Origin of the sequence: Candidatus Jettenia sp. AMX1 (assembly GCF_030263775.1) — a bacterium.
GTDB classification, from domain to species: Bacteria; Planctomycetota; Brocadiia; order Brocadiales; family Brocadiaceae; genus Jettenia; species Jettenia caeni.
The window spans coordinates 57,672-115,342 of sequence record NZ_SZPP01000016.1; the positions used below are offsets into that span (position 1 = coordinate 57,672).

The 57,671-nt window shown below is 38.3% G+C and carries 50 protein-coding genes (1 of these 50 only partly in view); 30 read left to right on the top strand and 20 right to left on the bottom strand.

Annotation, left to right across the window (positions count from 1 at the left end):
* A protein-coding gene (locus tag FBQ94_RS06685) for a tetratricopeptide repeat protein (RefSeq protein ID WP_007220611.1) crosses the window boundary here: on the top strand, positions 1–1,576 show its 3' portion. It extends 254 nt beyond the left edge of the window; only the last 1,576 of its 1,830 coding nucleotides appear in the window; its start codon lies beyond the left edge, outside the window; the stop codon is at positions 1,574–1,576.
* Positions 1,577–1,636: 60 nt separating this feature from the next.
* On the opposite strand, the gene tilS is transcribed toward FBQ94_RS06685, so the two are convergent.
* Positions 1,637–3,103, bottom strand: coding sequence for a tRNA lysidine(34) synthetase TilS (gene tilS / locus FBQ94_RS06690; protein ID WP_007220612.1), 1,467 nt, complete (start codon positions 3,101–3,103; stop codon positions 1,637–1,639).
* 124 nt (positions 3,104–3,227) lie between these two features.
* Between tilS and FBQ94_RS06695 the strand changes: the two genes are divergently transcribed.
* Positions 3,228–3,737, top strand: a complete 510-nt coding sequence (locus FBQ94_RS06695; RefSeq protein ID WP_007220613.1) for a DUF192 domain-containing protein — start codon at positions 3,228–3,230, stop codon at positions 3,735–3,737.
* 64 nt (positions 3,738–3,801) lie between these two features.
* The gene (locus tag FBQ94_RS06700) at positions 3,802–4,422 is read left to right on the top strand and encodes a formylglycine-generating enzyme family protein (RefSeq protein ID WP_285442060.1); all 621 of its coding nucleotides are present in this window, start codon (positions 3,802–3,804) and stop codon (positions 4,420–4,422) included.
* Here the strand turns inward: FBQ94_RS06700 and FBQ94_RS06705 are convergent, their stop codons facing one another.
* The 3 genes from FBQ94_RS06705 to FBQ94_RS06715 are packed head-to-tail and all read right to left on the bottom strand — an operon-like array spanning position 4,423 to position 7,314.
* A complete protein-coding gene (locus FBQ94_RS06705) occupies positions 4,423–4,860 on the bottom strand; it encodes a Minf_1886 family protein (RefSeq protein WP_007220615.1) in 438 nt (145 codons plus the stop codon). It abuts the gene before it with no gap.
* A 47-nt stretch (positions 4,861–4,907) separates the two neighbouring features.
* Positions 4,908–6,455 (bottom strand): methionine--tRNA ligase, encoded by a 1,548-nt coding sequence (gene metG / locus FBQ94_RS06710; protein ID WP_007220616.1) that lies wholly within the window; start codon positions 6,453–6,455, stop codon positions 4,908–4,910.
* Positions 6,442–7,314 carry a PSP1 domain-containing protein gene (locus tag FBQ94_RS06715; protein WP_007220617.1) on the bottom strand — a complete coding sequence of 291 codons (873 nt, stop codon included), beginning with the start codon at positions 7,312–7,314 and terminating at the stop codon, positions 6,442–6,444. The genes metG and FBQ94_RS06715 overlap by 14 nt, the downstream gene beginning before the upstream one ends.
* 205 nt (positions 7,315–7,519) lie before the next feature.
* Between FBQ94_RS06715 and FBQ94_RS06720 the strand changes: the two genes are divergently transcribed.
* Positions 7,520–8,044 (top strand): hypothetical protein, encoded by a 525-nt coding sequence (locus FBQ94_RS06720; RefSeq protein ID WP_007220618.1) that lies wholly within the window; start codon positions 7,520–7,522, stop codon positions 8,042–8,044.
* A gap of 100 nt (positions 8,045–8,144) precedes the next feature.
* Here FBQ94_RS06720 and FBQ94_RS06725 read toward each other — a convergent pair whose 3' ends face one another.
* Positions 8,145–8,567 (bottom strand): hypothetical protein, encoded by a 423-nt coding sequence (locus tag FBQ94_RS06725; protein ID WP_285442061.1) that lies wholly within the window; start codon positions 8,565–8,567, stop codon positions 8,145–8,147.
* Here FBQ94_RS06725 and FBQ94_RS06730 point away from each other — a divergent pair.
* The gene (locus FBQ94_RS06730; protein WP_285442062.1) at positions 8,554–8,880 is read left to right on the top strand and encodes a hypothetical protein; all 327 of its coding nucleotides are present in this window, start codon (positions 8,554–8,556) and stop codon (positions 8,878–8,880) included. The two genes, FBQ94_RS06725 and FBQ94_RS06730, sit on opposite strands and share 14 nt — an antisense overlap.
* A 109-nt stretch (positions 8,881–8,989) precedes the next feature.
* Here the strand turns inward: FBQ94_RS06730 and FBQ94_RS06735 are convergent, their stop codons facing one another.
* Positions 8,990–10,462 carry a DHH family phosphoesterase gene (locus FBQ94_RS06735; RefSeq protein WP_007220620.1) on the bottom strand — a complete coding sequence of 491 codons (1,473 nt, stop codon included), beginning with the start codon at positions 10,460–10,462 and terminating at the stop codon, positions 8,990–8,992.
* Positions 10,463–10,853: 391 nt separating this feature from the next.
* Between FBQ94_RS06735 and FBQ94_RS06740 the strand changes: the two genes are divergently transcribed.
* Positions 10,854–11,978: an RNA ligase gene (locus FBQ94_RS06740; protein ID WP_285442063.1), complete on the top strand. Its 1,125-nt coding sequence runs from the start codon at positions 10,854–10,856 to the stop codon at positions 11,976–11,978.
* A 62-nt stretch (positions 11,979–12,040) separates the two neighbouring features.
* Here the strand turns inward: FBQ94_RS06740 and FBQ94_RS06745 are convergent, their stop codons facing one another.
* Positions 12,041–12,643, bottom strand: a complete 603-nt coding sequence (locus FBQ94_RS06745; protein WP_007220622.1) for an RNA ligase partner protein — start codon at positions 12,641–12,643, stop codon at positions 12,041–12,043.
* Between the two features lie 10 nt (positions 12,644–12,653).
* Positions 12,654–13,889, bottom strand: a complete 1,236-nt coding sequence (locus FBQ94_RS06750) for a putative sugar nucleotidyl transferase (RefSeq protein ID WP_007220623.1) — start codon at positions 13,887–13,889, stop codon at positions 12,654–12,656.
* Between the two features lie 317 nt (positions 13,890–14,206).
* Here FBQ94_RS06750 and FBQ94_RS06755 point away from each other — a divergent pair, with 317 nt between their 5' ends.
* On the top strand, positions 14,207–15,190 hold the full coding sequence (locus tag FBQ94_RS06755; protein WP_007220624.1) for a hypothetical protein: 984 nt from the start codon (positions 14,207–14,209) through the stop codon (positions 15,188–15,190).
* A gap of 24 nt (positions 15,191–15,214) precedes the next feature.
* On the opposite strand, the gene FBQ94_RS06760 is transcribed toward FBQ94_RS06755, so the two are convergent.
* The 4 genes from FBQ94_RS06760 to FBQ94_RS06775 form a co-directional block, all read right to left on the bottom strand.
* Entirely contained in the window at positions 15,215–15,964 is a 750-nt protein-coding gene (locus tag FBQ94_RS06760; RefSeq protein ID WP_007220625.1) for a hypothetical protein, read from the bottom strand.
* On the bottom strand, positions 15,957–16,772 hold the full coding sequence (locus FBQ94_RS06765) for a hypothetical protein (protein ID WP_007220626.1): 816 nt from the start codon (positions 16,770–16,772) through the stop codon (positions 15,957–15,959). The genes FBQ94_RS06760 and FBQ94_RS06765 overlap by 8 nt, the downstream gene beginning before the upstream one ends.
* Positions 16,772–17,425, bottom strand: a complete 654-nt coding sequence (locus FBQ94_RS06770; protein ID WP_007220627.1) for a hypothetical protein — start codon at positions 17,423–17,425, stop codon at positions 16,772–16,774. The genes FBQ94_RS06765 and FBQ94_RS06770 overlap by 1 nt, the downstream gene beginning before the upstream one ends.
* Before the next feature lie 77 nt (positions 17,426–17,502).
* On the bottom strand, positions 17,503–18,741 hold the full coding sequence (locus FBQ94_RS06775) for a DUF6754 domain-containing protein (RefSeq protein ID WP_007220628.1): 1,239 nt from the start codon (positions 18,739–18,741) through the stop codon (positions 17,503–17,505).
* A gap of 457 nt (positions 18,742–19,198) precedes the next feature.
* Between FBQ94_RS06775 and FBQ94_RS06780 the strand changes: the two genes are divergently transcribed.
* From FBQ94_RS06780 to FBQ94_RS06795, 4 genes are all read left to right on the top strand, one after another.
* Positions 19,199–19,498, top strand: a complete 300-nt coding sequence (locus FBQ94_RS06780) for a hypothetical protein (RefSeq protein ID WP_007220629.1) — start codon at positions 19,199–19,201, stop codon at positions 19,496–19,498.
* Positions 19,499–19,638: 140 nt separating this feature from the next.
* Positions 19,639–20,196, top strand: coding sequence for a hypothetical protein (locus tag FBQ94_RS06785; protein ID WP_285442064.1), 558 nt, complete (start codon positions 19,639–19,641; stop codon positions 20,194–20,196).
* Between the two features lies 1 nt (position 20,197).
* On the top strand, positions 20,198–20,476 hold the full coding sequence (locus tag FBQ94_RS06790) for a hypothetical protein (protein WP_007220631.1): 279 nt from the start codon (positions 20,198–20,200) through the stop codon (positions 20,474–20,476).
* A 14-nt stretch (positions 20,477–20,490) separates the two neighbouring features.
* A complete protein-coding gene (locus FBQ94_RS06795) occupies positions 20,491–20,913 on the top strand; it encodes a hypothetical protein (protein ID WP_007220632.1) in 423 nt (140 codons plus the stop codon).
* Positions 20,914–20,999: 86 nt separating this feature from the next.
* On the opposite strand, the gene FBQ94_RS06800 is transcribed toward FBQ94_RS06795, so the two are convergent.
* The 4 genes from FBQ94_RS06800 to FBQ94_RS06815 all read right to left on the bottom strand — a co-directional run bounded on the left by FBQ94_RS06800 (position 21,000) and on the right by FBQ94_RS06815 (position 26,672).
* A complete protein-coding gene (locus tag FBQ94_RS06800; RefSeq protein WP_007220633.1) occupies positions 21,000–22,772 on the bottom strand; it encodes a tetratricopeptide repeat protein in 1,773 nt (590 codons plus the stop codon).
* Positions 22,773–23,192: 420 nt separating this feature from the next.
* Positions 23,193–24,323, bottom strand: a complete 1,131-nt coding sequence (locus tag FBQ94_RS06805) for a hypothetical protein (RefSeq protein WP_007220634.1) — start codon at positions 24,321–24,323, stop codon at positions 23,193–23,195.
* A gap of 66 nt (positions 24,324–24,389) precedes the next feature.
* A complete protein-coding gene (locus tag FBQ94_RS06810) occupies positions 24,390–26,177 on the bottom strand; it encodes a glutamate mutase L (protein WP_007220635.1) in 1,788 nt (595 codons plus the stop codon).
* Between the two features lie 84 nt (positions 26,178–26,261).
* Entirely contained in the window at positions 26,262–26,672 is a 411-nt protein-coding gene (locus FBQ94_RS06815; RefSeq protein ID WP_040543272.1) for a hypothetical protein, read from the bottom strand.
* A 273-nt stretch (positions 26,673–26,945) separates the two neighbouring features.
* On the opposite strand from FBQ94_RS06815, the gene thrC reads away from it, so the two are divergent.
* The 7 genes from thrC to FBQ94_RS06850 all read left to right on the top strand — a co-directional run bounded on the left by thrC (position 26,946) and on the right by FBQ94_RS06850 (position 37,697).
* Positions 26,946–28,283 carry a threonine synthase gene (gene thrC / locus FBQ94_RS06820; protein WP_007220637.1) on the top strand — a complete coding sequence of 446 codons (1,338 nt, stop codon included), beginning with the start codon at positions 26,946–26,948 and terminating at the stop codon, positions 28,281–28,283.
* A 249-nt stretch (positions 28,284–28,532) separates the two neighbouring features.
* Positions 28,533–29,381 (top strand): zinc metalloprotease HtpX, encoded by an 849-nt coding sequence (gene htpX / locus FBQ94_RS06825; protein WP_007220638.1) that lies wholly within the window; start codon positions 28,533–28,535, stop codon positions 29,379–29,381.
* Positions 29,382–29,563: 182 nt separating this feature from the next.
* Positions 29,564–29,872 (top strand): hypothetical protein, encoded by a 309-nt coding sequence (locus FBQ94_RS06830; protein ID WP_007220639.1) that lies wholly within the window; start codon positions 29,564–29,566, stop codon positions 29,870–29,872.
* A gap of 84 nt (positions 29,873–29,956) precedes the next feature.
* A complete protein-coding gene (leuC, locus tag FBQ94_RS06835; protein WP_007220640.1) occupies positions 29,957–31,225 on the top strand; it encodes a 3-isopropylmalate dehydratase large subunit in 1,269 nt (422 codons plus the stop codon).
* 226 nt (positions 31,226–31,451) lie between these two features.
* Complete coding sequence (locus FBQ94_RS06840) at positions 31,452–35,759, top strand: acyl-CoA dehydratase activase (protein ID WP_007220641.1); 4,308 nt, start codon at positions 31,452–31,454, stop codon at positions 35,757–35,759.
* A gap of 163 nt (positions 35,760–35,922) precedes the next feature.
* The gene (gene leuD / locus FBQ94_RS06845) at positions 35,923–36,426 is read left to right on the top strand and encodes a 3-isopropylmalate dehydratase small subunit (protein ID WP_007220642.1); all 504 of its coding nucleotides are present in this window, start codon (positions 35,923–35,925) and stop codon (positions 36,424–36,426) included.
* A gap of 74 nt (positions 36,427–36,500) precedes the next feature.
* The gene (locus FBQ94_RS06850) at positions 36,501–37,697 is read left to right on the top strand and encodes an FprA family A-type flavoprotein (protein WP_007220643.1); all 1,197 of its coding nucleotides are present in this window, start codon (positions 36,501–36,503) and stop codon (positions 37,695–37,697) included.
* Positions 37,698–37,818: 121 nt separating this feature from the next.
* On the opposite strand, the gene FBQ94_RS06855 is transcribed toward FBQ94_RS06850, so the two are convergent.
* Complete coding sequence (locus FBQ94_RS06855) at positions 37,819–38,634, bottom strand: DNA-3-methyladenine glycosylase family protein (protein ID WP_040543275.1); 816 nt, start codon at positions 38,632–38,634, stop codon at positions 37,819–37,821.
* Positions 38,635–38,966: 332 nt separating this feature from the next.
* Here FBQ94_RS06855 and FBQ94_RS06860 point away from each other — a divergent pair, with 332 nt between their 5' ends.
* The 12 genes from FBQ94_RS06860 to ahbC all read left to right on the top strand — a co-directional run bounded on the left by FBQ94_RS06860 (position 38,967) and on the right by ahbC (position 53,554).
* Positions 38,967–39,170, top strand: coding sequence for a ferritin family protein (locus FBQ94_RS06860; protein WP_007220645.1), 204 nt, complete (start codon positions 38,967–38,969; stop codon positions 39,168–39,170).
* A gap of 445 nt (positions 39,171–39,615) precedes the next feature.
* Complete coding sequence (locus FBQ94_RS06865; RefSeq protein ID WP_007220646.1) at positions 39,616–40,992, top strand: DNA-directed RNA polymerase subunit alpha C-terminal domain-containing protein; 1,377 nt, start codon at positions 39,616–39,618, stop codon at positions 40,990–40,992.
* Between the two features lie 58 nt (positions 40,993–41,050).
* Positions 41,051–41,647, top strand: a complete 597-nt coding sequence (gene ruvA / locus FBQ94_RS06870; protein WP_007220647.1) for a Holliday junction branch migration protein RuvA — start codon at positions 41,051–41,053, stop codon at positions 41,645–41,647.
* A 41-nt stretch (positions 41,648–41,688) separates the two neighbouring features.
* Positions 41,689–42,714, top strand: a complete 1,026-nt coding sequence (gene ruvB / locus FBQ94_RS06875; RefSeq protein ID WP_007220648.1) for a Holliday junction branch migration DNA helicase RuvB — start codon at positions 41,689–41,691, stop codon at positions 42,712–42,714.
* Between the two features lie 13 nt (positions 42,715–42,727).
* The gene (locus tag FBQ94_RS06880; protein ID WP_007220649.1) at positions 42,728–43,369 is read left to right on the top strand and encodes an epoxyqueuosine reductase QueH; all 642 of its coding nucleotides are present in this window, start codon (positions 42,728–42,730) and stop codon (positions 43,367–43,369) included.
* A 137-nt stretch (positions 43,370–43,506) separates the two neighbouring features.
* Entirely contained in the window at positions 43,507–44,694 is a 1,188-nt protein-coding gene (locus FBQ94_RS06885) for a SpoIID/LytB domain-containing protein (RefSeq protein WP_007220650.1), read from the top strand.
* 9 nt (positions 44,695–44,703) lie between these two features.
* Positions 44,704–45,819 (top strand): tRNA guanosine(34) transglycosylase Tgt, encoded by a 1,116-nt coding sequence (gene tgt / locus FBQ94_RS06890; protein ID WP_051006135.1) that lies wholly within the window; start codon positions 44,704–44,706, stop codon positions 45,817–45,819.
* A 38-nt stretch (positions 45,820–45,857) separates the two neighbouring features.
* A complete protein-coding gene (gene yajC, locus FBQ94_RS06895; RefSeq protein ID WP_007220652.1) occupies positions 45,858–46,223 on the top strand; it encodes a preprotein translocase subunit YajC in 366 nt (121 codons plus the stop codon).
* 82 nt (positions 46,224–46,305) lie between these two features.
* The gene (locus FBQ94_RS06900) at positions 46,306–49,893 is read left to right on the top strand and encodes a protein translocase subunit SecDF (protein WP_007220653.1); all 3,588 of its coding nucleotides are present in this window, start codon (positions 46,306–46,308) and stop codon (positions 49,891–49,893) included.
* Between the two features lie 270 nt (positions 49,894–50,163).
* A complete protein-coding gene (locus FBQ94_RS06905) occupies positions 50,164–51,003 on the top strand; it encodes a LysM peptidoglycan-binding domain-containing protein (protein ID WP_007220654.1) in 840 nt (279 codons plus the stop codon).
* Between the two features lie 21 nt (positions 51,004–51,024).
* Entirely contained in the window at positions 51,025–52,170 is a 1,146-nt protein-coding gene (locus tag FBQ94_RS06910; protein WP_007220655.1) for an outer membrane protein assembly factor BamB family protein, read from the top strand.
* Between the two features lie 160 nt (positions 52,171–52,330).
* Positions 52,331–53,554 carry a 12,18-didecarboxysiroheme deacetylase gene (gene ahbC / locus FBQ94_RS06915; RefSeq protein WP_007220656.1) on the top strand — a complete coding sequence of 408 codons (1,224 nt, stop codon included), beginning with the start codon at positions 52,331–52,333 and terminating at the stop codon, positions 53,552–53,554.
* Positions 53,555–53,679: 125 nt separating this feature from the next.
* On the opposite strand, the gene FBQ94_RS06920 is transcribed toward ahbC, so the two are convergent.
* From FBQ94_RS06920 to FBQ94_RS06930, 3 genes are all read right to left on the bottom strand, one after another.
* The gene (locus FBQ94_RS06920; protein WP_007220657.1) at positions 53,680–54,303 is read right to left on the bottom strand and encodes a hypothetical protein; all 624 of its coding nucleotides are present in this window, start codon (positions 54,301–54,303) and stop codon (positions 53,680–53,682) included.
* Positions 54,304–54,384: 81 nt separating this feature from the next.
* Positions 54,385–55,521 (bottom strand): OmpP1/FadL family transporter, encoded by a 1,137-nt coding sequence (locus tag FBQ94_RS06925; protein ID WP_040543277.1) that lies wholly within the window; start codon positions 55,519–55,521, stop codon positions 54,385–54,387.
* Positions 55,522–55,740: 219 nt separating this feature from the next.
* Positions 55,741–56,790, bottom strand: a complete 1,050-nt coding sequence (locus FBQ94_RS06930) for a response regulator (protein ID WP_007220659.1) — start codon at positions 56,788–56,790, stop codon at positions 55,741–55,743.
* Positions 56,791–57,671 lie beyond the last annotated feature (881 nt).

A 57,671-nucleotide genomic window follows, 5' to 3' on the forward strand; every position in this document is an offset into this window, starting at 1 on the left:
TGAGAAGGCAATTCAATATAAGCCGGACTACTATGAGGCCTGGTATATGAAGGGGAGAGTCCTGGATCATGCCGGGAGATATGACGAGGCTGTTAAGGCATTTGATAAGGCTTTGGAGATCAAACCTGACTATGTTACCGCATTATACAATAAAGGGAATGTCCTTGATCATATTGGAAGTATTGATATGGCAATTGATACCTACGATCGTATTATAAAGATAAAATCTGATGCATATGAGGCGTGGAATAATAAGGGCTTGGCTTTGGCAAAAATTCCTGAGAGAAGAAATGAAGCGTTAGATGCATACGATAAGGCTATTGCAATTAACCCAAAATATTATGAAGCATGGATTAATAAGGGTAATTGTTTTGTAAGATTACGCAAATACCAAGAAGCTGTCCATGCTTATGATCAGGCTATTGAAATAAAGCCTTCTGAACATGCAGCATGGGCTGATAAGGGATTTACCCTTGCAGATCTTGGGAAATATGAGGATGCCGTTTATGCCTTTAATAAGGCCATTGAGTTGAAGCCTGATTCTTATGGAGCCTGGAATGGGAAAGGGCTTGCCTTGGATGCCTTAGGACGATATGAGGAAGCGCTTGCTGCATACGAAAAAACCATAGAGATTCAGCCGAATTCTTACGGTGCATGGACGAATAAGGGCCTGGCATTATCTCGCACCGGAAAACATGAGGATGCTATCTTAGCATATGAAAAAGCATTGCAGATTCAGCCTGATTCTTACGAGACTATGACAAATAAGGGCGGTGAACTATTCCACATGGGGCGCTATGAAGCTGCGATAAAAGTACTTGATAATGCGATAAAACTAAGGCCGGATTATCCGCAAGTATGGAATAGCAAAGGATGGGCTCTCTTACGATTAGGAAGGTTTATGGAGGCCATGAAATCTTTTGATAAAGTAGCGCAGATAATTACAGATGAAGAAGCTATGAATATACCGCGCCTGGCAAAGATTAAATACGAGGCCCTTAGTAATAAAGGTCTTGCTCTTATACAACTCCAAAACTATGAAGAGGCCGTTAAGGTATTTGAAAAGGCGCTTAGCTTAAAGCCAGATGTCTTTAGTTTATGGATAAATAAAGGGTTGTGTCTTGTACAGTTAAAAAAATATGAAGAGGCATTGAATGCCTTTGATAAAGCAGCAACGCTGAGTGGAAATGTACATGAGGCATGGAATTATAAAGGTTATGTATTTGAGGAAATAGGAAAACAGCTAGAGGCGCTTGATGCTTATGATAAAGCAATCAAGACAAAACCAGATTTTTTTGGAGCCTTAAATAATAAAGGCCTCCTGTTAGATGTTGTGGGAAACCATAAGGAAGCTATAGAGGCTTATAATCAGGCTTTAAGGATAAAGCCAGACTTTGATGCAGCATGGTTCAACAAGGCCTGTGCACAAGCTTTGCTTTTATATAAAGAAGACGCCTTGAATTCGCTGAAGAAGGCGATTGAGTTAAATCCGGGATATAAGAATATAGCAAAAAGCAATCCGGATCTTTTAAGGCTTAAAGGGGACGCTGGTTTTGAAAAGATTATTGGTGAATAGGAATTAACACTTTGAATATAGGGTGAGTAACCGGTGAAAAGTTTGGCAGGGGAGTATTTCTTACTTGTTATCTTGCTCGTTATTTGACCTGTTAAAGGTTAATTTTAAAATTTTTTTCGTGGTAGACGTAACCTTTACGGTATTATCGATACATATACCAATAGCCCAAATAGGTTGATCGTTCATTACAACTATGGGAATGGCATCACGTTCTTTTACCGGAATTTTTTTATCAATGAACAGATCTTTAAGCTTTTTGTATCCATGTGTGCCTAAGGGAGAAATCGTATCGCCTTTTTTCCGCAATCTTACCATGAGTGGCATCGTAAGATTTTGTAAGTCAAAAACTTCTTCGTCTTTTGTTTTCGTTTTTTTGTATACTTCTAACGATATATCTTGAATATCTAATATCTCAGATACCAAATATCCTAAAGGATGAATCGACGTCATTCCGGGTACTTGTATAGCAGTTTTTGATATTTGCGGTATGCATGATTTGTGTAAGAATTCTTTTTTAACAGAGAGTATACCATGTTCATGCCATAAATAGAGTTTGCCAGGTAACTGGAAATACCGTCTTTTTCCGGTTTTGATTATTTCATCAAGTATCTTTATATAATGCTTATATTTAATTTCTTTTAGTGACGCCCTCATGATAATGAATATTTCTTGAAGCATCAAATACTGTAATATTTGAGGTTGTTTTGTTAAAAAATGGGTATCAATGCTGTATGAATCATGAGTTCTTTCTCTGGTAGAGTCTTTTAATATTTTTTTTGCTTCTAATTCTAAGTATTCGTTATTAGCAGCGAGGATTTGGCATAATTGTATGAGAGAATTTTTGATATTTTTATTATATTGATTTTCTAGTAATGGAATTAAGCCGAGTCTTATCTTGTTCCGGGAGTATATCGTCTCATAGTTGGACATATCTATTCTGTAATTTTGCCGTTCTTTTTTAAGATATTCAATAATTTCACTTCTCCAGGTGAAGAGAAGCGGACGAACGAGTTGTATTGTGGAATCTCTGGTAAGTGGGCGTTTTATAGGAATTCCCCCAAGTCCAGGAAGGCCGGTTCCCCTGATTATACGATGAAGGAGCGTTTCTGCATTGTCATCTGCTGTATGCCCGGTTGATACGGTAAGGGCATTATATTCTTGTGCTAATTCCATAAAAAATGCATATCTTTCTTTGCGGGCTGTTTCTTCAATTGAACTTTTTGTTTGGTTTGAGATTTCTTGAATATTAATGCTTTTTACAATGAAAGGCAGAGAAAGGTCTCTGGATAAGTTTTGGACAAATTGCGCATCTTTTTCTGAAGATTCTCCACGGAGCTGATGATTAAGATGAGCAACGAAAATACGTAAATTGAGATTCTTAACGGTATTAATGGAATGGAGAATTTTTAGGAGGGCAACAGAATCGGGTCCACCTGATACCCCTATAATAATAGTAGTATGTGATTGAATAAGCTGATATTTATTTATCGTGTTGAAGATTTCAAAAGATAGTTTGTGTAAGCGCATCGTTGCACTATATCTCTTTGGTTTAAGCAAGTCAAGTTTAGAAATAATTTGACTTTAGTTTTTGTGCTCGTAAAATATTCCGTGTGGTAAACGACTAGAGTTCTGAATTTTGGATAAAACATCCATGAATAAACATAGTTTTCTATGGGTAAAAGAATGGAATCATCTTTTTATTATTATGCTCTGTATTTCTGGAGGTATAGTATATAGCGGTTCTTGCGCAATTTGTTATAGTGAGGTGAAAAGAAACAGGGTAGCACCGATAAATGTAGGCGGAATGGAATTAGAAGTAGAACTGGCAATTACACCTGAAGAGCGAATTGTAGGTTTAATGTACCGAAATAAACTGGAGGATAACGAGGGTATGTTATTTGTTTTTCCAAAAGAGGAGATTCTCTCGTTTTGGATGAAAGATACCCGCATACCTATTTCGATAGCCTTTATTAAGGCCGACGGAAGGATTATACAAATAGACACTATGAGTCCGCATAGTCTAGATACTCATGTCTCAAGGGAAAAAGTTCAGTATGCATTAGAAATGAAGGAGGGGTGGTTTCGGCTGCATAATATAAAAGAGGGAGATATAGTAAGGATACCGTTAGCTGTAGGACGAAAGGCAGAAATTGGAAAATAGACAAGCCTTATCTTTGATAATTTGATAATATGGATGGATAGTTATGTCGCTGTTGGGTAACATTATGAATGAGAAAGATAGCTCTCAGATGGTTCTTGTTCCGGAAGGTAATTTTATTATGGGTGAAGAACGAAAGACGGTATATGTCGATGCCTTTTATATCGATAAATTTCCAATAACTAATTCTCAATATAAGAAGTTTGTCGATGCTACAGGGGCCAGAGAACCTTTCTTTTGGAATAACAAAAGATTCAATAATCCGTTACAACCTGTTGTTGGTGTTAGCTGGAATGATGCTGTTGCTTATGCAAAATGGGCCTGTAAACGGCTTCCGAGAGAAATAGAATGGGAAAAAGCAGCACGCGGTGTTGACGGCAGAGAATATCCATGGGGAAATGTACAACCCGATAGCACGAAAGCTGTGTATAACTTAGACCCAAATACAGGCGCTCCGGCTCCTATTGAGAATCGAAAGGGAGGCGCAAGCCCTTATGATTGTTTTGATATGGCGGGAAATGTGTGGGAGTGGTGCGAAGATTGGTATGAGGAAGGGAAATTCCGCGTAGTTAGAGGAGGATCATGGGTAAATCATCACTATATCCTAAGAAGCGCCTATAGAAGTTGTAGTTATCCTGAGGGAAGAGATAACAATGTTGGATTCCGGTGTGTTAAAGATGCGAAATAGTTATCTTTTCTTGATTCCCAAGGCATTTAATGATAGCCGAATATCATATTTTCCATCTAACTTGAATTCTTCATCAAAGACTTTCTTGAGATCATAAGTATTTTTAAAATCATCTTTAGAATCTGTTTCTGTCTTTCCCATAAGACCGCTTTCTACTAAATTAAAAACGACGTTTCCAAAGTCTGTATCTTGTTTTATACCCCATTGTCCAAATACGGTTAATGCCATAAAACCGAATTGCTTTAATGCATATTGTCTAATGCCCTCCATAAGTTGTTTTCCCGTTACATGGCGATCCTTATCAGATGTCTTATGCTGGTCTTTACCTAACATATTTGTAGTATAGTCAAGCGCCTCAAATACAAACTGGTAGGCAGTAGGGGAATAGCGGGGATCTTTTTTAATAATTTCCTTTATCTTATTCCATGCTTTTGTCATATACATTCTCCAACCATTAAGAAAAATTTTTGTAATGAATTTACAAATTATAATGAAGCAATTTTTAGTTCCGTAAGTTCTATCTTCGGAAATAAGGGCTTACCCTTTCGTACTATGGTACCTTTTTTGAATTTCTGTTGAAATTCCAAGCTAGGGTAACAAGTATCGTGCAGGATACCAAGTTGCCGTTGAATTTCGACAGTAGTTGTCGGCATAAATGGATAAATAAATACAGAAATATTTCTGATAGCCATAGCTAATGAACTAATAACCAAAGCGAGTTGAGGTCCTGTAATGTCTGTCTTAGCTAATGACCAGGGTTTTTTATCTTCGATAAATTTATTGCTACGTCGTATAAACTCCCAAATAACCTCAAGGGCCCTGCTAAATTGGAGTTGATTTATCTCCTGATCTATTTTATCGCAGGTGATTTGCGACTCCCTTTTTAATTCATCATTTTCATCTATAACTTCGGGAATTACTCCATGAAAATACTTTTCAATCATGGTTAATGTGCGTTGTAATAAATTGCCCAAGTCATTGCCCAAATCAGAATTTATTCGGTGAATAAGTGCATGGTAAGAAAAGTTTCCATCCAAACCAAAAGGAACTTCTCTCAGTAAAAAATATCTATAGGCATCTGTGCCATAAGATTGGATAATATGAATTGGATTTATTGCGTTCCCTAAGGATTTTGAGATCTTCTGGCCTTCAACGGTCCACCAGCCATGCGCAAAAATCTTATGTGGCAAGTCTATTTTTAAGGACATAAGTATGGCAGGCCAAATAACACCATGGAACCATAAGATTTCTTTTCCTATAATATGAACACTTGCCGGCCAGTATTTCTGGAATTTTTGCATATCATCATCATACCCTAAAGCTGTAATATAGTTGAGAAGTGCATCGATCCAAACATAAATAGTATGAGTTGGATCCATGGGAACTTGAATACCCCACTCTACTGCCGAACGGCTTACGCTGATATCTTCGACTTGGGATTTAATTCTCTGTAATAATTCGTTTCTTCTTGATTCAGGTTGTATAAAATCAGGGTGTTTATCATAATATTCCAGCAGATGATTTTTGTATTTTGAGAGCCTGAAAAAATAGTTCTTCTCCTTTACTTTCTCTACAACTCGTTTACATTCCGGGCATTTATTCTCTTCAAGCTGTGATTCAATCCAGAAGCTTTCACAGGGAACACAATACCATCCCTCATATTCTCCCAGGTAGATATCTCCATTCTCGAAGATTTGCTGAAAAATTCTCTTTACTCGCCGGCAATGCCGTTCATCCGTTGTTCGTATGAAATCATCATTGGAAATACAAAGATCATTCCACAGAGCTTTAAATTTATCGACCACTGTGTTCACAAATTCTATAGGCGTTTTATTACAGATTTGAGCCGCTTTTTGTATTTTTTGTCCGTGTTCGTCTGTTCCGGTCAAGAAAAAGACCTCTAGCCCCTTTGCTTTTTTATACCGGGCTAATACATCAGCGGCAATAGTTGTATAAGAATGTCCAATGTGTGGTATATCATTGACATAATAAATAGGTGTGGTAACATAAAATGTATGCTTATTCAAGGCCATAATCTTTCCCGCACATTTGATCGCAGGGTGTTGTTTCCTGTTGTCTCAAAGAATCTCTTACTTTATCTATAATATCACGAGTTGACACGCAAATTTTGTTTCCGTTATTCAGTTCAATAGTAACTTGCTGTTGTAACACATCGCAATTAACAACTTCTCCGATTCCTTCTGTCGTCTTGACAATGGAACCCTTTCTTGGCAAGCCGTGTTTTAAATCCTCATATACTTTATCCTCGTAACGCAGGCAACACATAAGACGGCCGCATCTTCCTGATATTTTAGAGGGATCGAGCGTTGCCTTTTGATTTTTTGCCATTTTCATAGTAACGGGTTCAAGGTTTTTGAGGAACAATCTACAACATAATTCCCTCCCACAATGCTCATAATCAGCTAAAAGCCTGGCTTCGTCCCGAACACCGATTTGCTTCATTTCTATACGCGCCTGATATTCTTTTGCCAGGTCTTTTACCAGTTCTCTGAAATCAACGCGCCCATTAGCAAGATAATAAAAGATAATTTTTTTAGTGCCATATAAATGTTCGACACTGGCAAGTTTCATGAGGAGATTATGCTCTTTTATCTTTTTTTGACAAAACTTAAACTCAACGGGTATCATTTCATTGTTTATCTTTCTTTGTTTTTCTTTATCATCAGCCGTAGCTTTACGTAAAATTTCTCCAAGATTTTCAATGGGAGTATCATCCGCTATCTCGCTAACCTTGGTAATAACTTCGCCAAATTCTATACCACGATTAGAACGAATTATAACTTGATCACCTTTTTTTAATGAAGTAATATTGGTAAAAAAATCAGATGTATTCTTTAAGACACCGTATCGAATAGTTAGAATGTGCCGCATGAAGGTGTTTGAGGAGATGATATAATTATTTATATAAAAAAATATTTATTTAAGATAACAATTAGATTATATTTTGTCAAGATATTACATTTTTTAGTTGTATATAATAGCTTCGAAGATTTATATTTGTATTAGTAATTTAACGTATGATTTTTAAACATATCTCTTGTGGTATATCTTTTAGATATTAAATGTGAGGATAGGAATGAAAAAGTCTTTTATTTCTATAGTAATAATTTTTACAATATTTGGCCATACCGTATTATTTGCGCAAGACACATCAAATAAGGTAAATATGTTAGAGATTGTTATTTCAAATCTTGTTTCAAGAGTTGAAGCCTTAGAAAAACGGGTAAACGCACTAGAAAAAAATCTTACACCGGGTGTTTCAAAAACACCAAAGAGTGCTCCTGCGAATAAAGAGCTTTTAAAACCTCCTTTAAAGGATGGATTCGAAGATATTGGTAGTGGATTTTTTGTAAGAAATGTGCGTTTTGATCAATTTGGTTCAAATGTTCTTTTTACGGGTGAGATAGCTAACAGATCTGAAAAGAATTATCGCTTTGCAAAATTTACATTAGAGATATATGACGAACGTGACTTACTGGTTAAAAAAGAAGAGTTTACTATACCTGATATCCCTAAAGATAGTACAAAACCCTTTGAGGCTATGCTTATAGGTATAGAAACAGGTCTTATTAATAAGTATGTAATCAAGACAACTGAGTAGAAAAATTGATTAAAAAGATTCTTAAAATAAGCTAAAAATGAAAAAGGCATGTTTACCGGTAAACATGCCTTTTTCTATTTAATGTAATTTCTTTACAAGATTACTTTGCTAAGCTTTCGTGTTGATGTTCGGCGGGGACCTCTTTTTCACAATTAAAGCAGAAATAAGTCTTGCCACATTCATGTCTTTCTCCGGCTTCTTTACTGCACGTAGCACAAAAATGGGTAACACCACAGATATGTTCATCTCCCACTTCTTTCTCACAATCATAACAAAAGTATGTTATATCGCAGATGTGGCCAGATCCAACTTCCTCTTCACATTTTGTGCAGAATGTCGTTACATTACAAATATGTCCGTCTCCAACTTCTTTTTTACAATCAGAGCAAAAGAAGGTTAAGTCGCAGATGTGGCGAGGTCCAACTTCTTCTGAGCATTGTTGACAATATGTAGTAAGGCCGCAGACATGCCCTTCTCCAGCTTCTTTATTACAGGTGGCACACTGATTTATGGACTTTCCCATAGATTCCGTTTGTTCTGAAGAAGTGGCAGTCTCAGGCGCAGGTTCAACGGGGGTAACTGCTTCCGGCTGTGCAGGCTCTGTTGCTGGTGCCTCTTCAAGGTCTTCCTCTTCGGCAGGTGTTTCCTCCTCAGCTTCTTCAGGCAGTGAAGGAATAACAGTCTCTGGCGCAGGTTCAACGGGGGCAACTCAGCCTCTGGCGCAGGTTCAACGGGGGCAACTGCTTCTGGCTGTGCAGGTACAGGTTCTACAGGTGCAGATGTCTCTTTCTGCCTTAACTCGTGCTCTTCTGCCTCCTTTACTTGCCTTTGGGTAGTAACACAAGAGTTCAAAAAGATTGCAAGACTTACTAATACTACACCTAAAAATCCTTTTCCCATAATATTTCTCCTATTTTCCATCACCTATAAAAATAGCCAATACAATTAATTCCTAACACCGTTGTTAATCATTAATTCTAATTCATCGGGTATTTCTTTTTTTTCTGTATCTATTCCTGCTGCAGAAAAAAACTTTTTTCGTACAGCATCAAAAGTAATCCTTGATAGCGATTTTTTATCATTCACATCTCCAAAAATACCTAGATCGATAGTACCGGCTGCCATTGTTGCATGTCCGCCCGCATTCATAAACCCAAATGCTTTTTGCAATAGTGATGCCAGATTGATTCTTGAATCCATACTTCGAGCTGACAATTGCACCTTATCTTTATCAATTCCGAATACAAGTACCGTAGATACTCCTTCCATCTGTAACATTAATTCTGCCGCCTGTGGTAATGCATCACGGTCAGTTATAAACTCTACAAAAGATATAAGGTACGATCCCCTTACCTCTCGGTTTCTTATAGCTCTTCCAATAATATCGAGCGTTTCTGCGCTCATAGGAGGGTTCTCTATTTGATTCAACAATCCTACATCAACTAGCGATGAGAGGTAGGCTGCCGCATCAAGGTCTTCTGTAGTAGTATTCCTGGTAAACCCGCTTGTATCAACCCTGATTCCATAACGAAGAGCTGTGGCAAGTGGAGGGTCCGGCACAATATCTAATTGCCGTAAGTACCTTGTCATAATAGTAGAAGCAGCGCCAATCTTCGGCAATATTTCAACAAACTCACCTTTTACAAGGCTAAAATCTGTTTGATGATGATCAATAATAATATTAGGAACTACATTTGCTGGTAATACATTATTTTTTGAAGCAATGGAAGCCTCTATTAATGCGACTTTATCGACGTTATGAATTATCTCTAACGATTCATCTGTCGTTCTTAATCGGATAAGATCAGTTTCTAACAAATTGACCAAGGTCTTATTTTGTTGATGACCAATATTTCCACCATAATAAATCTTGGATTTGATATCGAATTTCTCAGCAATGCATTTAAGTGCAAGCCCACAAGCAATAGCATCTGGATCGGGATTGTCTTGCAAAAAAATGGCTAATCCTTTATTAGATGCTGCTTTAATAACGCTTGTTAAATGAAAAACAGATCTTTTTAATTTCGCCATTTCCAATTCATTCAGAATTGCATTCGTTATAATTTTAACTGTTTGAATGGTACTATCAACACCATTCTCTAATAGCTCAAAAGTCTCTTTTTCATCGACTGCTCTTGAGAACACAAATTTATCGGGAAATATCTTTTTTATATAATTTGCTAAAGTCAGATTATCTTTAAGATTTTTTTGTAAGAGGACAAAAGCAATGATATCTTTCGCCGGTAATGAATTAAAGTCTAATGTATTAATATCTGATGTAATCGTTTGAATATTACATTCCTTTAATCCTGTTAAGGCTTTTTCATTACTATCAATTACGAGTACTTCCTCGCCGGATCTCATTAAGTTTAAAGCTAAGGCAGATCCAATATCATCGCAACCTAGGATTATATACATTAATTATATCCTTATGAGAGGAATCTCATTTTCAATTAAAAAATAGAATAGAAATTTCATTATACGATTGCATGTTTTTGAAGTCAATATTAAAAACGAAATGCATCTTAAATTTAACCTTATGTAAATACAAGAGTTATATAAATAATTGTGCCAAAGCAACAACGGATATACTCGTTGGTTCTTCAATTTTTCTATTGAAATCAAGAGATTGCTTTAGGTAACATCAGTTTAAAAATTGCATTCATTCTGACATCTAAGTAAACAGACTATGAGAGAAGAGTGTCATTACGAAGAACAAAAATTTTATAGTTTTAGCATTTTTCTGGTAAAAAGACTGTTTTATGAGTTATGGTAAATTCCGAAATATATATTGAGAGAGTCGATGGATATGCAAATGTATGAAGTGGTTAAGCAGGTTGGTATCTCAGAACCGATGTGGAAGGAATCTATTGAAAAACATGATGTCATCCATGAAGAATTCGGCAACATTTGCGTCTATAGGGTTGCAAAAAAGGTTGGTCTTTTGGAAAAAGGATCTATCGTTACCCAAGATGGGATTATTTTTGATTTTCCCCGGATTGCCCGGATAATGCATTTAGAAAATGGTATTTATCATGCCTATACTCAACCAGTTTACGTTGAAGAAAAGGTTGATGGTTACAATGTGAGAATTGCACGTATCCAGGGGCAAATAGTAGCTTTTTCACGTGGCGCCTATATTTGCCCGTTTTCAACAGACCGGATTGTGGATTTTCTGGATGTAAAAAGGATATTTGATGAAAATCCTGGTTTGATTGTTTGTGGTGAATTTGCAGGTCCGGACAATCCTTACAATATCGAGCATCCTCCCTATGTAAAAGAAGATATTCGTTTTTTTGCATTTGATTTAATGGTAATGAATAAACCTCATAATCTTCCCATAGAAGAGCGATATAAACTTTTTGATATTTATGATATGCCAACGGTAAGGAGATTTGGATGTTTTTCTCCCTCCGATATTTCAGGTCTGAAAGAGGTTGTTAAGGAGCTAGAGGAAAAAGGGTGCGAGGGGATGCTAATAAAACCGATCAACCCCCTTGAGAAGACCTTGAAATACGTGACATTAGGCTCTTGTTTCCGTGATATTCGGGTTACTGCTCCCTTAATGGCGGAAATGATGTCTGAGTTTTTCACTCATCGGATCATTCGTGCAGCGCTTTCTATCCATGAACACACTCATTCATTAAAACCAGAAGTTTTTGCCCAGCTTGGCGAGTCGCTTTTAAAGCCTATCTATGAGAGCATTACCAAGGTGGCAAGAGAAGAGGTAATTGAAGAGCGGTTTCTCCTGCGTTTCCGGGAGGAAAAAAATATACAACGGATGATAGATCATCTGTATAAATGCAAAGTAAAGTTTGAGGTATTATCTAAAAGCAGGGAGGGTGATTATTGGCATGTCAGATTTGCAAAAAAGTGCTATGCATCATATGAAATTCTCCAAAAACACCTGGGAGGCTCATTTCATGTAGATTGAGCTTTTACGTAACCTGAGCAAACGATCTCTATGCGATAAGGAATGGAGAGAAAAACGACGTATTACTCGACATCCTTTGACATCGCTAATTTATCCAGAATGCCTCGTAGCATACGAGGGTCGATGTATCTGATACCAAGCTTATCAGCCCATTTGACAATGCCTGAATCGGCTGTCATTACAATACCATCCAGCTCTTTAGCCAAAAGGATCAAATCAACATCCTCCTTGCTGTCAATAATACCCTCACGGAGTGCCGCGCGATATTTTTTCCGCAAGTTAGCAATAGCCTCTGGCTCAGTTTCGGGTGATGTTCCACGCACGGCTTCTTCTGCCACCCGCAGGCCCTTATCGATCCTAAGGCGTACATCCTCTATAAGCTCATACAACAAAAAGGCCGGAACCGATAACTCATACCGCTTTGGGGGTTTCTGGAATATACGGATTTGCAAATCAAGAGGAATATCTTCAATTACAACAAAATTAAGCAGTTCCTGATAGATTGTTGGAGGCATGTAAAAAGTCGGTCCATCTAATTTGCTGATAATTTCTAAGAACGTGCGCAGCGCTTCTGTGGGAGAAACGCCAAATGACTGATAAACATCAGGGTTGGTAAAAATACTGGTGTCAATAATAATTCGCTCGTGTTTGATTTTTTTTTCCATAAAATTCCTTTCACTGGGAATTTCTTTCTTTTTCAGTAAGCTGAAATACCATCGTAAAAAGCTGTTCTTCCGTTGGAGTCATTTCTTTGTTACGTCTTTTCATCGCAATCTTTGCCACGTGCAAGGCTTTTTCCAGGGTATAGACTTTTATACCATGATGTGAATACCAGGCAAAAGAAGGAAGATATTTTGGAGGATATGCTGGAGTGACGATATTGCAGGCAAAGCCAAAAACACTGCCAGTCATGATTGTGGTATTAATTGCTGTTTTCGTGTTATCACCCATTGCCATTCCAAGGAACATATGCCCAGTACTCAGGATATCATTTCCCAATTTTACTTTTATATCTCCATACGTATTAAGTAAGTTGCTGTTTACCGTACTTGCTCCAATATTGACCCATGAGCCAATATACGAATCACCAAAGAATCCATCATGCTGTTTATTGCTTTGGCCATGAAAGATAGTATTTACAATTTCTCCTCCTATTTTGCACAACTCTCCTATGTTCGTTCCTTCACGCAACTTTGCGTTTGGCTGAATAACTGAATGGTTACCAATATAAGCAGGCCCCTTGACAGTTGTGTTAGGGGAGATGGTAACGTAATCACCAACATAAATTGGTCCGCTTTCGGCATCTAATACGCAGCAAGGTTTAATCTGAGTATTTTTACCAATAAAAATTTGGTCCTTATTCATAAAGTAAACGCCATCACACAATCTTTCAGAAATAGCTCCCTTTTGGGCAAACAACGTGAAATCCTTTCCCAATTGGGATTTATTGAGGTTAATAATATCCCAAAAATAGTTAATCATGGGTATTTGAATGTTAACTATTGGAACTCCCTTTAGTAATTCAATAGGGTTCTGTGTAAGAAATGCCTCAGGGGATATTTTTTTAATATTTTCTCCTTTAAGTCTCATATAAACAATAGTATTGTCTTTGATTCCAATCTCCTCATTACCTTCTATAGGGATACGGGTTGAAAAGATTGCACGCCCATTTAAAAAGAGGCAGATATCATCGGTTGTAAGGAGATTACTAACACAATAGGGATAACGCTCTTGCATTACATGAGATAAATAATTTCTACAAAAAAGTGTAACAGGGATATGAGAGTAATGTCTTATAATCCTTTCTAAGGTGGTAAAGAGACCACACCTGAGTTCAAAAGTCGCTCTCGTATATACGAGTGGAGTTAATTGTGAATGCTGGTAATCCTCAAATACACATACACGTTGCATTTCAATATCTCCTTTATTAAAATAAATTCCATATTTATCAGTTATTTACTGTATATAAAAATATCTGCTAATTATTATATAAATGTCGGTAGCATACTGAGACTTGCAATCTTTGTCAAGTATGCAATCTTTGTCAAGTATGCAATCTTTGTCAAGTATGCAATCTTTGTCAAGTATGCAATCTACGGTCGTATGTTTCGTAGAAATAAGATTTGTTTTATAAAAATGAAAAATTTTTAAAATCCTTGACATAAGTTAGTTTGCATAATAAAATCAAAAAAATTAAAAGAAATAAATTTTTTATCGGTAGTATCATAATGAATCGATCGAAAACCCCTATATTTTTGCTCCCATTAAGACGGGTAGATGGTTTTTTAACCGATAAAATCTGCTTTCGGGACGCAAAGGCACAAACACCGCATCCAGGTTTAGTATTAGAGCACGATAGTAACAATGAACGTCGGTTGTTAGTATGGGATAAATTTTTGATCAAACATGAATACAGAATCTCTAAACAACACGGTGAACGTTTTGTTGATGTAACAAATGATAATAATCTTATTCATCGCAAAGGGAATATAGTTCCTGGCGCTATGACCGTTTCTAAAATCATCCTTCCCCTTGAAATTCTGTTTCCAGAATTAGAAATATCTTCATTAAATATAAAATTTACTGGTTCGGCTTTTTATACCGAAAGAACATGCAATTTATTCTTATGGCAGTTTGTGAGTAATGATTATATTCAAATTGAGGTAAAAACGTATCAGCAAGACAGAGTAATTGCTACTACCATTATTCTGGGGAGATTGAAAGCAGATAGCAAACAGATCAAAGAAATAGACGAATCTATAGTAAATAAAGAATGTTTTGCAAAAGTGCAAGCGTACTTTGATACTCTGGAGATTCGAAGTGATTTTTATGTGCATAAAGACAACTATAAAGATTATACATATCCTTTAGCTTATATTGCCTCGTTACCTTCGGCAGAAATTGTGAACCAATTATCCGGACAAGGCGGCATGATTAACATATTAAGGATGGATTTCGGAAGTTATGAAAGGATTCCAATTACCGGTGATAAAGGTCCTGAAGTAAAACTTGCAAGAGCAAAAAAGCGAAATACTTTCAACAAGATTATGACAGAGATTGCAGAAGGACTTGTTACCTATTACCGTGGCCTTGCAATCGTGAATCCTATAGCTAAATTTCAGAACTCCACAGAGCCTGTTCTGGAAGCAATTAATAAGCTGATAAACACAGAAGAAAATACCCTACCACTTCATGGTATCAATGAAGTATGAAATAGCTACAAAAAGTTCTTAGCATCATTGCAAAATACCCAACCAATCCTTTAGTAAAAACTGGACCCTGCCTATGAGTAATGATACCCTTGCCATAACCGTATAACCAAAAGAAGCTCCGAAGGATATCATAAGAAACCATATCCCAATCTTTGATATCTTTCCAATTGCGCCCTTATGTTCAACAGAAAAGATAAAATAGATAAGCACCGATATTACTCCTAATAATATAAGCAAGGTATCTATACTGGAGAAAATAGTTTCACTACCGGAAAAGACAGGCTGTAATGAAGGTTTTATTTGTTGCAAGATGAATGCCGAGATCACTCTTGGAATACTAATTCCTGCCCCTAATCCTACCACAAATGCAAACGTCCAGCGACTTAGCCATGATAAACTTTTTGAAAATCTCAACAGCATAAAAATGCCTAATAAGGAAGGTATTAGTAATGTATACTGCGGCTCTTTTGTTGCAGCCTTTGAAAAAACAGGCACAATAAGCGGATCATACAAGTCTGGCTTAAGGAAATTAAACCAGGTAATAATGATGGTATATCCTAAGGAAACACCTACATAAAGATTTTCGGCAATCTTAAAGGCTGGATTATCCTGATAAAGAAAGCTGTAAATAGACAGGGTAAGTCCCGCGCCGAGAATAATTCCAAAACTGTGAGAGGTAAAAGGCAACTTTCCTGATACCATTAAAAAGATATTAATACAAACGAATAAACTAATCGAGCCAATGAGGATAAAAAAATTAGAATCCTTACGCATGCCGTGTCCTTCTGGATGCAAAATAAACAACATTGCCAAATATAACAAAAAGAATGATAAGCATATGTACCACACTTTGGGGGCGCATTCCACTTACCGCAAAGGACTTTTTGTTGATCAACGTCTCATATTCTGCCGCTCCTTTGAGGCCTCCGAGTAAGCCATTAAGCTGTTTTGATTGAAGAAAGGGGTACATATCAGGCCCCATTACTGCAGTACATCCTGCGCCAAGTTCGAATTTATATTTCTCTTTTCCATACACAAGCCAGGTTTCTATCGTTGTTCCTGATGCGATATCGAGTAAATAGTCAATATTTCTTAACGAATCGATACCCTGTAGGGCTGGCAAGGTCATGGTATCATTTCCGTAAAAATCTTTCGGAAAGGCAGAATAAAGATTCTCTCCCATATTAATAATGAGAGAAGCGCCGCCAGGTTTGTAACCTAAAAAGACATAGTCTTCACCATACTTTTTTTGGTACTCTTTGGCCACAAGATTCATTGCCTGTTCTGCAAGGCCTGATGCCCCTGTGTAATGTGTCATACCGATTACTTTTAAATCTCTGCTAAAGCAATGATGGAGGAAGGCAATAGCCATCGGTTGCAACTCCTCTTTAGAGGATGGATCATAGTCAAAGGCAATCATGATGTGGGAACCTTTAGGCAATGACTCTACTTTCTCATAAATTCTCCGAACAGGTTCTGATTCAGGCACAGGCAGCTCAAATTGCAGGATGAGGGAGATAATAACAGCTACCGTAATGATTGCAAAGATAAAGCGCCGGTCTATCCGTAAAAACCTTTCCACTAATCACCCCCGCCAAGATAAGATCGCTCGATGCCAAATATAATCTTTAATGAGGTTGCAATTGCTCCTAAGCTCACGCCTAAAAGAATACCTCGTTTGGCAGCAAGGTTAGGAACCGCCATAATCCAGTCAGCAACGGCCGGAATGTACTGAGAAATATAATTTCCAATAGGAACCCTCCCAAGCATAACAAGAATAGCAGCAATTAACAATACCGTCGATTCCCTTGTACGCGCACGAAAGGTCCGGTAAGCTGCAGAAGCGATAAAGAAAGCTAAAATAGAAAAGATGGTAGCCCCTGCCGGCACTTGTATGTAATAATAAAACCAATCAAACATTGTCCCATCCTGCTTATCATTCCAGAAGAATTTCCCTCCGTTTATAAGGCCAAAAATTAAGGTAATGATAGCTCCGAAATAAACAAAAATACTGTATCCCCATCCTTCCACCCTTCTTTTGATTCTTGTCCAGTGAAGATGGAATAAACTATATGCTCCAATAAATACAGCAAAACCCGCTATAATCCTATCCCATCGGGTTACTATCTCTAATAAATCCTGTGATAGTTTATGAGGAACGTAGTACTGCATAGCCATGAGTACGCCCATGACAAAAGCAATAAGTAATGGAATAGTTCGTTTGAGAAAGTTCATATAATTATTTATTAAAAATTATGTAAAATACTGTTATTTTTGTTATGTATATTGTGCCAATTTGTAGCTAAACGATATTAAAAGGCATCAAATAAATGCGTAATATATTCAAATCCAAAACTAGCCAGTATCGTGCCCAATAGTAATACAATAATAAGTAAACCCTTTCCTACATCTTGTGCCCTGAGTGTGCCCATAAGCATAGGCTCTCTTGACAAATAAGCGCTGGCTGCATAAAGTTCTTCTCCAATTAAGGTATAATCGCACGTGGTAATGAAGAAGGGCAATTGAGTATAAGCATCCGTTCCGGCAATCTGAATTGCCCCTGTTGTTGCGCCTGTTTCAGCCAAAATCAAGGCTTCTGCATAGAAATATCCTACAAAAAAGTTGGCAGCCGGTTTTTCACGGGTCATAATACCGCTTACTGCTGCTACATAAGGAAACTGTTCTGAGGCTACAAGGAATACGTTGTCTGGATTATAAGCATCAGGGCGTCCTGCCTCCAGATAAGATTCCTTTACTACTTCCTGGCTTACAGACATAACAATCGGGTCATTGTTAACGACCTTCAGATTTGCATCATAATCAGCAATCTTCCGTGCAATTCTGCCCAGAATACTCGTTGCTGCAATTGTTGAAATATTTCCCATACCGGTCAATCCATGAACGAAAAGTACCGGTTTACCCATTTCCGTGGCCCGGCCCAAGGCTTCATCCACGGCATCCAATCCGCCTATCTTTCTCAGAAACATATCAGGATTTCTTCGTGCATGCACAATAAAATAAAGAATAATGGCCGAGAGTATGATCATAATCACAAAATTATTTATCTTTTTTGTGTGCAGCCAATTGGCGCGGGGCGATGCTGAGGCTATAGTATCCAGGATAATTTTATTATCCCCGGCCGCCATTGCCAGTTTGAAATAATAGACTAATCTTTTATCGGATACCTCTCCGTTGAAAATCTTTCTGAGATTAATCTGAACATAGTGGTAATCGCCATTTCCTTTCTTATACCCATAAATTTCAGGAACACTTGTCCGATAACTGGTATTTGATTTTATACGAATAACCTCTTTCTCAAAGGTACCGTTTTTGTCCTTATCGATATAAATTATATAAAAGACATCGGATGCATCACTAGGAGACGTTGGCCAGGTCAGCGATACTGTTTCCCCGGCGTCATTAGGGGTATCAAAGGCTTTAAATTCTGTGGGAGGGATAAGAAACGCAGGTAATTGTTGAGCGAAACTTATAAAACAGGGGAAAAAAAGTAAAAGCAAAATAATAGTAATAAAAAATAGTTTTTTAAGCAATGTATTAATATCACTCTAAGGTAAATGAAAAGTCTTATGTATAAACTTTTGTAATTATAATTTATTGCACCTAAATTACAATAAGAAAAGTAACCGCTACAAGAACTTATGCTTGAGAACGGGTTATAGAAATACCTATAAGAACCTTAGATAAGAATTTATTTGATATCTTTCCCAGGTTTTGATAAAGAAGCTATCACAAAAATGACTACTCTGAAAGAAGTCGCGCAGAAAGGCCTTCTATCCCTAAAGGTCCTTCTTCCTATCCTTTACCTAAAATTTATATTTTAAATATAGCAATACTATTAACATTTCACAATAGTAACATCATTATCAAAAATTAAAAAACTTGACATTTTTTTTAAATGTGCTATAATAAACAGTGTTTTTCTTTAACAGAAAGAATGATAGCAATCTTACTTTATCTCTTTCACTAACTTTGTAAGGAGTGTATTTTATGTTAAAAAAGATTTTAGTACCAATGGTAGCAATAGTAGTGATTTTTGCTTTCGCAGTGCCTTCTTTTGCTGGTATATCTTTTAATGGCCTGTCAATAAATGGCATGTCATGGAATGGCCTTACAGTAAATGGCCGGTCGCTAAATGGCCTTACAATAAATGGCCTGTCGATAAATGGCATTAAATTAGACAATGGCAAAATCTTGTATGGGTTGCGTGCTGGTGGCAGCGGCTACATGGTAAAGAATGACGCAACATTAAACGATTTAAGCAAGAGCGGTTTGGCAAAAAAAAATTAGAGATTGTAAATGTCGCGGACTTAGTCCGTGCTGATAGTAAATTAACAACAAAAAACCCTGTTCGGCGAGAGCTTCGTCAAACAGGGTTTTTGTTTTCAGAAGAAGGGCGGGAATTGCTTAAATACCTGGTCGAATGCGCCTTGCCTGGTGGCATTGAACTTTACGGAAAGACAGACGGCGTGGAATATACATTTGAAGGCGTAATGGGCTTGGCGCCTGATTGGGAAGACGAGGGGTTGACTCCTGAACAAGAGCGTTGGGTCTCAGCGTGCATGCTGGCAAGAACCAATTATTTTGGCAAGCACGTGGAAATTTCGATGCGGAGCCCGCTTAAAGATGCGCCTGTCAGTCTAAGAACAACCCCGGAGCAGGAGGAAGAGCGAGTTTTCTCTTTGTATGAGGGCGATTTTTTTGGAAATATTTTTTTAGAGCCACCAGTGGCCGGGGTTTGTAAAGGGGAACGCACACCAGAGCAAGAATTGGACTCCATTTTAGACGATCGTGTTTGCACGGAATTGGATACTGGCACTACCTTTGAAGACCCGCCACGCACGTTTTGTGGCTTTATTCTAACGGGTGATTGTAATGGGAAAAATGCGCATGTTATTAATGGGCAGGTTTATCGGGAAGTGATTTCGGTTTATTTAAAACCGATTGGTAAAAAAGGGCAATCAGACAAACCTCTGAAGACCCGATAGGGTGATACAAAAGGAGTATCAGGCGGTACGTATAAGGAAACAAAAACGCATTGGGCTTTATGGGGAAAATGAAGATTATCAGCTTTATTACCGACTTGTTGTCTGCATTTTAATTGTATTGGCATCCAATCGTTCAAATCGTTCCAATCATGAGGTCGAAGAATCCAAGGATAAAGCCGGGAACGCCATCGGCCGTGTTGTTGACGACGGCGGTGCAGATGCCTTGCGCGGTGTATTGCCCAAAGAATTAATAATGCCATTTACAGATAATATTGTCTAGAGCAAAGGAGAAACATGACTACCTTAAACAAAATAGCAAAAATCTTTATCGTTGCCTTGTTAGGCTTTCAAGTTATTTCCTGCGGCACGATCCTATACCCGGAACGAAGAAATCAAGAGGCCGGACGCATCGATGTGGGAGTAGCGTTAATGGATGGAGCTTGGCTTTTGGTCGGTTTGGTTCCGGGTATTATCGCCTTTGCCGTGGATTTTACGACCGGCGCCATTTATCTTCCTGATTCAAAATCGGGTCAGCTTGATTACGATCACATCCGCGCGATACGATTTGATCCTGAAACAACAACATGTACACAGATCGAAGGGATCATCTGTAAAGAAACCAGCCACGATATTAAATTTTCGGATGAGCATATCAGGTATTCCCGCGTTAAGACTCGTGAAGAGCTTCCTGCAATCTTCTCGTCAGTCAGACAATAATATCTCTTCGTGCAAAGCGTTTGGATCATAGGGTCATTAACCTTCTTCAATGGAAAAGCGAAAGTTGTAAAGCCAGGAAGATAGGCCTACTTCCCTAGCCGTGTCAAAGCGTCTTTGGCTTGCGCAATGCCCTGGCGGGATGCTGCCTTATACCAACGGACCGACTCGGTTACATTTGCTGCAATGCCCATGCCGTGTTCGTAAATGATGCCGAGATTATACTGGGCAGGGGCATAACCCTGTTCTGCCGCAGTACGAACTAACTGTGCAGCCCTCTGAAAATACCCATGGTTAGTCCCGGCGATATAAATCTTTCGCTTCTGAATGCCCGCTAGCCCCTGATAATACAAATAACCAAGCCAATCCTGAGCCTGAGCATTGCCCTGTTTCGCAAGGATGGTTAACTGTTGAAATACCCCCTCTTTATCACCCTGATTACACGCAGTATAGACTGTGGTAAATTTCGCAACTCCGGCAACCGTAGCACATTGTGGTTCAATAAGCAGAGTGACGCCTTCTGTATTCTTATGGGCAATTTGATACCATCGGTTCGCTTCCTCCCTGTCTTTAGCCACACCCTGCCCTTCACGATAGTACCCGCCCATATCCATCTGTGCATCAGGATGTCCCTGTTCTGCCGCGGCACGGCACCATCGGACAGCTTCAGCATAGTTTGTCCATTTACGGCGGCCTTCACGGTCCACATAATTGGAACTATATATTCGCGAAAGCCGATACTGCCCTTCAGCATCACCCTGTTCGGCCGCTGTGCGGTACCATTGGGCAGATTCATCGATACTTCTTTCCCGATCATACAATTCACCAAGATACAACTGCGCATCGGCATTACCTGCTTGTGCCAACGGCAGAAATTGTTCGATGGCCCAGTCGTATTTCATACTATCATAAGCAGCAACCGCTGTATCAAACCCCGACAATTGTCCGGCAGCACCGCCAGGATGTTGAATCCGGTGTTGAAGGCGTTCTACAGCAGCAGCGGCATTCGGATTGCCACGAGCCTTAGCGGCAGCATATTGATCGAACGCCTGTTTAAAATCCGTTGCAACACCGCGACCGTGTTCATACAATGCCCCAAGATTGAACGCAGCATCAGCATTGCCTGATTTCGATGCGGCACGGTACCATTTGGCTGCCTGTTTATAGTCCTGCTCCACTCCCTGACCCTTCTCATAGAGAAGACCAAGCCAATATTGGGCCTTTGCCAATTGCTGATAATAAGCCGCATCACGGCGCCCTGGTTTGCTACCCCGTTCATTCACTAGTTCGTTAAACTGAGCAAAGGCTGTCGCATAATCAGCACGCTCATAGGCAGCAATCGCCGCATCTAAAGATTGTGCGGCATCCACACGCTGCAACCCATCCTGTGCCCGCTTAGTATTTGAAGCAGCGGTGGCGCCTGACTGACCTTTTGCCATTTGATACCAGCGAGCTGCCTCGCGGAGATCCCGCGGCACACCGCGGCCATTTGCATACAGATCGCCAAGTCGCATTTGTGCCTCGGCATGGCCCTGCTCCGCTGCTGCGCGGTACCACTGCAACGCAACAGTATAATCCTGCATCATTCCCAAATGGAACTTATCATGCAAGTAGCCGACGTAATACTGGGCCTCGGCATTCCCTTGATTTGCCAACGGATAAAACTGCTGATAAGCATCCGAGTATTCACCCCGGTCGTAGGCAGCAACAGCAGTCTTGAGTTCTGGCGGTCCGGTAACGTCCGGTCCCCGACTATAGCGACGCCCATACCCGGTATCAACATTACCGGGACTGCTTAAGGCATAGCGGGATGCAAGAAAGAAGACTAGTATTGTTGTTATGCGCAATGCTATTAGCCACATATCGTTCTCCTCCTTTAAAATCCAAACTGTTGTTTTTGTTTAGTTTGAAGGTATCTTAATAGTAATATAAAAGAGAATATAAGATAATTTCCTGAAAGAATTTTAATTCGGACACGTAGCATACATGGTTTAAAATTATCTCACCGAAGTACCTCTTACACGCTTCCAGATCCACGCCTTTACAATACTCACTTTTATTGCCAAATGGAATAATACGCAGATAAGACCTGTTGCCGGAGAGGAATATCATTTTAAAGCAAGCGGCCAATGGAAAGACTGGAACATTGTCTGCGATGCTGATGGCTATACAAGCTCTAATTTACTGCTGCGGCAACTGAGTGGCTGCGACGTGTTCCAAAGGAGCGCTGGTTTGCTCTGATCGGCTCAGTTGATCAGAATAAACATACTTGCTTTCATAAGTTATCTCTCGATCATTTCTACATTTGTCCGTGGGACGATGGCTGTAGTACCGTCGGGGAATTCTACTTCGAGGATGCGTACGGTGGCTTCGGTTTCTATCTTTTGCGGAGAAAAGGGAAGAGCCTTGATCTTGCCGATTTTTCCAAAATAGGGTACACGGATGATCCTTACCGGATCTCCGATTTCCATGCCTCTGTCGATGGGTTTGTCCGTTCCTTCACTCACGGCCTTGTCCCTTTTTTCATAAGGTACAATAACCTCAGGTCTTACCACGCCTGCCCGAATCTGAGTAGCACCATTCACAGAGGTTTTTGCACCTGAGCGTGATTTTAAAAGTTCGAAAGTTCTTTGAGCCATTTGTATTTTACCAAAACCTTCAGTGATAATGAGTGTGATACCAATATCTTCTGAACCGGTAATGGCTACGCCAAGATCGTATCCAAGGAGCTTCCTGAGATCTTCGTCGTTAAATCCGCCGACAATGATGCCCTTAACACCAGCCTTTTTTGCTTTATCAATAGTGTCATGCTGAATAAAGGAACCGCCAACTATGATCTTATCCTTATGTCCGGATTGGATATGTTCTGGTGTAAGTATATCGCCAGGCCCATCTACAGCAATAGCCAGTTCACCTACCGTTTCGCCTCCTACGCCAAAGATACCCTGAATAAAGGTGGCTATCGTTTCCATAACTACACCCTCTTTTTCGATAACCTCTATCACCATGCCATCTATATGCGCATATACCTGGATTGGTTTTGGCGGTTCTCGCAGGAGTATTTGCCCTGTTACCGTGGATATTGTTTCAATGGTGCCTGCAATGGGAGAGTGTAAGACCGATTTTAACATCTTGATCCAGGGTTTAGTTTCAGCTATGGGTTCGTCTTTTTGGACAGAGTCATCCTCCTTCTTTAGCATGTATTCCCTGAGATCTTTAGGCTGGATACCTAAGCGGTTTACGGCATTGATAGCATGTACTCTGCCAGGCAAATAGGTTTTAGCCACAATGTCTTCCGTTTTTAGGAGATCGCCTTTTTTAACTACAACGTCACCCAATAAAGGTAAGGCACGATGACTTGTGACCTTTATTTTTTCTGCTATGCGTAAACCGGGCGTATAAGCGTGAGTCATATTGAACCTTTATAGGTATTTATTTATATTGCATCTGAATGAAATACAGGAATAACTATACTATTTTTATTCTGGATAGGCATCGATAGCTTTAGCCCATTGCTGGAGCTGCTTTACCCTTGACGCCTTATCCTTTGCCAGAGTTATTGGTTTTCCACGCGTATCAATAACGATACCTACAACTCCTCCAAAAACTTTCTTGGTAACGGGCTTACCCTTTCCTGTTCCAACGTCGAAATTTTTTCCGGGTAAAATCTCAATTTCTGCAGTCTCATCGATACCAAGCGGTATAACACGTAATTCTCCATAAGGAAGTGATTCTTCTATCCTTTTACCATCTGACATTATTATCGTATATGAGATACATTTTTCTCCATGTTTCCCAATACTACCTTTAACGAGAGAAACACATGTTCCCAGATGAATCAGGCAGTCTTTCTCAAAAACCTCTGTAGCAGCCTGCTCATTTACCGTGGAAAGGACGCCGAGGTGAGGCATCATGAAAATGCTATCAACAGCAATCCTTGTGATCCCTTCGGGCTGGAATGCATCGATCATCATAAGCATAGCTTGCGACCGTCGTGGTGCATGTGAGAGCACCCCACCACTACCCACCAGGAGATCCAGCTTTATCATGTCTATGATTGTTTCACCGGCAGCTTCTTGTTTAAATGCCTCTGAGATATCACGTTCCCTTTGTACACCCTTGAGTCCTACTGCCAGGGATTTATGTTGTTCAAAAGATACCCTTAGTGCTTCACGCGCTATAGCATGCTCAATCTTGAGCTCTTCCAGGGTTTGGGGTATCGTCGTGGGGCGGATCATCTTATTTTTAATCCTATTTCGGAGATCCGATTCTTCCATATCAAATGGTACCCAACGGAGGATATTCTCAAGCCCGGCTTCAGCGAGTACATTAGAAATACTATAACTCATCCCGAGGTTAGCACTCACGGTTCGATTAAAGATTTCGCCATACACGGAAAAGACATCCGTGGTAGCGCCACCGATATCTACCCCAATTACATTAATATTATTTTTTCTGGCAATAGTTTGCATAATAAGGCCAACCGCACCGGGTGTTGGCATAATTGGTGCTCCGGTCCATGATATAAGTTTTTTGTAGCCAGGGGCCTGAGCCATGACGTGTTCGAGAAAAAGCTTCTGGATCTCTTGTCGTGCGGGAAAAAGATTCTCTCGCTCAAGGGTAGGCCGGATATTTTCTGTAATGTGGAGAGAAGTTTTTTTATCTAAAATTTCTTTAATTTTTTCCCGTGCGTCTTTGTTACCCGCATAGATGACAGGAAGTTGAAAAGACATACCAAGCCGGGGCTTGGGGTTAGCTGCAGATATGTATTCTGCCAGCTCTACTACATGAGTAACTGTACCGCCATCCGTGCCACCGGAGAGAAGAATCATATCGGGTCTTAAGTGCCGAATGCGATCAATCTTCTCGTGGGGAAGGCGCTGATCGTTAGAAGCAATAACATCCATTACAATTGCACCCGCCCCTAATGCTGCACGTTGGGCGCTTTGAGCGGTCATTGTCTTTACGGCCCCAGCGACCATCATTTGCAATCCACCACCGGCACTACTGGTAGAGACGTAAATATCTACTCCAACATTTCCTTGTGCTGGTGTAATAATCTTTTCTCCATCAAGTATTTTTCGGCCAGAGAGTTCTTCTAATTCCGCAAAGGCATTTAAGACACCTCTGGTTACATCCTCAAAAGGCGCCTCTACCGTAGTAGGCGACTCTCCACGGAAGGTTTGCCGGTATACCCCGTCCTTCTTTTCAATTAAGATGGCTTTTGTTGTAGTGCTACCGCAATCTGTAGCGATGATTACGTTCACAAATCATCATCCTCTCTTATAATAATTCATCGCAAGAATGTGAAAAAACAAAGTCTTAAATAGTATAGAAGTGTATTTTGTTTTTTATTGTTTCTTGCTTTCTCCTGGTATCTCTGCAATGATATTTCCCCTTTTTTCTAGCTCCTCAATGATTCTTTTAATGCCATCCCTTTTTTCAAGGATACCCTGAAGTAAATCATATTCTGTAGGGGTAAAGAAAAAAGTTAAAAATGGCCTGAAGAATACCATCATCTGGCTTCCAATATAATTGAGCGGCTGTACACTTTCAAGAAAGAGCGAGGCTGGAACTGTAAGTTTCCGTTTTCCGACGATGGTAACTAATTTTGAAATAAGAACTTGTTCTTTTTCACTTAATGTTGTATTTTCACAAGACGTACCAACACTGAAGGCATGCTTGAATCCCTGCCGGATGGATTGCCTATCAATCTTATCAAAATATGAAAATATTCTTGAAAAAAATTTTTGTAAATACACGGTATTCGGAATCTTATCAAAACTACAACGCCTTTGTCAAAATTAAAATAACTTCTGTATATACACCACATATTATACTTGTAATTATACGCTTCTCTGCCTATAATTAATTTACTATTTGTAATAAATATCAGTAGTTAAAATTTTGATTTATTTAGAACAATATTCGCTACTTAAGAGAGGTTTGTATTGAATTATTTGGAAAAACTATTCCCAAGAGAAATGTGAGTGAATTGTAAAATTTTTATAATGTTTGGAGAGGAGAAATAGTTCATGCCATATCACGCATGGTTTCAATGCATTTCAGGTTGCGATGAAAAGTATGAGCTGAACGAGATTATTTACCAATGCAGGAAGTGCGGTGATTTGCTGGAGGTAAAACACGATTTAAGTAAACTTCGCAGGCATTCCCCGGAGCATTGGAAAAAGTTATTTGATGAACGCTATAGGAGAACCAAGTGGCCTTACGGAAGTTCCGTCTGGGGTAAAAAGGAGTTTGTTTGTCCAAATGTTGATAATGAGAATATTGTTTCTCTTTATGAAGGGGGCAGTAATCTTTTTTGGGCAGAGCGACTCGGAAAGGAACTTGGTGTTGAAGACCTTTGGATTAAACAGTGTGGGAATGCCCATACGGGTTCTTTTAAAGACTTAGGGATGACCGTACTGGTATCTATGGTTAAGCAAATGATTTCTGAAGGGAAAAGCATCCCGGCTGTTGCTTGTGCTTCTACCGGAGATACTTCTGCAGCATTGGCTTCGTATTGTGCTGCAGCCGGCATTCTTGCCATTGTATTTTTGCCAAAGAATAAGGTGTCTCATGCACAACTTATTCAGCCTATCGCAAATGGAGCTCTCACTTTATCGTTGGATACGGATTTCGATGGGTGCATGAAACTTGTTAGGGAAATATGCAGCAAAAATACTATCTACTTAGCGAACTCCATGAATTCTCTCCGAATTGAAGGACAGAAGACAGTAAGTATGGAAATAGTTCAGCAGTTTGATTGGGAAGTGCCTGATGTAATAATTGTTCCGGGAGGAAATTTGGGCAATACGGCAGCATTAGGAAAAGGCTTTCTCATGATGAAGGAATTGGGTCTGATAGAGAAACAACCTCGCATCGTATGTGCACAAGCAGCAAAGGCAAACCCTCTGTATCTTAGTTATTTACATGGATTCAAAGAATTTAGGCCGGTGAAGGCACAAAAGACCCTTGCTAATGCAATTCAAATAGGCGATCCTGTGAGTTATAAAAAGGCTATCAATGTCTTAAAAACTTTCCATGGTATTGTAGAACAGGCAACAGAGGATGAATTGGCAAATGCTTCTGCACAAGCAGATAGAACCGGTTTATTTAGTTGTCCCCATACAGGAGTAGCATTAGCAGTATTAATAAAATTAATAAAAAAGAATGAGATAATGCGGAACGAAAAGGTTGTAGTTATCTCTACTGCACACGGTTTGAAATTTCCTGAATTTAAAATAAACTATCACGAGAATAAATTAGAAGAAGTAATCCCACGTTTTGCCAATCTTCCGGTAGAAGTTTCACCAAGGTACGATGAGATAATGACTGCGATCGACAGGAAACTTGAGAAAATATCTTTATAAGCCCTAAATATCTCTTTAAACATCAATAACATTATTTATCTCTCTCTTTGATACTATCCAGATTAAATTCCTTGACAAAAGATTAGCTATACTTATAATAATTTTTAATAGCAATATTTAATAATAAATTTTTATCATATGTAAGTTCGCTATATTCTTTAGTAATTCCTAATATATTATGTTTAAAATATTTAATAAGAGCTCCTTTCTTTATGTTTTAAATATGTTGTAAATTGGAGAAGTTGTGGTATGAGTTATTTTAAGACAGCTATATTATTAATTGCCTTGACGCTATTATTCATATGGGTTGGTAACATGGTTGGAGGGCGGCAAGGAGCGATGTTTGCCTTTGTTATGGCAATGGGTATGAATTTCTTCAGTTATTGGTTCAGCGATAAGATTGTTTTGAAGATGTACGGCGCTAAGGAAATCTCTGAGCAACATCTGCCGACTTACTATGGAATTGTTAAGGAGCTAACAACGCAGGCAGGAATTCCTATGCCTAAAATATATGTTATACCAACAAATGCTATGAATGCATTTGCAACAGGGAGAAACCCAAGCCATGCCGCTGTAGCTGTTACCGAAGGAATGCTCAACTCTTTGACTCGTGAAGAATTAAAAGGAGTTTTGGGGCATGAGTTAAGTCATATCAGACATAGAGATATACTTATATCTACCATCGTAGCTACTATTGCAGGTGCTATTATGCTATTAGCGGATATGGCCCGATGGGGGGCGCTTTTTGGCGGAGTTGGAGGAAGAGAAGAGGAAGAAGGTAGAGGGGGCGGCGGTATCGGAGTTTTATTTTTGGCTATTTTAGCGCCTATTGCAGCCCTTTTAATCCAAATGGCAATCTCACGCTCACGAGAGTATGCTGCCGATGAAGGTGGTGCCTTATTGACTAGAAATCCATTAGGGTTAGCTAGCGCCCTTGAAAAATTACAAAGGGCAGCAATCGCTAAGCCAATGGATGCAGGTAAATCTACTGCACATTTATTTATTGTGAATCCATTAAGCGGCCGCTCATTCGCTGCAATTTTTAGTACTCACCCACCAATCGAAGAACGGATCAAGAGGCTCAGGGCTATGGCATAAAAAGGCCATTCAAGAATGGCAGCTTCAGACAGAAATTGCTTACATAGAGATTAAAATCACAATCCTTTTCTGTAGTTGGTTTTAAAATCTTGCATGAAGATCTGTTATACCTTCGAACTCTACATCCTGAGCTATTAACAAAATAAACTATGATTCTATAAATATTACTTGGAGGAATATGAATGGTTCACTATACTTGCGATATGTGCGGTAAACCATTGCTAGCAGAAGAGGATACCCGATATGTTGTAAAAATTGAGGTTTATACCGCATGTGACGCTATAGACATGGATGAGGATATAGATGAAGAAATTATGGAGATAGAAGAAACGGTCGAAGAGCGTGATAATATTGCTGATGCTGTTGATATGTTAGAAAACGGAGAATACAAGACCTTTCGCTTTGATTTGTGTGCCAAATGCCATAAAAAATATCTACAGGACCCTTTGTTCTTAAAATCATGGCGCCGAACGCGATTTTCAGAAAATTAAAAATTACTTTCTTTCTTTTTTAACAATTATCCAGGCTGCTTATGTCTTGAAAGATAAAACGAAGCACGCTACTATAAAAAATCTATGGGAATGACAATAACAGAGAAGATTATTGCTGCACACAGTAATCTCAAAGAAGTACATCCAGGACAATTTGTTTATGCGAATGTCGACATTTGTTTAGGAAATGATATTACTGCGCCTATTGCTATCGAAGAATTTGAAAAGACCGGAATTAAAAAAGTTTTTGATCCGGAAAAAATCGTATTAGTCCCGGATCATTTCACTCCCAATAAAGATATTAAATCTGCCCAACAATCAAAATCCCTTCGTGAATTTTCTGTAGAGCATAACTTGAAGCATTATTTTGAAATTGGTCGGATGGGAATAGAACACGCGCTTCTTCCGGAAAAAGGTATTGTAGCTCCTGGCGACCTTGTCATAGGCGCCGATTCTCATACTTGCACATATGGCGCACTTGGGGCGTTTTCCACCGGGGTTGGAAGCACTGATCTTGCCGCATGCTTTGCTACGGGAAAGGTGTGGTTGAAGGTACCTGAATCAATTAAGTTTATTTTTCATGGTCAGGCAAAAAACTGGACATCCGGGAAAGACTTAATCCTTTATACGATTGGGAAGATAGGTGTGGACGGCGCTCTTTATAAGGCAATGGAATTTACCGGTAGCGCCATTACTCATTTGTCTATGGATGATCGTTTTGCTATATGCAATATGGCAATAGAAGCCGGTGCGAAGAGTGGGATTATCTCTCCTGATAAAAATACAGAAGATTATATAAAAGGCAGGGTAGGGAAGAAATATACAATGTATCAAAGCGATTCTGATTGTGGATATACGAAAACGTATGAATTTGATGCCAATGATATTTCACCCCAGATAGCGCTTCCCAGTTTGCCTGAGAATACAAAACCAGTAGAAGATGTCTCAGGGATTAAGATTGATCAGGTAGTTATAGGCTCTTGTACTAATGGAAGGATTTCAGACCTTCGCATAGCAGCTCAAATCCTCAAAGGGAAAAAGATACATCCCTCTATTCGACTTATCATTATACCAGCAACCCAGGATATTTACAGACAAGCATTAAAAGAGAGCCTGATTGAGATATTTATTGAAGCTGAAGCAGTAGTTTCTACTCCGACATGTGGTCCCTGTCTGGGAGGACATATGGGAATTCTGGCAGAAGGAGAGCGGGCATTATCAACGACTAACCGTAACTTTGTTGGTCGTATGGGTCATCCTAAAAGCGAGATATATCTTTGCAGTCCCGCTGTTGCCGCTGCGTCTGCCATTACAGGTGTTATAACACCACCTAATGAGGTGGTAAAGAAGTAAGAAGTTGAATGTTTATGTTTAGGAATTTCAAGAGTCAAGATTCTTGAACTGCTTGTATTTAGTTGCAATGTGCAACAAATTCTATCGCCGCTTCTTCAGAATGATAAAGCAGTACTACAATAAACAATATCATCCAGCCGAAGCGAAGAATCTATTCCTTATGTAGTTAGTTTTTCAGCGTGCTCAGAGTATTTCATAAATAACGATATAGAGAGTGGATAAAATTATGTCCCGGAAAAAATATATAGGACTGGATATTGGCTCAGTCAGTGTGAAAGCGGTATTGATTAATGAGCATAAGGAAATTTTGGAAGACCATTATATCCGCGCGCATGGTCAACCGGTAGAAACATTTCTCCTTGTCTTAAAAGATCTATTCAACAGAACCCACATTGACGATATCGATGGTATGGCTATTACAGGGTCTGGCGGCAAGTTAGTGTCTGAGTTAATGAACATTGCGTTTATTAACGAAGTTGTGGCTCATAGCAAGGCGACTACAACATTACACCCTGAAGTACGGACTATTGTCGAAATTGGCGGTGAAGACTCAAAGCTCATGCTTATTGAACGTGACCCTACAACACAACAAACAAAGGTCTCGGATTTCTCAATGAATACTATGTGCGCTGCGGGCACAGGCTCATTTTTAGATCAACAAGCCACAAGGCTCGGCATTGCTATAGAGAAAGAATTTGGGGAATTGGCATTAAAATCTAAGAACCCGCCACGCATAGCCGGCCGCTGCAGTGTGTTTGCCAAAACTGATATGATCCATCTTCAGCAAGAGGGTACACCTGTACATGATATTGTTGCTGGCCTCTGTTATGCTATGGCAAGGAATTTTAAAAGCAATATCGGAAAGGGAAAGGAATTTTTCAGACCTATTGTCTTGCAAGGTGGTGTAGCAGCAAATGCTGGTATGGTTAAGGCGTTCGAGGATATTTTAGAACTTAAACTAGGGGAACTGATTATACCAAAATATTTTAAGGTAATGGGAGCAATTGGGGCGGTATTTACTATTATGGATAAAGGTATTCATTCACCTTTCAGAGGACTGAAGGAGATTGAGGAGTACCTGAGGAACCGCAGCGCAAAGGCATCTAACCTTGAACCTCTCCGTACAGATAACTATAAAATCATTGATGGATTACATCCGGTTATTGGAGATGAGAAGATTGAGGCATATGTCGGTGTAGACGTTGGTTCAATTAGCACAAATGTTGTTGTTATCGATAAATATAAAAATGTCTTATCAAGACGCTATCTTATGACGGCGGGAAGACCATTAGAAGCTGTAAAGCAAGGTCTTTATGAAGTGGGATTGGAGATAGGAGATAAAGTGGTTATCTGTGGTGCTGGAACCACAGGCTCCGGCCGTTACCTGACAGGAGATTTTATCGGCGCTGATATTGCAAAAAATGAAATAACAGCTCATGCTACTGCTGCGGCTTGTGTGGATAAAAATGTAGATACTATTTTTGAAATCGGTGGACAAGATTCAAAATTTATACGATTAGAAAATGGCGCTATTGTTGATTTTGCCATGAATAAAGTATGTGCTGCTGGCACGGGTTCATTTTTAGAAGAGCAGGCCGAAAAGCTGAGTATAAGTATCAAAGGTGAATTTAGCAAACGAGCCCTTTCTTCGTGTTGTCCCTCCCATCTTGGTGAACGGTGCACCGTTTTTATGGAATCCGATCTTAACCATCACCAACAACGGGGAACATCCAAGGATGATTTACTGGCAGGTCTTAGTTACTCTGTAGTGTTGAACTTTATTAACCGCGTGGTTGAGGATAGAAAGATTGGAAATACTATTTTCTTTCAGGGAGGAGTGGCCGCTAACCGAGGTGTGAAGGCAGCTTTCGAGAAAGTAACAGGGAAAAAGATTATAGTTCCCCCTCATCATGATATTATGGGCGCCATTGGCTCTGCCATTATTGCTATGGAAGAAAAAACCTGGGAAAAATCAAGATTTAAAGGATTTGATCTCCGCCACAAAAGATATGAGCTGTCCTCTTTTGTTTGCAAGGATTGTTCAAACATCTGCGAAATTAGAAAAGTCAGTATTGAGGGAGAAAATCCGCTTCATTATGGCAGTCGTTGTGGTAAATTTGACGATGAACGGTCTTTAAAAAAGGGGAAACACCTGCCCAGACTCTTTCGTGAAAGGAAGGAAGCCCTCTTTAATACCTACAAGAAAAACAAACCAGACCAGCCTATCGGGAAAAAGATCGGTATACCCCAGGTGTCTACCTTCCATGATTTTTATCCTATGTGGAAGGCATTTTTCATAGAATTAGGTTTTGATGTTATAACTTCCAGCGATACCAATAAAGATATTGTTTATAATGGGGTAGAAGTAATTACCGCAGAAACATGCTTTCCCATTAAAGTAGCCCACGGACATGTAATAGATCTTTTAGACAGGGATATTGATTATCTGTTCCTTCCCAGCGTTATTAATTTAACACATGCCAGTTCAAAACTTACACACTCATATGCATGTCCTTATGTACAATGTATTCCCTATCTTGTGCGCTCGGCTATTGATTTTAGGGAAAAGAGCTTTAAGGTCTTGTCTCCCATTATTCATTTTGAATACGGAGAGGAGTATGTAAATAAGACACTGCGGCAAATGGCAAGAGATATAGGAAGAACAGGGAAAGTAGTAGAAACGTCTATCAAGGCAGCACATGAAGCACAGCAAGCTTTTAACAAAACTTTAGAGGCTCGGGGAAAAGAAATTTTAGAGAAATTAGGAGAAAATGAAAGGGCATTTGTGCTGATTAGTCGCTCTTACAATGGATGTGATACCGGTATGAACTTAGGTCTTCCGGAAAAACTGCGTGATTTAGGAATTATGACCATTCCTCTCGATTTTTTGAAGTTAGACCTTGAAGATGTTGCTCATAATTATCCAAATATGTACTGGAAAACGGGGCAAAAATTTCTTGCGGCTGCCAGATTAATAGCTAAAGATAAGAGACTCTATCCGTTGTATATTACTAATTTTGGCTGTGGTCCTGATTCATTTATAACTAAATTCTTTACTAAAGAGCTAGAGGGAAAACCTTGTTTGACCATAGAAATTGATGAGCACAGTTCTGATGTGGGGGCAATAACTCGATGTGAGGCATTTATCGACAGCCTGAAAAATGTTAAGCCCGGCCATAACGGTAAAAGATTAAGAGAAACTATTCCTGTTGAAGGATTCATTGAAAAAAAGAAAAGGACGATTTACATTCCTTATATGTGCGATCATGGAAGAATGATTGCCGCCTCTATGAGAGCGAATGGAGTACTGGCAGAGGCGCTGCCTATGGCAAACAGGCAATCGGTTGATATCGGGCGCAAATTTACTTCAGGAAAGGAATGTTATCCTGCGATTCTTACAACAGGAGATATTGTAAAAAAGGCGTTAAATCCTGATTTTGATCCCGAATCCAGCGCATTCTTTATGGCAACAGCATCCGGTCCTTGCCGATTTGGACAATATAATACATTCCATCGTATGGTATTGGATGAGCTTGGATTTCATAATGTGCCTATATACACAATGGATCAAGGAGAAAACTATGGCGAAGATACTAAAAAATTGGGCACCCATTTTCGCAAGTTAGCATGGAACGGCATTATGTATATTGACCTCTTGCAAAAGCTACAAAGAGAAACAAGGCCTTATGAAGTAAATACAGGTGAAACGGATGTGCTCTATGAAAATTACGTAAAAAAGTCAGAAATCGCGCTTGAAAAGCATCTAGATCTCGTTGAACTCTCCAGGGAAGCTTGCAAGGCTTTTACCGATATAAAGGTAGACCGGAGTAAACCCAGACCGTTAATCGGTGTCATCGGAGAAACCTATGTTCGATGCAATGAATTTGCAAATAATTTTCTCGCAAGGAATATTGAGCGTTTGGGAGGAGAGGCTTTTATTCCGCCTTTTGCCGAATGGATTAATTATATTGCACACTGCCGTAGGGAGAATTGCCTCTCTGAGAAGAATTACAAAGGTTTTTTAGGCGAATTTATTTCGGATATTGTCCAGAGATATGATGCCTATAGACTCACACAGGTATTTAAAGGGAGAATTCGGCACTTCTTGAAAGATACATCTATCAAAGAACTTATTAAAAAAGGGAAGCCGTATATAGATGATTCTTACAAAGGCGATCCGGTGCTGAGTATGGGCAAAGCAATTGAGTATTTTGAGGAAGGGTTTGATGGAATTGTAAATGTAATTCCTTTCCACTGTATGCCGGGAACGGTTGTAAATGGAGTGCTTGAAAAGTTTCAAAGAGATTTTAATGGTCTTCCATGTCTCAAATTATCCTTCGATGGTCAGGAGCAAACTAACGAAGAAACGAGGTTGGAAGCATTTATACACCAGGCACACCAAAGGATGGAAAGCAAATTAAATTCGAAAAAATATGATAAAGTAAACGATAGACAAAAAAAGCCTTTCGTTGCTTTTCATTCACAAGATAAAGAAAGAAAAAAGATTTCTAAAAAAGAAGTTTTTTCAGAGTAGATCCCTCAGTATAAGAAACCAGCTTATAGGATGTATCGTGATAGTTTTCTTGAGTTAATTTGGGTTTTTTAAAGTCAGACACGGTGATTATAACTAGGATTAGATTCTAGATATTCCGAATATTATTACAAAAGAATTATTATATACTAAAGAGATTAACCATATGAAAGGCACATGTTGGAAATTTGGGGATAATATCAATACTGATGAAATCATCCCGGCGCGATATTTGAATACTATTAATACAAAAGAACTAGCATCTCACTGCATGGAGGATATTGATCCAAATTTTATAAAGAAAGCTAAAGGTGGTGATGTTATTGTGGCAGGAGATAACTTTGGATGCGGTTCCTCCCGTGAGCATGCGCCAATTGCCATCAAAGCTGCAGGGATTTCATGTGTTATCGCAAAATCCTTTGCCCGCATATTCTTTAGAAATGCTATCAATATTGGTTTGCCTATTTTTGAATGTCCTGAAGCGGTAGAACAAATTCAGGAGGGAGATGAAATAGAAATTGATCTGGCAACTGCTGAGATTCTCAACCATACTTCAAAAAAGAAATTCAAATTTGAACCGTTTCCGCGAGAGATGCAGGAGATTATTCAGGCTGGCGGATTAATGAATTTTGTAAAAAAGAATATAGCTCATTCTAAAAATGCGCTCTAGTTTTGGTTGGATCTTTGCAAGGATTTATCCTCTAAAACATTAATATTTTATACCCTTACTGGTAATAAGTAATCATGCAAACCTTGGAGATTAAAAAAAATATACATTGGGTAGGCGCATTAAATGCTACTCTGAGGGTATTCGATGTAGTATTTCAAACCCGATATGGCACTACATACAATTCTTATTTAATCAAAGCAGATAAACCTGCGCTTATTGATTCCGTTCATGCCAAGTTTACCGAAGAACATATCGCCAAACTCAAATCATTAATTGATCTAAAAGATATTTATTACGTTGTTGTCAATCATACAGAAATGGACCATTCAGGGGCGCTGGGTGATTTACTGAGAGAAGCTCCGAATGCTCAAATTTTATCTACAAAAACAGCGGCGTTTTTTCTAAAAAATATTCTTCATAAGGATTTTAACGGAAAAATAGTTGAAGATGGTGAGATTGTTAGTTTGGGCAATAAACAATTAAAGTTTATCCATGCTCCTTTTTGGCATTGGCCTGATACGATGTTTTCCTATTTAGAAGAAGATCGAGTGCTCTTTCCTTGTGACGGATTCGCAACACATTTTTGCGATGAACGGCTCTTTGATGACAGGGTAGATGATTTCAAGGAAGATTTTCAGCACTATTACGAGCACATAATGGGTCCTTATAGAAAGAAGATCCTTGAGGCGATAGAAAAGATTAGAAATTTAGACATCCAGTTGATTGCACCAAGTCACGGTCCTATTCTCCGAACTAATCCAGGGAAGTATATTAAAGCGTATGAAGATTGGAGTACATCGAGAAAAGATCCTAATAAAAAACAGATAGTAATTTTTTATGCGTCTATGTATGGAAATACGAAAAAAATGGCGGAAGCAGTAGCGAAGGGAGCATCTACAATAAACACAGAGGTAAAACTTTTTGATGCTGCTCAAATATCTCCGGAATTTATACGGTGTGAGATTGAATCGGCGGATGGTATATTGTTCGGGTCTTCAACTCTGAATGGCGATGCAATACGGCCGATGTGGGACATTATCGATATTATGTTTAGTGTTAATGCAAAAGGCAAGAAGTGCGCGACATTCGGTACGTATGGCTGGAGCGGTGAGGCAACAAAACAAATGGAAGACCGATTAAACGGGCTTAAATTAAAAGTTGTTCAGCCTCCCATAAAAGTTGTTCTTACTCCTACAGAAGACGATTTAAAAAGGTGTTCCATCTTCGGGTATGATTTTGTTAAGACACTAACAAACAACCCATCGGCATGAGTAAAAAGAAATCTTTCTGACATAAACACATACATCATGTCCAGGCATATCCTATAATTATTCTTTTCTCCACTTCTTTCTATTATTTATTAATAATAGAATTATTCTAGAGAACACGTGGTTAAGCTGCCATAGAATTTCTTGCAAATATATAGAGAAATTGCTGGGCATATCCAGCGTATTTCCCAAAATATTTTGCCCCAAAGGCTGATAGTTCTTTGTTTGATATTACTTTATTTTTGAAATAAAGTTTCTGGAGAATTTTCTTCATCCACGTATCAATAGGAAAAGCTTCAGTAAAACCAAGCGAAAACAAAAGAATACAATCGGCAATCTTATCTCCGATGCCCGGGATATTTCTCAGTGTTTGTTTTGCCTCGCCATAGGAAAGCTTTCTTAATGATTTTAAAAAATCCTCACTAACAAGACTATTAGCGATTTTGATATATTTTGCCCGAAATCCTGTCTTTGCTAATAAAATTTGCTCATAATTATTTAATTCTCCCGGATTTGGGAATGAATATTGTTCAAATTCATTTAACTCGATTTTTTTCCCAAAGGCTCGTGATAACATCTCAAGGTTTAATGTTATTTTAGGGATATTTGCTGCCGAAGAGCACAGGAAAGATATCAGGCATTCCCAAGGATCTTGTCGTATAATCCTCAAACCGTAATATCTCTTGATAGCACTATTTATGTGTGGATCCTTGTTTATCTGTGTAAGGATAGTAGAATATGGCTCATCAAGGGCAAAATAATACATTAAAAATTCTTTGCTAACCCCATCAAATTCCAGATATGCAGGAGATTGACGAACCTTAAAAATACGGTCTCTTACGGTAATATAATACCAATCTTCTACTTTAGACACCCGAAATAACTGTCCACACGATAACGTATACTCCAAATGAAAATCTTTTATTGGAATTTTGGGCAAGATGTATTCTAAAAAATATATTTATAAAGTATCTAGTAAAGGGAATGCAAACCTTATGATTTTAAATCTTAACTGTTAAATATTATAAGATTCATATCTTTAGTTTGTCAAGCCTTCCAATAATATTAATCAAATGTATATATGTGTTGCTATTCCTGAAGGACATAATAATTTACAATTTACCTAACCAAATAAATAAACTTTGATGATAAAAAATAAAGCATATTGATATTTACTATCTAATTTGGTAAATTTATCCCCTAAAAGGTATTAGCTTTAGCAATTAACGTGATATTCTATCCTGAGGAAATTCAAAAAAGAAAGGCATCATAATGAACTTATCCGAAGCAATGGATATGGTAGCAAAGGATGAAAGAGAGTTACAAGAAAAATACTCGAAACTTGCAAGTCAGGAAACAGACCCTTTTGTTCAGGTATTCTTGAAAAGAATTGTCAAAGATGCTATAAAACATGAGAAGAAAGTGCGTAAGAAATATTCGAAACTTTTGTCAACATTAAATAAAAAGACTTATTAGATTTCATTAGTAAGGAGTTAAAGGATTGACTATATAAAAGAGGGGAAGATGCTCGAATAATCCTGGTTCCGAGAATCCATAACTTCAATGCCCCCTATGGCCACTCCATAGTATCGGATTAACATCGAACATCCTTTCTGTGATCATATCAAATTCAATGCCCCTTTTCGTTATGTCTATTTGGTATTCTAAAATCATTTCTTCCCATAATTATCCAGCGAAATACTGCAGAGTTTGCGGAGTTTATCTCTTCTGTTTCTTCTATCAATCATTAAATATATATTCCGATAAATAAAGAGAAATAATAAATTATCATACTATGGATATGTCATAAATTTTAGTTGAATTTTTGACGTATGTTTGTTAAACTACGACTTTTAAAGCTATCAAAGGTGTTCATTTTAATAACAGATATATTTTAGGTAGTAACGGAGGTTAAATAAGAATGATTACAGCTATCATTGATATCGACCTTGATAAATTGCTAGATACAGAATCAATATCAAGGGAAACAATTGCATATATAAGAGAACAGGTGTATAGTTCCAAAGAAAATAGAGAGAGATTAGATAAAAAAATTGAGGAATTAAAGCTTGGTATTAATAAAGAGCGCGATAGTGCAAAATCAAAAGATTTAACGCTGTTATTCGGAATATGCAAGTGGATTACCGGAAAGATAGAGGAGGCATCAAATACTCTAAAAGAGGTAAAATCAAGAAAGATAGGATCGTATTATTTAGGGAAATGTTATCAGGAGTTTGGCGACTATAGTCAGGCTTTAGAGTGTTTCGGACGTTCTAAAAGAACAGATATTGAAGAATTTGATATTGCTATGGATATTGCTGAGACAAAAAGAATGTCCGGAGACGTCGAAGGTGCAGTGGAAATAATTAAGCGTTTTTTACCATCACACGAAAATAACGCTGAGTTGCTTTATCAATGGGGACATTGTTTGGATGACTTGGGAGAATATCAAGAAGCGCTTGGGAAGTATGAACAGGCGATCCAAATTGATCCAAATCATGCAAAGGCTCTTTTCCGTATAGCATTTAATTATGATATAGATGGAGAAGATGAAAAGGCTATTGAGTACTACGAAAGGTGTACAAAACTAAATCCTACGTATAAAAATGCATTTATGAATTTAGGAATATTGTATGAGGATAAAGGTGAATATGATGACGCAGTATATTGCTTTGAAGCAGTTTTAGATGTTGAGCCGACTAATGCGAGGGCATCTCTGTTTGTAAAAGATGCAAAAGCTTCAACAGCTATGTATTACGATGAAGAGGTTTCGAAAAAACAAGGCCGGGAAACTGAAGTATTAAATATTCCTATTTCTGACTTTGAACTTTCAGTAAGAAGTAAGAACTGCCTTGAAAAAATGAATATTCGTACGTTAAAAGACCTTACACGAATTACCGAGGCCGATCTCCTCTCTTTTAAAAATTTTGGAGAAACATCACTGAATGAAATTAAAGCTATTTTATCCCAAAAAGGATTACGGTTAGGACAAGCGTTCGAAAGTGATGATGAAGCTGAATTATTTGGCAATAATAAAGGTAAAGAGAAAATAATGGATACCGTCGAGACTATTTCAGAGCTTGGACTTTCTACCCGTTGTAGAAATGCACTCTGGAAGGCCGGCATAGAAACCGTTAGGGATATTATAGAAAAGAGTGAGGCTGAGCTAATCCAAAAAGATATCAAACAAAATTATGTAGATGAGATAAAGGAAAGCCTTTCCAAATTCGGCTTAAGTTTAAAAGTACATAATAATATGAGTACAGAGACAGAGTTAGAAAATAGTTCTACAAAGTAGTATATTTAGAAACAATTTTTGGATGACATAAGTATAATATAGCAGGGACGATGCATACATGCTGGATTACATCCGAGGACGGGTGATTAGTAAGTCTCCTACTCGCTTAATTTTGGAAGTATTGGGCATCGGTTATCGATTACACATTCCCCTATCTACCTTCGAGAAAATCCCTAACCATGGCGAAGTTACCATTCTTACCCAGCTATTCATAAGGGAAGACCAAATAAAGATGTTTGGATTTGCAACAGGAGAAGAAAGGGATTTATTTCAATTGTTGCTGTCCGTGAAGGGCATAGGGCCTAATACAGCCATTACAATACTCTCTGGTAGTACCGTTGATGATATTAGATATGCCGTGATGCATGAAGATGTAAAGGCTTTAGAAAAAATTAAAGGGATAGGGAAAAAAACGGCTGAACGAATTATCCTAGAATTAAAGGAAAATGTTAAAGAACTGGAGAAGTCTATGCCTATTGGTATGAGTATGAGTGTTCAGCAAAGGGCGCTTATATCTGATGCTGTTATGGCTTTAATATCTTTAGGTTATGGGCGAATGGTCGCTGAGAAAGCAGTAAGCGAGGCAGCTAAAAAATTACAGGAGATCGATACTATCGAGACGCTTGTCAGAGAAGCACTGAAATATAAGGTTTAATTTTTCGTATGGTTCTGAATTATATATGGTAGGATTTAAGTATGGTAAACGAAGATGTTTTATCCTCTACGGCCATAGTTGAGGATAAGAATTTAGACCTTACACTCAGGCCTAAACGATTTAATGATTTTATTGGGCAGGATCGCATAAAAGAAAACCTCCGTATTTATATCGAAGCTGCAAAGAAAAGAGGAGAGTTTTTAGATCACATCTTATTCTCTGGCCCCCCTGGTTTAGGGAAAACAACGTTATCGCAAATTATAGCAAATGAAGCTCATGCATCAATTAAAACGACCTCAGGTCCTATTTTAGATAAGCCTGTAGACCTTGCGGGTATCCTAACGAATTTGCAACAAGGAGATATTCTTTTTATTGATGAAATTCATAGACTTCATGCAACGGTTGAAGAGTATCTTTATTCAGCAATGGAAGACTTTACTATTGATATTATTATTGACCAGGGGCCTAAGGCAAGATCAGTAAAAATCAAATTACCAAAATTTACGCTCATTGGATCTACTACCAGGGAGGGATTACTTACAGCACCTCTCCGTTCACGTTTTGGGGTGTTAGAGAAACTAGAGTTTTATCCCTGGACTGATCTTTACAAAATTGTGCAGAATTCTGCCCGCATGCTCTCTATTCAAATAGATGAGAAAGGAGCCGAAATTGTTGCAAAACGGTCGCGAGGCACACCAAGAATAACCAATAGATTCTTGAGACGTCTTCGCGATGTTGCTCAGGTCCGTGGAAATGATATCATCAATGAAGAAGTTGCCAGAAGAGGATTAGAGATGTTGGGTGTTGATGAGAACGGACTGGGAGATATGGATCGCAGAATCCTGGAAACTGTTATTCGGTATGATGGTGGCCCTGTTGGCTTAAAAACCATTGCAGTTTCAGTAAGCGAAGAAGAGGATACCATAGAGGAAGTATATGAGTCATTTCTGATACAAAGTGGATATCTGGATAAAACACCTCGGGGAAGAATTGCAACAAAACTGGCGTATGAGCATTTAGGATATCAATACCATCCGGAAGCAGGGCTCCAGAAAAGATTATTTTAGAGGAGTCGTTCGTATGAATTTATTATTGCATATTTGTTGTGCCTGCTGCCTCTGTGCACCACTAGGCGAATTGAGGAGGGAAGGTTTCAAAGTAACAGGGCTTTTTTATAACCCGAATATACATCCGTTTCTTGAATTTAGAAAGCGGTTAAAAGCGTTGCGTGTATTTCAGGAAACCGATCCTATTCCGGTAATCTATTGTGAAGATTATGGCATAAAGGAATATTTGAAGAATGTGAATTACGAGGGAAACGATCGCTGTGCCGATTGTTATGCCATGCGATTGAGATTTGTGGCCGCTTTTTCAAAAAAAAATGGATTTGATGCTTTTACATCTACCATGTTATTTAGTGTTTATCAGAATCATGAGCAATTAAAAACACTTTCAGAAAATCTAGCAAGAGAGCATAATAGTAAATTTATTTATCGTGATTATCGCTATTTATCTGAATGCAGTCATGATCTTGCCAAAAAGAAAATGATCTATAGGCAGGGTTATTGCGGCTGTATTTTCAGCGAATATGAGAGATATAAAGATACTACCCGAGAGTTATATAAAGGTAACCTTTCATATAGTAAAGAGGAGAAAAACACCGTAGAAGTTTTTAATACGGAAGATGATATATCGCAAAAATGTAACTGTTTTGGTGGATAAACACATGCATAAGGATTTTCTTGTTATAGAATAAGACGCATCTGGTACATGGAAAATGGATTTATCATTTCTATGAAAAAATAGAGAGAACAAAACGATTAAATAAATTATCTTCGATGACTCTGGATATAAAGAGTATGGTTAGGCCACTATTATTAATGATTGCTACCTTGTTATCATCTATAGCTGGAGGGATGCCTCTTTCGTGTCAAAGAAGCGCTCCCGAAGTTCAAGATGGGATTTATGATTATAAAAATCTTTTAGAAAAGAAACCTGTCATACGTGTGCTTCTTGTAAAGGATGCCCGAGAAGCCCGATTAGCAATCGATGATTGTTATCAAATTACTGATAGTTTAGCTAATAGTATAGATCAGGGTCAGGGATTACAAAAATCTACAATATCAATAAACGAAGGTAGTATTTCTGTAGGAAGCAGACATTACAATACCAGTGAAATACGAATTACAACTCTGCGAGAAGGAAGGATCGAATTTAATAATATACGGTATCGTGGCGAAATTAGGATTTTACAGCAACCTAATAATAGATTTTCAGTCATCGAAGAGGTGGATCTCGAGAGTTTTATTGCAGGTGTTGTTGGTAGTGAAATGCCGAAAGCCTGGAATGAAGAGGCGTTGCGTGCTCAGGCAATAATAGCAAGAACCTATGCGATGTATAAGAGAAGGGTAAAACAGGATAAAGTTTACCATCTGGATATGTTGGAACTTGCGTATCGTGGCATGTTAAATGAGACTGTGAGAATCAATAAAATAGTGCAAGAAACCAAAGGTATTATTATGGTATACAATTGGAATATTTTCCCTGCTTATTTCCATAGCACTTGTGGAGGTCATACGGAAAATTGCAATCATGTATTTGGAGACGATAGCATACCACCTTTAAGAGGCGTCGTATGCAATTATTGTAATAACTCAAAATATTCCCTATGGAGCAAGGACATTAGCAAATCAGATATCGAAAAAAAATTAAGAGAAGCAAATATTTATGTTTCGAATATTCACACAATAAATGCTCTAGATCAGGGATTGGGTGAGCACTGTTCAAGGATTGAAATTATTTCTGCGGATGGAACCAGAGAAATGAGCGCAAATGGTTTTCGGCTTCTGATCGGCCCAAATTACTTATACAGCACTGCTTTTGATTCCAGAAGTAATGGGAAAAGTATAACCTTTTCGGGGAAAGGTTTGGGTCACGGTGTAGGACTTTGTCAATACGGCGCACAGAACATGGCTAAAAATGGCTTTGGGTATGAATCTATTTTAAAACATTACTATCCAAAGATAGAACTGGTTCGGGTATACTGATGCCTCTCTATGGAGGTTTTCTTGGATTTTAAAGTCCTGGCACATGATAAGCAAACAAAAGCTAGGTGTGGTGAAATTCGAATCGCTAATCACAGGATTCCAACACCGGTTTTTATGCCTGTTGGGACACAGGGAACTGTCAAAACTTTAACACCATTACACCTAAAAGAGGTTAACACAAAAATTATTTTATGTAATGCGTATCATTTATGCCTCAGGCCAGGTGAGCAGGTTATTAAGCGTGTGGGTGGCCTTCATAAATTTATAGGTTGGGATGGCGCAATTATTACTGATAGTGGTGGATACCAGGTTTTCTCTTTAGCTAAGCTAACAAAAGTTTCAGATAATGGGGTAGAATTTCAGTCTCCTATTGATGGAACAAAGCTATTCCTTACACCCGAAAGGATGACGCAAATACAAAATGATATAGGAGCGGATATTATTATGGCATTCGATGAATGCGTACCATATCCCTGCGAGCAAGATAGAGCTAGTGTAGCTGTGAAAAGAACTCTTAGTTGGGCTGAGCGTTGTCTGAATACCCACAAGAATAAGCAACAAATACTGTTTGGTATTGTTCAGGGAAGCGTATTTAGAGAACTTCGTATCGAGTGTGCAAGGAACCTTGTAGAAATGGGGTTTGATGGATACGCAATTGGAGGTTTAAGCGTAGGGGAAGGCGCTTTTTTAATGAATGAAGTACTTGAGTACACAGGAAATTATTTACCACAGGACAAGCCCCGGTATTTAATGGGTGTTGGATTTCCTGGTGATATTTTAGACGCCATAGAACAGGGAATCGATATGTTTGACTGTGTTGTTCCTACACGTAATGGAAGAAATGGATGTGCATTTACCAGTACAGGCAAGGTAAAAATACTGAACAACCAATACAAAGAAGACCTTAAGCCTTTAGATGAAATGTGCAACTGTTATACATGCCAAAACTTTACGAAATCATATTTACGGCATCTTTTTCTGGCAAACGAAATCTTGGGATTGACTTTGATGTCGCTTCACAATATATACTATTTTCAGAATTTGATGCAACAAGCAAGAGAATCCATTCGGAAAGGTGAATTTAAAGATTTTAAGGCCAATTTTTTAGGAAGACAATCTCAATAAGTTCTCATTGAAAATTTTTAACAGTTAGGAGGAATAGTATGTTTTTTTTGTTACAGGCGGCCGGAAAGCAATCATCACCAGGTGGCATGTTATCTATGTTGCTTCCTTTTATATTGATGTTTGTTGTAATGTATTTCTTAATCTTAAGACCGCAGAAAAAAAAGGAAAGAGAGCGCAAGGAGTTACTATCAAGGATTAAAAAGAATGATCGGGTGATAACAGCTGGCGGAATTCATGGAACCATTACATCTGTTAGAGAAACCGAAGTCATACTCCGTATAGATGATACAAAAGATATAAAGATCAAGGTTGATAGAGGTTCCATCGCTACCGTATTGGAAGTTTCTCACGATGATGCAGGTGATGTAGAAGAACCTAAAGAAATCACAAAAGAAAGTAAGTAGCCAGGGTAATTCTGTAATGTATGATAAATCAAATTTTTATTTTCAATAAACAACGGAAAGGGAGCCTGTTGAGGAGAAACAAATGACGAAAAATTTAAGGTGGAGGATACCTCTTATTATCATAGTTATTGCTATCGGCGCCATGATTTTGTATCCACCATCGGAAAAGGTCTTAAAGAGGGAACAAGTCAAAGAGATTGATGGCAAGGTTGTAGATCGCACTATCTTAGAAAAATCATGGACACGCGTTTTCGTGACAAACCCAACTATCCGGGAGACGATTGTACATGAAGAAGTTAATAAAGATGGTAAAAAGGTAAGCACGAAGACCGTTGAGTATGTATCAAAGGGTAAAGTTAAGCTTGGGTTAGACCTCAAAGGCGGTTCCGAGTTGCTTTATAAAGTCAGGGTGGAAGAGAAAGAAGATCGTCCGGGGATTACTAATGAAATTATTGAGGTATTAAAAAAGAGAATTGACCCGCAAGGGGTTATAGAATACAGAATTCAAGAGCAGGGAAGCCATCGCATACTTATTCAGGTTCCCGGTGCAACCAGGGCAGAGGTCGAAGGTTTAAAGAATCGAATTACCCGTCTTGGGAAACTTGAGTTCAGGTTGGGGGCTAGTCCTGATAGTCCTGAGTATAAAGATGCAATGGAAGGAAAACAAGTTCCCGGTTATTATAAACATTGGCTGCGAAAGAAAAAGGGAGAAGAGGGTGAGGCAGGCAAGTGGTTTCTTGTTCAGAATAAAATAGCAATTTCAGGAGAACATCTATCCAGAATATATGCTGACCGTAAGGGTATTGAGCCTGTGGTTGGTTTTGAATTTGATGCGATTGGCAAATCTAAATTTGGCCAACTTACCGAGCGTAACATTGGTAAACCTTTAGCAATTATCCTGGATGGCACTCTCTATTCAGCGCCAGTAATACGCGATCGTATTCCGGGGCAAGGGATTATTGAGGGAAGTTTCACCCAAGATGAAGTTAATGATCTTATTGCTGTAATGCGTGCGGGAAGTCTTCCTGCAGATCTTGAGCTAGAGATGGAAACCATGGTAGGACCCAGCCTGGGAAGGGATTCGATCAATAAAGGATTATTAGCCGGTGCTATCGGCGGCGCCTTTGCCCTCCTCTTTATTGGAATTTATTATTTAGGAATCGGATGGGTTGCTAACTTTGCAAATGTTTTGAATATCTTTTTGGTAGTTGCAACGATGGTGTTACTCAATGCCACCATGACACTTCCTGGTATAGCAGGTTTAGTGCTCATGCTAGGTATGGGAATTGATTCCAATGTGCTTATTTTCGAGAGAATTCGTGAGGAAAGAGCAAAAGGAAAGCCCCATCGCGCAGCCGTAAAGGCTGGATATGAGAAGGCGTTTTCAGCTATTTTTGACTCTAATGTTACTACGTTAATTACAGGAGTGATACTCGCTGCAGTCGGTACGGGCCCTGTAAAAGGCTTTGCATGGACATTAATCCTTGGAATGATTATCAACTTGTTTACAGCTATTTTTGTAACACGGGTTATGTATGATTTTTTCATGGATTTAGGCTGGATAAAGAATTTTTCCATGTTCAAATTAATTGGTATTCCTCACGTTAAATTTGTTAATTACCGATATACTCTGGCGATTATTTCCGGCATATGCCTTATTGGCGGGATGACCATATTTATTCTTCGTGGAAACAAGAAATATGATATTGATTTTACCGGTGGTACCCTGGTTCATTTGCATCTCAATAATCCAATACAACCTGGAGTCGTAAGGAATGAGCTGGCCGAGACAAGTTATAAAGAGGCTGAGGTCCAGAGTATTTGGGCTGGTGAGAATTTAACGCAGTTTGTATCATCATCCAATGAATTCGGAATCCGAATAAAAGAATTGAATGATGAAAAGATAAAAGAAAAATTAACGGAAGATATAAAGGGCGCTTTAGATAAAGTAGGTTTATTTGCAGGAATTGATTTTCTTGAGCCAACAGTATTTAATCTTAAGTTGCAAAAGCCGATAGAGGAGAATTCGATTCGGGATATTCTCAAAACAGTCGGGTATGGCCAGGAAGATTTACTATCGCTAATGCCTGTTGACCAGCCTGCAAAAAAATATGCAATAAACGTAAAAGGAATGGAAGATGCCAAAAAGCGTTTACCGCTTGTTAATGCAGTTGTGGATGGATTAAAAAATAACTTACATTTTCATGATGTTCATATAACGTTGTCTGAAATCACTGAAATGGTACCGACTCAGGATACAGATATAATATCACCGAAGCCTTTCCTGAATGTGGAAGTTAGTGAAGCAATAGAACCAGCCCTTCTCAGTTTTGAATTAAACAGGATGGGATTTCAGGGTGTTACCGTAAAAAAACAGTTACAAGATTCTGAAAAGATGCGTTCTTATAAATTAATGATCGAAGGTTCAAAAACAATTTTGCAAGATATAAAACAAACAGTGAAGGAGCAGATCTCTATACCGAGCATTTCTATCAGAGATGATGCTATTCGGGTGGAATTAAAAGAGGGTATTACGAAAAAAGATTTTGTAGCTACGATTGAAGGAATTAAACCTCTAAAAAATGATGTAAAAAGTATTTACGCACTGGATGCTCCCTCACAATTATTTACTGTTCATGTACAACCCTTAAGCGCCGCAAAGGTACAAGAGAAAATTCGAGAGGATATAATTAATACCTTTCAAGATAATTTGTATAAAGAAAAAATAAATGTTTCTTTTGAATTCATCGGGAACGTTTCTCAAGGCACAGAACTTAGTGATACACAATCGATTGACGATAGTGTTCCACCAGTCCCATCTGCAGAAGCAATCCAAAAAAACGAATCAAATCAAGTACGGGCCCGTATGACTTTATCAAAACCTTTAAAAAAGGAAGTTATTGAAGAGGTGCTAGCCTCGGCTGGCTACCCCAATATCCTCGATGAAGGTTTGGAGGAAGGGCAAGAATACCAGGCTGTTTCTGTTGTTTTCAATGCTCAAGATGCAGAAGCAGTAAAAAAGACCTTAATAAATGCATTCGAAATACCTCAGCCACTGAAGAGAATTGTTAGTATCGGTTCCACTGTTGCTGGCGAAATGAAGGGCCGGGCTATTCTGGCTGTGATATTCTCTTGTATTGCAACGATATTTTATGTGTGGTTCCGGTTTGGAGATTTTCGATTTGGCTCATCCGCAATTGTTGCTGTTATCCACGATATTTTGATTACCCTTGGCGCTGTAGCTATAGCTGATTATTTATTTGGAAATATGAAGATAGACGGAGCCATAGTAGCGGCATTTCTTACAGTAATCGGCTATTCTCTGAATGATACGATTGTTATATTTGATAGAATTAGGGAAAATATGGGTGGACGGGGTAAAATACTCACACCTCAACTGGTTAATGATAGTATTAATCAAACTTTAAGCCGAACTCTTTTAACAGGTATTACTACTATTGGCGTATTGTTTGCCCTGTTCTTCCTGGGTGGACCAGAGATTCATGGATTCGCGTTTGTTATGCTGGTCGGAATTATAATAGGTACCTATTCTACCATTTTTATTGCATGCCCCATGTTGCTTAGATGGAGGGGTCTCTCTCTGGAAAGCCCGATGTTGCCAAAGCACAATTACCCAATGAAAGGGAAAGAAGCTGCTTTAAGGCGATGAAAGACTAAATAACACTATGATCATTACCGGATACAATTTGGATATTTAACAGAAAGTAGTAAATTAATGTGAGATCATATTGAATTAAAATTATCATATGATCTCACGATTCTTTATTTTTCCATCTGACGAAAAACAAGAGCAGGGAAGATATTCCATGCATCTATAATACTTCTGAAGAGTTCTAAGTTTCTTTGGTCTTATGTAATTGATAAAAAGACGAGTTAATTTGTTTTGTCATTCCTATAACCTTTGAAAGGAATTAAGACAATGAAAAGAGATGTACAAGTCGGTGTAATTTTAGGGGTAATTATTTTGGCAATTATTGGTGTGTTCCTGAGCACGAGAACCACGGTTAAAGAACCGAATATCCCTATCCCCGAAATAGAAGAAGATACTCAAGTGGGTATACTTGATATACACGACTTGCCGCAGGATTCTCTTGATGAATCTCAGGAAACTTTTCATGAGGTAACTACTGTTCAGAACTCAGAACAAAAAAAGCCTGCCACTGTGAATACGGTAAAAGTGGAGGAGTATCAAATGAAAGATCAAGACAATATAATTGTAGGTGAATGGAATAAGGCAAAGGAAGAAGATAACAATACAACTACGAATGACCAGGCATCGTATGCAACGGCAACCAAAGAAGATTGGATGGATGTTTCTTTAGAAGGTAAAGAAAAAATTACCAAAAAATCTCAGGTATATAAGGTTCAACAAAAGGACGATCTTTCTAAAATAGCAAGAAAATATTATGGTGATGCCTCTAAATGGATTATTATTTTCGATGCAAACCGAAGCAAAATTCACGACCGTAATAACCTTAAGATTGGTACTGAACTTATTATACCTGAAGAGAAAATAGTATCCCAAAAATCGAAAGGAGAAATAATCACTCCATCGCTTTCCCAAATAATCGAAGTGGAAGATACAAAATCAGCGGTGAAAACACATAGAGTTCAGCAAGGAGACTCGTTATATAAACTAGCCGTAAAATACTACGATAATGGTGCAAAATGGAACAAAATATTAGATGCAAATAAAAAAATTCTGAAAAATAAAAAATCTTTGAAGGTTGGGCAAGAACTGATTATACCGGAACTTTAATGTTTAATAAGGAGTGCAATAGTGAAGACTAAAAATATTCTCTTTTGTGCAATACCTCCCTTTTTGTATTTAGCCATAATTATACTCATTATGTCTAGTATATCACCAATCTCTCCTCTGTATGCTCAAGACATTCCGAATAATTTCCCTATGTTTAAATACAATTTACAAAGAACAGGCCGGGTGCCTTTTGCTGGTCCCTCTGACAATAGCCTGAAATGGAGTATTTCTACTGCAGGGGAGATCTGGTCGTCCCCTGTTGTGAATACAGAAGGGGTTATTTATATAGGAAGTACCGATGGCAGCTTACTAGCCATAACTCCAAAAGGGAAGGTTATGTGGGCCTTTAAAGCTGCAGACGAAATATTTGTTACCCCAGCAATTGGCACAGATGGTACTATTTACTTTGGTTCAGCCGATGGAAGATTTTGTGCGGTTCATCCTGATGGAAGGTTAAAATGGAAATTTCAGACAAAAGGAGCGATTCATTCATCTCCTGTTGTTGATGAAAAGGGAACGGTGTATTTCGGTTCTTATGAAGGGAAGCTTTATGCTATTGCCAGTAATGGGAAACTTTTATGGAGTTTTAAGACCGAAGCGCCGATAATGACTTCTTCCCCTGCTGTAGGACAAGAGAATACGATCTATGTTGGTTCCTGGGATAAACACCTTTATGCTTTAAATCCAGATGGAAGTTTGAAATGGAAGATGGAAACGGAAGGTAAGATAGATGCTACACCTGCCATTGGGAATGATACTATTTATATCGCAGATATCCATGGAAAGTTATATGCCATCAATTTGGACGGATCATTGAAATGGGGCTTTGACCTGGGAAGCCGAACACATTCTTCTCCAGCAATTGATACAGATGAAACAACGTATATAGGGTCACAGGATGGTAATGTATATGCAATAAAAAAAGATGGCACGCTGAAATGGAAATTCAAGGCGGGAAATTCGATTACCGCTTCTCCTGGCATCGATGCAAATGGTGTTATTTATGTAGGCTCATGGGACGGCAAAGTATATGCTATCAATAATGACGGCTCTCTCAAGTGGAGCATGACTATTGGAGAACCACTACTCTCTTCTCCTGCAATTGACTCAAAAAATACCTTATACATTGGTTGTGTAGATTGGAAATTCTATGCATTAGGCCAATAGTTAATAATAAAATCTTTTACTTAATAATTATTTTAGGGTATAATTGTTTTCAATAGATAAAGCTTATTAATCATTATTATCTTTATACTCACTATTAACATGACATATGGTCTATAGCCATATGTTTCTTCAATACGTATACATTTGCAGGAGACGTAACATGATTGGCATATCAAAGCTGTATTGCGGCACCGTGGAACCCTCTGATGCGCTACGATATGGTAGAGAATCTAAGAAACTACCATCGCATTTATTACAATTCTCTCAGGATAAAAAACCCGTTGTGGTGTGGAACGTTGGACAGCGTTGTAACCTGAAATGCATTCATTGCTATTCTCAATCAAAGGATATTGAATATCCTAATGAATTATCAACACAAGAGGCAAAGGCCATGCTGGATGATATTGCAAATTATGGAGCTCCCGTAATCTTATTCTCCGGAGGAGAGCCTCTTATGAGACCTGATCTTCTTGAATTAATCGGTTATGCAAAAGAGAGAGGCTTGCGCGCGGTTATTAGTACGAATGGTACATTAATTACCAGAGAGAAGGCAAATGAATTAAAAAAATTTGGACTCTCTTATGTTGGAATTAGTCTGGATGGTCTTAAAGTTACCAACGACCGTTTTCGTGGTATTCCGGGTGCATTTGACGCCGCATTGGAAGGTATTCGGAATTGTATGTCAGTAGGCATTAAAGTCGGTTTGCGTTTTACCATTAATAAAAGGAATGCCCATGATATCCCCGGTATTTTTCAGCTTATTGAAGAAGAAAATATCCCAAGAGTGTGTTTCTATCACCTTGTCTATTCAGGCAGAGGGTCTAATTTAATTGAGGAAGACCTTTCTCATAAAGAGACACGGGATGTTGTTGATCTTATTATCAACAAAACCAAAGAAGCGCATGATAAAGGCAAAAAAATTGAAGTGCTTACTGTAGATAATCATGCCGATGGCCCATATATATATCTACGATTATTGAGGGAGAATTCTCATAGGGCAAAAGACGTGCTAGAGCTCCTCCAGTGGAATGAGGGGAACAGTTCTGGTAAAGGGCTTGCCTGCATAAGTTGGGATGGCGAGGTATATGCTGACCAATTCTGGAGACAATATTCTTTCGGAAATATCAGAAAAAGGAAGTTTAGCGATATATGGGAGGATACTTCCAATGAGTTAATGGCTAAACTTAAGAACAAAAATCCTTATATCAAAGGACGCTGTGCAAAGTGTAAATGGCTTAATATCTGTAGTGGGAATTTTAGAGCAAGAGCTGAGGCATACTATGGTGATATATGGGAACAAGACCCTGCTTGCTATCTCACTGATGAAGAAATAGGTCTTAAAGCTGAATTACCGAAGAAGGTAAGGCAAAAAGTAGCTATTTAAGAAAAAATCTAGTATTTTTCATAAAATATTGAAAGTTCTATAAAACCACAGAACTCACAGAAAATACCAGTTGGAAGAATATAAATTGTTCATCTGTGCATTCTGTGGTTTTTTTATTAATATTATTAGGGAAACTGAGGATATCCGAGTAGATAGGTAATTGTGATCATTTTAGTCTTGGGAGATACGGCATATCCTATTTCCCATATATAATCAGTGTTTTTGATAGAACCAACAAGTTTTTCTAATTCTAAAGGACAATATGTTCTTAAGTTAGAAACAATACTATCCCACGAAATGGCTAAAGGGACAACGGGAATACCGTAGGTCCAAAAGAATCTTGTAAAAGAGATTGGTCTTATCAGTGGTGTTGTTAAAAGAACAGTCAGTGGTGTAATAATAGGCGTTAGGAGTAAATTTCGCAAACACCTTTTTGTGAACTCAAAAATGCCAATTGCTACTCGTTGATCGACTGCATTCTGCAATATTGCCTTTGCAAGGTCAGGCTGAAAATGGTGAAAACCAGTAAACATGGTTCTTACCCCTTTCAAATAAGCTGGCACATTAGTTGCGTCGATTGATTCTGCAATGTAATGTATGTGATTTTTGGACAGTTTTGAAGTTTTCTCAAATGCCCTAATGTTTGGATACTTATCAGTGAGTGTGACCGATATGGGGTATTGTTCAAGTGCTAATTGAGTTGGAAACCACCATTGGTCTTCTAGCTCAAACAAGTGAATACGCTTCATAGGAATGTCCTTTTGCCCTATTTGCAGGTCAGGTATTGTATCATGCGTAGAATTAGTATATTTGCTATGTAACCTGGGCTCTTAAAATTTATAACTAAAATCTATAGCAATTATATGGGTAAGTAAGTCATAACGTCCATCTATGGGCGGCCCTGTCATGAGTGGCTTAGTGGCATCTTCTCCGACTGAGTTATCTATTTTTCTGTTCTCATAAAATACTATTCCATAAGTGAAGTTAACCCATTTGTTCAGACTTCTTCCCCAGCCATATCCTAATCCAGTAAATAAGGCATGCCGGCTGCTTTGAGGAACAGAAGGCTCAAAGGTTTCACTGGGAACAGGTGATTCGTGAAAGGCGTAACCTCCTCTTACTTTTGTAGCATCATTTAAACAATATTCTCCACCCAGGGCAAAACCCAGGGTATTGTCCCAATTTCGGACATCTTCATGGCTTGCCCCTAAGAAGGTATTTGCTGGCTCAAAATCAGATTTAAGAACATCGAATCGTGACCAATTAGTCCACTGGATATCAGCTTCTATACTCCAAAGATTTCCATGTCTATATGCATAGCCGAATGAGAGCATTTCTGGTATAGTTGCAGTCGTCTTGGTATCTACATCAAAATCGGGTACGACCCCAAGCTGAGAAAGTTTTAGATTGCCATCAAAATCGAAATCTGCCTTACTCCGGAATGCAATACCAATACTATGGCGGGGAGTAATATTACAGAGTATACCAGCGTTGTACCCAAAGGCATCACCATGAGCATCAATGTCCTCAAATCCTTCAGGAGCGCCAGGAGCTAAGGGTGCGAATCTCTTGTTTTGGCTAGACTCAGCGTAGTAGTAATCAAGTCCCACACCTAATGAAAGGAAAGAGAATGGTTTAAAAGTAAGAGTTGGATTTACATTAATTATTTTCAAATCAAATTCAGTAATTACAAACCGGGAAAAGCCTTCATCGTCCCATTCACCGCTCAATCCATAGGGAACCGTTACCCCTATGCCTGCAGCTAATTTATTCTTTAAGATCGGACTAGCAAAATAAAAATAGGGTATAGCATTTAGCTTTGTCTCCATGTCTTCACTAGCTCCGTTACCCTCATATTCAACCGAAGAAATCAGAAAGCTAGAACCCAGAGACACTTGTGGTCTTTCAAGTTGTGTGAGACCGGCAGGATTAAATTCAATTGCAGACGCATCGTCTGCACGAGCCACAAAAGCATTTCCTTGTGATAGCGCTAAAGCACCAAAGACAGGATTATGTAAACCAGAGGCTATCTGCGCTAATACGTGTGTTGTCTTAAAGGAGAAAATGAGAGTGAAAACGCAAACTACAACTAGTTTTTTTATGGTAAGCATCTTTATGATATGAGATTTATTAGGTAATTATTTAACCTATTTTAAGAAGTCACGCTTAAATAATAATTCGATAGATTATTGTACATTATCGCCTGGTTCTGAAAATTCATCAATCTGCTTATTCTCATTGCTAATCTCATAGTACTTATCAATGATAGTAAGAACCTCTTCGGTCAGATTAGGTACAAACTGAGTATTTATCCCTTCCGTGATAATTTCGAGCGCCTTTTCATGAGAAAATTTTTTACGGTAATGCCTGTCAGAAGTTAAGGCATCGTAAACATCTATTATAGAGAAAATGGCAGCCTCATAAGGAATTTCTGTTTCCTTCAGGCCATCAGGATAACCCTGACCGTTATACCATTCGTGATGATGACGCACAATTGGCAAGCTTTCTTTTAAAAAATTTATAGGCTCAAGAATATTATAACCGATCTCAGGATGTCGCTTCATTAAAAGAAATTCATCCGCAGTAAGATAGTTTGGTTTCATAAGTACTGTATCACTTACACCAATCTTTCCTATATCGTGAAGGAATGCGCCATACCGCAAAACTTCAATTTTTGATTTACTCATGCCAAGTTCGTCGGCCACTAAAGAAAATAGCCAGGATACATTCTTCGAGTGAGTTGCTGTATAAGAATCTTTAGCATCTATCGCAAGTAAAAGAGCATGTGCAGTTGAAAAGAAATTCTTATGAACAGCCATCTTCAGATTGTATACCAGCATATCCTTTTTTGATAATTCATTACGGTAGTTAAGAGCCTTATCTACCGCTGCATGTATTTCGGAAAGATTGAAGGGTTTTATAATATAATCAAATGCGCCATTTCGTAAAGCAGTGATCGCAGTTTGTGAGGAAGGGTATGCTGTAATCATAACTATTGGGATTGTAGAATTAATAGATTGCATTTGCTTAAGAAAATCTAAGCCATTTGACTTTGGCATTCGTATATCAAGGAATATCATTTCTGGTTTAATACTTTTTAGATTATTCAGTGCTTCATTAACACTTGATAATGTAAAAACGGAATACCTGTCTTTTAGAGTCATTTTTAATGATTCTCTTACACCAAGATCATCATCGATTACCAGTATATTTGCTGATTTAGTTTTTTGTTCCATATGATAATTCCTCTAATCCAGAATTATGACGCATTTTTTGTACCAACTTGCTTTGAGAGTTTGGTAATGAATTGTATCTTACTTGTATTTGAGACTAATTATTCATAGCGTAATTTAGAAAGAGAATTTCATGGAAAATTTTACACAAAAGCTATATTAATAAACACTTAAGTATTATCATAAGTAAAGACCGTCCATCTTTTTATTATTTCGCATTAGACTATCTAAACATCTCAAAACTTAACTATCTATCAACTTACAAGTTAAGATAAATTTTGTAATCTTATTAACAGTATAAAAATTGGAAACTAACTTCTGGTTTATGTATTGATTATCCACTGTCTATTTTAGACAAAAATGTTCACTATTACCCAGAATTGAACACTTATTATTGGATTTTATTTTAATAAAGATATAAAATTTTCAGAAAAATTTATAAATTTTTAGATGACTAATAAAGAGATGCAGGAGAGTTGGGAAAGCAAGGCATCCACATAATATTTTTTCAAAAACCTTAACGTTTTATTGAATTGCCAGATTATTAAATAATGGCTAACATAAAAAATACCTTAAGTATTTAACGCATTGAATAATCATTCTCTGCACGCAGCAACCTTAAAGCGAATATTATCAAAGAACAATATAGCCTTGTAAATGTCTATTTCAATAGCTATAGTATGAGGCGTTATAATTTAATAGTAATGATTGCTTTTGTCAATATATATTCAATAAATGAATACAACATAATTATTATAGTATTATGTTGGAATTACCTTGCCTAAATAATTTTTGGGATCAGAAATAAATCAACCATGTTGTCACTAAATTATTTAAACATGGGTATAAAAATTGCGATCTTAACTGCAGTATTCAAACTAAGA

Bases quoted from the DNA above. Each gene is read 5' to 3' on its own strand.
- FBQ94_RS06800 (WP_007220633.1), bottom strand. From the start codon at position 22,772: ATGTGGCTAATAGCATTGCGCATAACAACAATACTAGTCTTCTTTCTT.
- FBQ94_RS06740 (WP_285442063.1), top strand. From the start codon at position 10,854: ATGCAAATGTATGAAGTGGTTAAGCAGGTTGGTATCTCAGAACCGATG.
- FBQ94_RS06860 (WP_007220645.1), top strand. From the start codon at position 38,967: ATGAACTTATCCGAAGCAATGGATATGGTAGCAAAGGATGAAAGAGAG.
- FBQ94_RS06930 (WP_007220659.1), bottom strand. From the start codon at position 56,790: ATGGAACAAAAAACTAAATCAGCAAATATACTGGTAATCGATGATGAT.
- FBQ94_RS06880 (WP_007220649.1), top strand. From the start codon at position 42,728: ATGAATTTATTATTGCATATTTGTTGTGCCTGCTGCCTCTGTGCACCA.
- FBQ94_RS06900 (WP_007220653.1), top strand. From the start codon at position 46,306: ATGACGAAAAATTTAAGGTGGAGGATACCTCTTATTATCATAGTTATT.
- FBQ94_RS06770 (WP_007220627.1), bottom strand. From the start codon at position 17,425: ATGAACTTTCTCAAACGAACTATTCCATTACTTATTGCTTTTGTCATG.
- FBQ94_RS06720 (WP_007220618.1), top strand. From the start codon at position 7,520: ATGAAAAAGTCTTTTATTTCTATAGTAATAATTTTTACAATATTTGGC.
- FBQ94_RS06760 (WP_007220625.1), bottom strand. From the start codon at position 15,964: ATGCGTAAGGATTCTAATTTTTTTATCCTCATTGGCTCGATTAGTTTA.
- htpX (WP_007220638.1), top strand. From the start codon at position 28,533: ATGAGTTATTTTAAGACAGCTATATTATTAATTGCCTTGACGCTATTA.
- FBQ94_RS06715 (WP_007220617.1), bottom strand. From the start codon at position 7,314: ATGCGGCACATTCTAACTATTCGATACGGTGTCTTAAAGAATACATCT.
- thrC (WP_007220637.1), top strand. From the start codon at position 26,946: ATGCCATATCACGCATGGTTTCAATGCATTTCAGGTTGCGATGAAAAG.
- FBQ94_RS06795 (WP_007220632.1), top strand. From the start codon at position 20,491: ATGACTACCTTAAACAAAATAGCAAAAATCTTTATCGTTGCCTTGTTA.
- FBQ94_RS06730 (WP_285442062.1), top strand. From the start codon at position 8,554: ATGGACTTTCCCATAGATTCCGTTTGTTCTGAAGAAGTGGCAGTCTCA.
- FBQ94_RS06805 (WP_007220634.1), bottom strand. From the start codon at position 24,323: ATGACTCACGCTTATACGCCCGGTTTACGCATAGCAGAAAAAATAAAG.
- FBQ94_RS06705 (WP_007220615.1), bottom strand. From the start codon at position 4,860: ATGACAAAAGCATGGAATAAGATAAAGGAAATTATTAAAAAAGATCCC.
- ruvA (WP_007220647.1), top strand. From the start codon at position 41,051: ATGCTGGATTACATCCGAGGACGGGTGATTAGTAAGTCTCCTACTCGC.
- FBQ94_RS06885 (WP_007220650.1), top strand. From the start codon at position 43,507: ATGGTTAGGCCACTATTATTAATGATTGCTACCTTGTTATCATCTATA.
- leuC (WP_007220640.1), top strand. From the start codon at position 29,957: ATGGGAATGACAATAACAGAGAAGATTATTGCTGCACACAGTAATCTC.
- metG (WP_007220616.1), bottom strand. From the start codon at position 6,455: ATGGCCTTGAATAAGCATACATTTTATGTTACCACACCTATTTATTAT.
- FBQ94_RS06850 (WP_007220643.1), top strand. From the start codon at position 36,501: ATGCAAACCTTGGAGATTAAAAAAAATATACATTGGGTAGGCGCATTA.
- FBQ94_RS06905 (WP_007220654.1), top strand. From the start codon at position 50,164: ATGAAAAGAGATGTACAAGTCGGTGTAATTTTAGGGGTAATTATTTTG.
- FBQ94_RS06830 (WP_007220639.1), top strand. From the start codon at position 29,564: ATGGTTCACTATACTTGCGATATGTGCGGTAAACCATTGCTAGCAGAA.
- ruvB (WP_007220648.1), top strand. From the start codon at position 41,689: ATGGTAAACGAAGATGTTTTATCCTCTACGGCCATAGTTGAGGATAAG.
- FBQ94_RS06755 (WP_007220624.1), top strand. From the start codon at position 14,207: ATGAATCGATCGAAAACCCCTATATTTTTGCTCCCATTAAGACGGGTA.
- FBQ94_RS06695 (WP_007220613.1), top strand. From the start codon at position 3,228: ATGAATAAACATAGTTTTCTATGGGTAAAAGAATGGAATCATCTTTTT.
- yajC (WP_007220652.1), top strand. From the start codon at position 45,858: ATGTTTTTTTTGTTACAGGCGGCCGGAAAGCAATCATCACCAGGTGGC.
- ahbC (WP_007220656.1), top strand. From the start codon at position 52,331: ATGATTGGCATATCAAAGCTGTATTGCGGCACCGTGGAACCCTCTGAT.
- FBQ94_RS06840 (WP_007220641.1), top strand. From the start codon at position 31,452: ATGTCCCGGAAAAAATATATAGGACTGGATATTGGCTCAGTCAGTGTG.
- FBQ94_RS06865 (WP_007220646.1), top strand. From the start codon at position 39,616: ATGATTACAGCTATCATTGATATCGACCTTGATAAATTGCTAGATACA.
- FBQ94_RS06780 (WP_007220629.1), top strand. From the start codon at position 19,199: ATGTTAAAAAAGATTTTAGTACCAATGGTAGCAATAGTAGTGATTTTT.
- FBQ94_RS06700 (WP_285442060.1), top strand. From the start codon at position 3,802: ATGAATGAGAAAGATAGCTCTCAGATGGTTCTTGTTCCGGAAGGTAAT.
- tgt (WP_051006135.1), top strand. From the start codon at position 44,704: ATGGAGGTTTTCTTGGATTTTAAAGTCCTGGCACATGATAAGCAAACA.
- FBQ94_RS06745 (WP_007220622.1), bottom strand. From the start codon at position 12,643: ATGGAAAAAAAAATCAAACACGAGCGAATTATTATTGACACCAGTATT.
- FBQ94_RS06920 (WP_007220657.1), bottom strand. From the start codon at position 54,303: ATGAAGCGTATTCACTTGTTTGAGCTAGAAGACCAATGGTGGTTTCCA.
- FBQ94_RS06725 (WP_285442061.1), bottom strand. From the start codon at position 8,567: ATGGGAAAGTCCATAAATCAGTGTGCCACCTGTAATAAAGAAGCTGGA.
- leuD (WP_007220642.1), top strand. From the start codon at position 35,923: ATGAAAGGCACATGTTGGAAATTTGGGGATAATATCAATACTGATGAA.
- FBQ94_RS06735 (WP_007220620.1), bottom strand. From the start codon at position 10,462: ATGTATATAATCCTAGGTTGCGATGATATTGGATCTGCCTTAGCTTTA.
- FBQ94_RS06750 (WP_007220623.1), bottom strand. From the start codon at position 13,889: ATGCAACGTGTATGTGTATTTGAGGATTACCAGCATTCACAATTAACT.
- tilS (WP_007220612.1), bottom strand. From the start codon at position 3,103: ATGCGCTTACACAAACTATCTTTTGAAATCTTCAACACGATAAATAAA.